Origin of the sequence: Bacillus cereus group sp. Bc061 (genome assembly GCF_027715825.1) — a bacterium.
Classification (GTDB): domain Bacteria; phylum Bacillota; class Bacilli; order Bacillales; family Bacillaceae_G; genus Bacillus_A; species Bacillus_A paranthracis.
Genome location: NZ_JAQFTZ010000003.1, coordinates 57,672 through 115,342, shown reverse-complemented (window position 1 = coordinate 115,342; position 57,671 = coordinate 57,672). Strand labels below are relative to the sequence as shown.

Here is a 57,671-nt window from a genome sequence, read left to right as displayed (position 1 = left end):
TTTCAGCGTCATTTGCTACGATAGCAACTAAACCAGCTGCCTTTGAAATCCCAGCATGTTGTAACACTTTGTCTTCTGTTGCATCTCCATGTACGTATAAAAGCTTTTCCTTCTCTAATATGCTTTCATCTTTATCCACGACGACAAATGGGATCTTCTTTTCTTGCAATTCATGTACAACTTGTAGCCCTACTCTACCGCAACCACATACGATAATATGATTTTGTAACTGTGCTATTTGTTTATCCATCTTCTTCCTCCGTACTGCATGAAATAAATTCCCTTCAATAATCATAGCTGCCACTACACCAATTGCATACGTAACAATACCGACTCCAACCGGTATGATAAGGAGCGCAAAAACTTTTCCTGCATGTGTTACAGGAATGGCGTCTCCGTATCCCACCGTTAATACGGTAATCATCGTCATCCAAAATGCTTGAAATAAGCTAATCTCTTCAATTGTCATAAATCCTAATGTTCCTAGAATTACAACAAAAGTCATACATATAACTGCTATCCATAATTGCTTACGTGCATTCATATCATGTTTCAACTCTTTTCTCTATCTACAATCTTTGCCAGTGGAAATGAAATACATATATACTAGATACGGAATCTATGAAAGAGGTTGATATAATGAAAACATTTCTTTCCGCCTTACAATGGGCACTATTTATTTTAGCTGGGAGTCTTATTGTACCAATTAGCGTCGCAACTAGTTATGGTCTTGATGGCGCTGAAGCTATCGCATTCGTACAAAGAACATTATTTGTTCTAGGCTTTGCTGGTCTCTTACAAGCTATATTTGGGCATAAACTTCCTATTCAAGAAGGTCCTGCTGGCCTTTGGTGGGGAATTTTCTCCCTATATGCAAGTTTAGGTGTCGTATTATTTGGATCAAACAATGAGACACTTAAAGTTCTTCAATATGCTTTCTTATTAAGCGGTATCATTTGTATTATTCTTAGCGTTTTTGGACTTATTGATAAACTCGTTCGCTATTTTACACCGACAGTCATTGGAACGTACTTATTTCTTCTTGTTGCACAACTTAGTGGTTCCTTCTTAAAAGGAATGTTCGGCCTGGATGGAAAACATACAGAAGTACAACCTAACGTATTTATTCTTTCACTCATTGTTATTTTACTATCCTTTTTCATCATGAAGCTACCTATTATCGGACAATATTCTGTTCTTTTCAGTATCGTTTGCGGCTGGATATTATTCGCATGCTTTGGATTATCCAATCCAATAACACCAGTGACAGACATAATCCGTTTTCCATCCTTATTTGTTTTCGGAATGCCTCGTGTTGAATGGAACATGGTAATTACGGTCATTTTCGTTACACTCTTACTTCTAACAAATATGTTAGCAAGTATTCGCGTTGTACAAAAGGTTGTCTCTAAATATGAAGAAAATGCTGCATCAGATCGTTTTAAACAGGCCGGTATTATAACAGGAATCAATCAATTACTAGGCGGCCTGTTTTCGGCTATCGGACCTGTCGCTATTTCTGGATCAGCAGGTTTTATTGCAACGACTAATATTTATAAACGCCTCCCATTTATATTAGGGTCAAGCTTTATTATTGTCGTTAGTATATTCCCAAAGATCACTTCATTCTTTGCGGCAATCCCAGTTGCAGTTGGTTATGCTGCCATTTATCCTGTATTTGCAAGCATGATCGGTCTCGCCTTTCGAGAATACGAAACAGTACAGGATAAAGAACGATTATTTAAAGTAGCAGGTCTGTCAATCTTCACAGGAATTGGGGTTATGTTCGTTCCAGCAGGAGCATATTCCACGCTTCCACCATTTCTAGCTTCATTCCTAAGTAATGGTCTCGTTCTTGGGGCTGTAATGGCAATCTTACTAGAAATACTATTTTCTCGTTCAACAATAAAACAAGTATCGTAAATTGGAAAACTTCCATTATTGCACTCTACCTTTAGAGTTGTTACGATAAAATAAACATTTAATCATTGGGGTTTTGTCCATCCCCAATGATTATTAATTAATATGATGAGAAAAACACTCATAAAAATAAATCTACTTCTTTTTAAAGAGGTTCGATGTCTTACTATTATTTCTTACATCTCCATGAACATATATTTGATTTAAATAAAGAAGGGAATTTTCAATATGACTTATAAAATGATTGTTTTAGATTTAGATGATACTTTATTACGTGACGACCATACTATTTCACCTCGTACGAAAGAAGCTCTAATGACTGCACAAGAACAAGGTGTAAAAGTTGTACTTGCTTCCGGACGTCCAACGTTTGGTATGCGCAATGTAGCGAAAGAACTTCGTTTAGAAGAATACGGCAGTTTCATTCTATCTTTTAATGGCGCAAAAATTATTAACTGTAAAACAAACGAAGAAATCTTTAGTAGTACGCTTTCTCCTGAAATCGTTCACAATTTATTTGAAATTAGTAAAACTGAAGATGTATGGATTCATACTTATATTGGCGATGATATCGTAACGGAAGAAAATAATCCTTATACTGAAATTGAGGGCGATATTACTGGTATGCCTATCGTTGTAGTAGATGACTTTAAAGCTGCTGTTAAAGAGCCTGTAGTAAAAGTATTAATGAATAAAGAAGCTGAACGCCTTGTTGAAGTAGAAAAGAAATTACAAAAACAACTAGAAGGACAATTAAGCGTTATGCGTTCTAAACCATTCTTCTTAGAATTTACTGAAGCCGGTGTTACAAAAGGAACGAGCTTAAACCAATTAATCCAAAAACTTGGCATTAAGCGCGAAGAAGTTATCGCAATGGGCGATAGCTATAACGATCAGGCGATGATTGAATTCGCCGGTCTTGGTGTCGCAATGGGCAATGCACCTGATGATATTAAGGAAATTGCAAACTATGTAACAGATACAAATATGAATGACGGTGTAGCAAAGGTTGTAGAGAAGTTCGTACTAAAAAAAGAAGCACTTGTTTAATATTTCCACTCATAAAACCTATTTGAAGTCAAACACTTCAAATAGGTTTTTATTTAAATTACCATGCTTTTGTGACTATATTTTGAACTTTGCACTATTCTCGTAGTGTAAACTTTCTTTTTGTATATAATGAAACAAAATAGACTATTTTATTTTAAAAAAGAATACAAATTTACTATAAACAAGCATACGTTAAGGGAGGCTATTTTACATGTTATCTACACCAATCGGACGATTAAGAGCAATTGGACTTATTGAGGGGATTTCTTTCCTACTACTATTATTTGTAGCAATGCCATTAAAATATTTCGCAGGATTTGCAACAGCTGTTAAAATTACAGGCATGGCTCACGGTGTTTTATTTATTTTATTTATCTTCGCAGTAATTCAAGTAACAATCGTACACCGTAAATCAATTTTATGGGCACTTGGGGCATTCGTTTCATCAGTTATCCCATTTGGCACGTTTGTACTAGATGCAAAATTAAAGAATGAGCAACAATAATGAAAAGGTAGTTAACGACTGTTAACTACCTTTTCTATTTATAAATTTGGAATTTCCCAATCAATTTCTCTCTCGCCCATATTAGCTAAAATCGTATTTACTTTAGAGTATGGCTTACTCCCAAAGAAACCTCGTCTTGCTGATAGTGGGCTTGGATGTACAGATTCGATAATATGATGATTTGAATTTGTAATTAACTTCTTCTTCGCCTGTGCATGGCGTCCCCACAATATGAAAATAACTGGCTTTTCACGTTCATTCAACAGCTCAATTACACGATCAGTGAAATGCTCCCATCCTTTTCCCTTATGAGAATTTGCTTCGCCTTGTCGAACTGTTAATACAGTATTTAGTAGTAATACTCCTTGCTCTGCCCATTTCACTAAATAACCGTTATTCGGAATGTCATACCCATATTCATCTCGAAGCTCTTTATACATATTTAACAATGACGGTGGCGTTTTAACACCAGGTTGTACAGAAAAGCTTAAACCATGCGCTTGATTCGGCCCATGATATGGGTCTTGTCCTAAAATAACGACCTTTGTATTTTCATAACTTGTATACTCTAGAGCGTTAAAAATATCTTCTTTCTTTGGGTAAACAACATGTGTACTGTACTCTTCTTTCAAAAAATCAGCTAGCTTACGATAATATTCTTTCTCGAATTCTGGTGCCAATAGTGGCTCCCAATCATTCTTTAAAACATTTTCCATACTGTCACTTCCCGTCCAATTAATTCACCATATCCTGCTTTGTAAATACTACAAATGAAATGATAAGAGACACAACTCCCCAAACAGTTAAGTTCATCAAAGAAAACCCCATCGATAAACCTTGTAATGCAGGTAGTTTCCCTGATAGATAATCTGTTAATGATAAATTCACACTAAAAATATATTTCGCACCTTCCCAAGATGTTGCGAACGAGCTTAAAATACCGCCTGCAATTAATGCAGCTAGCATAACGCCCATACCAGCTGGTGTATTACGAATTAAAACAGAGACCATAAATGATATAGTTCCGACAACGATAGCAACAAACCAAGCTAATCCATACGCCATCAAGATATATTGCCATTGCGGAATAAGATGTACAAAATTCGTATTTAACGTTTCCTTATCAATAACAAATCCAGTTAACACAGGTAAATTCCATCCCGAGTATCCAAATACAAGCCCTGATAATATGTATGCAAACACACCTACAAGGAGCAGTATGAGCGAAATGAAAAATAACATCGTTACGTATTTACTAAGGAGTATTTTCCAGCGCCTAATCGGCCGCGTAAGTAACATCTTCATCGTTCCATCACTTCGTTCTCCTGAAACAATATCAATGGCGACAATCATTACGAGAAGTGGAATAAATAATGTAATTCCTTGCTCAATAAACGCCCTTACAAAAGTTGGTGCGCCCGGTGCCATCGGGTTAATATCATGATCTAAATAATATTGTTGCTGCTCAACTCTTACCTTTAACCAATCACGCCATTCTTCTGGCAACCTAGAATTGTTCAACCGGTTCTGGGAATCAACAATTTGCTGTTGCAATGAAACCTTCCAATCAGTTGTACCGAGTCTTTTTTGTGTCGTTTCTATTTCACGATACTGCGCATACACAAAAAGCGGGATCAAGATTGCTAAAATAAGCATAACAACAAAAATACGCTTCTTACGATAAATCTTCTCCGATTCGTTTAAAACTAGATTCGCAAATTCACGCATGCTGCTCACCCCTTGTGAGTTCAATAAATAAATCTTCTAGCGTAAATACAAGTTCCTTAACACTATGTACATCTATCCCGTTTTCTACAAAATGTTTATTCCAATTACTTATAGATGCGATATTCATGCGGCATAGTAATCGATCACCTTCTATACTCACTTCTCTTACTTCCTCAGCATCTTCTAGCATATCTTTTGCCTTCCCAATCGGCGTAACAATCCATTCTACGCGGTCACTTGCTGTTTTAATTAATTCTTCAACTTTGGCAACTGTTATCATCTTTCCTTTATGAATAATAGCAACGCGATCGCATATCATTTGCACCTCACTTAGCAAGTGACTTGAAATAAACACGCTCATATTTTCTTCTTTTACAAGCTTATGTATAAATTCCCTAAGTTCTCTAATCCCTGCTGGATCTAAACCATTCGTTGGCTCATCTAATATGAGCAATTTTGGATTCCCAAGGAGCGCCTGCGCAATTCCAAGCCGTTGTTTCATACCAAGTGAGTACGTTTTTACCTTGTCATGAATTCTTTCATCTAAATGAACCATTTCAGCAATTTCAATAATACGTTCATCTGATATATCACCTAACATACGAGCAAATTGCTTTAAATTTTCCCATCCCGTTAAATATGTATACAACTCTGGGTTTTCAACGATACTCCCAATTTGACGCATCGCTTCTCTAAAATTTTCCTTAATCGAATAACCACCGATAGAAATCGTACCTTCTGTCGCCTTAATCAATCCAACTAACATTCGAATGGTAGTCGTCTTTCCAGCACCATTTGGTCCTAAGAACCCGAACACTTCTCCTTGCTTTACATCAAAGGAAATATTCTCTACAAGAGTCTTCTTTCCAATTACCTTCTTCAAGTCTCGTACGGAAAGTATCGTCGTCATTTTACCCCTCCTTGTTCTAGTTTTAATTTACTTACAACATTTTGAACTAAACGTTCTGCCATATACGTATAACCTACTTCGTTCGGATGAAAATGATCAGAGTATAATAAATCTTTCCCACGGTTTTGGAATAAATCAAATGTCGGTGTAATATACACATTTTTATCGTTTAGCGCTAACTTCTCTAAAGATGCATTCCAGTCCACAACAATGTTTGAAGACCCTTTTAAATCTTCTACATCTTCAAAAGGATTGTATAAGCCAAGCCAAAAAATCGGACTATCTGTATTTAATTTACGAATTTCTTCTATAATTTTCTTTGCTTCATTTTGAAATGTTTCTGTGTCAGGACGATACGTCTCTAAATCTATTTTCCCAAGCGATTCCCAGCCTGGGAACAAATCATTCCCACCAATGGTTAACACGATTACATCTGCTTGTTTAATTGAATATTGAGCGCCATTACTTTCAATTTGTTTTAATAAATCGGGCATTTTTGCACCACTAACTGCTAAATTTGTTAATGCAATTTTTTGCTTATAATCTTTTTGTAAATCCTCTTTCATTCGCCCAACATAGCCAATTCCTTCTTTATCACCAACGCCACGCGTTAATGAATCACCTAAACTGACGATTTGTAACGTTCCCGTTTTCTTTTTCTCCTTCGCCACTACATCGGTCTTTTTAATTAAATTTGAAGCTTTCGGATTTAATACATCATTTACACCTGAAACAAAGCCATATGCAAATAAACAGAAAGATGCAATTGTAATGAGTAGAATTACTTTTACCACTTTTGATCTCATATCAAAACCCCTTTTAGCCCTCATAGATTGTCCATAATTATACCAAACGCAATTTTGAAAAGCGATTTTCATACCTTATCTATTATGTTGTTTCCCTTTGTACGAATTCTGGCAATAACTCTACGTGCTTTACATCTATTTGCTCATCATTAATCTTTTCATATAATAATTCAAATGCCTTCACACCAACATTTTTACTAGAATATGAAATCGTCGTAATGCCTAAAATGTCTGCTACATCTTGATCATCACAACCAATAATCGTAATATCTTCTGGAATACGAATTCTTTGTTTTTTCGCCTCCGTTACCATTCCCGCTGCAATATGGTTACAAGATACAAGAAACGCAGTTGGCTTTACTGACATAGAGGCCCACTCCCTAATTACATTACGCCCATCTTCCACCGTAAAACAGCCTTCAAACTTCCAAGTTCCTATCGGTTTTTCAGCAATCTGTTGAAGTGAATCCGCATATGCTTGTTTTCTTCTCTGGCTATTAATGCTATTACTTCTTCCAATGCAATACCCAATACGTGTATGACCAGCATCTATTAAGTTTTTCATCCCTTGTGAAAACACTTTATAGTAATCAACATGTACACTTGAAATGCATTTTGAATCTATTTCTTCACACATAACAATCGGGCCGAATTTCGTATATTCTTCGAGCTTCTCCTTACTATTTGCCCGAGAACATATAATAACCCCATCAAGCTTTTTCATTTTTAACATATTCAAAATTTCTAATTCTCTTTCCTCGCTATAATTCGTCTGACAAAGCATCATATTATAATTATTCTTTGCTGTTTCCTTTGATATTCCCTCAATAATGGCACTATAATATTGATCATTAACGTGCGGTAATAAAACGCCAATTACATTCGTTTTTCCTTTCACTAAATGAATTGCATTCACATTTTGCGTATAGTTTAATTCTTCTATAATTGCTAAAATTTCTTTTCGCTTCTGTTCATTCACATATGGATGATTATTTAGTACACGTGAAACAGTTGAAACAGATACCCCAGCAAGTTCAGCAATCTTTCTTATATTCGTCATCTCATTTTCCCCTTCCCTGCAAAAATTCTCCCTTGACCTGGTAAGCTTTCCACAATATATCCTTTCCTAGCAAATACATTTTGAAAGGATATACAACTATGCTTCGATTCAAATTAGAATATATATTTTTCATTGGTGGTCTACTCATTCTCGCCATCGGTATTAATATGATGACGACCATTACTTCCTTTGGACTTAGCCCTTATGATTCCTTCTTTATTGCACTATATCAAAATTTCGGGATAAGTATCGGTTTTTGGATTTTCATGATTAATTTTGCCTTTACCCTTATCGTCCTCTTTTGGAATAAAAGACAAATTACAATCGGTACAATCGTAACAATGGTTCTTATCTCTCTTTTTGTTGATTGGATTGGTTCCATTACAACTATTATGGACGCTGTCCGTTCTCTTCCAAAATATATAACACTTATTTGCGGAAATCTATTCGTTGGAGCCGGAATTGGTCTTTATGTCTCTACAAACCTTTGTGCAGCACCGCAAGAAGCTTTCGTTTTAACAGTTGCTGAGAAAAAGAAATGGACATTTAGAAGAACAGAAATTTCGTTAGCGTTTTTATTTTTAACATTAAGCTTTTTATTAGATGGACCTATCTATTTTGGAACAATCATCTTATCTTTTACAACAGGCTGGATTATCCAAGCATTTATTCAAGTTGGTACGAAGATTTTAAATAGAAAAAAACCTATTAAGCAAGCCGCTTAATAGGTTTTTTCTTAGAGGAGATACTACTTTGCATCCCCTTCAATTCGATAGTTTGCTTTCAAACAATCTATTTCTTCATACCCTTGCAACGTATGTAGAATATAATCATAATCAGCAAGAGAAGCACGATGCGTTACAATTACAATTTCAGCTTTTCCTTTCTCTTCAAGTGGCATTTGAATAATTTTTTCAAAGCTAACGCCACGCTCAGAGAATAACGAAGTAATTTTTGCAAATACACCAATTTCATCTTTCACATGAAGTCTTAAAAATTTCTTCACAACAATTTCGTCTGGCTCTTTTAATACTTTTTGATATTGCGGGACTACAGCACTATTTCCTGTTACCCCTAATCTAATATTTTGCATTACAGCTACTAAATCGGAAACAACAGCTGTTGCTGTCGGTAAACTTCCTGCACCTGGTCCATAAAACATCGTTTCTCCAACTGCTTCACCATACACATATACAGCGTTATATTCATTTTGCACGGCCGCAAGAGGATGTGTATTTGGAAGTAAAGTCGGTTCAACTGTAACCTCTAATTTTTCACCATCTCGCTTCGCAAGACCGATTAGTTTAATCGTGTAACCTAAACTCTTACTGTATTCGATATCTTCCTCTGTAATAGAAGTAATCCCTTTTACCTTCACATCTCCAAGCTCTACATTTGTAGAGAAACCAAGGGTAGCCAAAATTGTCATTTTTCTTGCTGCATCTAAACCTTCTACATCTGATGTTGGATCCGCTTCTGCAAATCCAAGTTGCTGGGCTTCTTTTAACACGTCGTTATATGCTCTCCCTTCATCTGACATTTTCGTCAAAATAAAATTTGTCGTTCCATTTACAATTCCCATTACTTTCGTAATAAGATCTGAAGAAAGTCCCTCTACAATACTTCGTAAAATCGGAATCCCTCCGGCTACACTTGCTTCATAAAACAAATCTGCTTTATTATCTTTTGCTACCACTAATAGTTCCGCCCCATGTAACGCCATTAAATCTTTATTGGCAGTCACAACATGCTTCCCGCTTTGTAAAGCTTGCAAAATATATGCTTTTGCATCATCAATGCCACCCATTACTTCGATGACAACGTCGATGTTTGGATTGTCTAAAATTTCATGTGCATCTTGTGTTAATAGAGTAGAAGGTACCTCTACTTCTCTCTCTTTTTCAATATTTTGTACTAGTACTTTCGTTACTTTTACAGGACAACCTACTTGGTGTATAAGTCGCTCTTGGTGATCTGTAATGATACGAACTACTCCGCTACCAACTGTCCCAAGACCTAATAAGCCAACTTGAATTTCTTTCATAATACTGTCCACCCCTCAAAAATTGTGTTTAGATGAAATTATATGAATAAAAAATCTGAAAAACAATGTTTTTTGAACATTCGGAAAAATATAGATTAATCTTTACAAAGAAAACGTTGCCACGTGTGACACAATCTTTTTTTATAATACATAAGGGGTTTCTTGATACACGTAATAATTCAGCCAATTAGAGAATAATAGATTCCCATGGCTTCTCCACCTTACAAGCGGCTTCTCATTTGGATTATTATGCTTAAAATAGTTTTTCGGCACATCAATATTTAACCCTTTTTGGCGGTCCCGTTCGTATTCTTGCTTTAACGTATCACAACTATATTCACTATGCCCGAGCGCAAACACTTGTCTTCCTTCTTGCCCAATAACAAGGTGAACACCTGCTTCCTCAGAGTTTGCTAATAATGTTAATTCTTTCACCTCTCTAATATCACTCTCTCGTACTTCTGTATGACGCGAATGCGGGGCGAAAAACAATTCATCAAAACCTTGTAACAGTTTCACATGTTGCTCACGGACTTCATGTTCAAATACACCAAACATTTTTTCCTTAAGAGGATACTTTGGAACGCCATAATGATGATACAAACCAGCCTGTGCCCCCCAGCAAATATGAAGCGTAGATGTTACATTCGTTTTTGAATACTCCATAATACGTTTAAGCTCTTCCCAATAATCTACCTCTTCAAAAGAAAGGGTTTCAACTGGTGCTCCTGTAATAATGAGTCCATCAAATTTCTCATTCTCAATATCACGGAATGTTTTATAGAAACTCGTTAAATGTTCCTGTGCAACATTACGAGACAAATGCGATTCCATATGAAGTAAATGAACATCTAATTGCAACGGTGTATTTCCAATTAAACGAAGTAATTGCGCTTCTGTTTCTTGCTTTGTAGGCATTAAATTTAATATAGCAATTTTCAATGCCCGAATATCTTGTGTTTCTGCTCGCTCTTTTGTCATTACAAAAATATTTTCCTCCTGCAACACTTTGCGAGCTGGCAAATCTTTATCAATTATGATCGGCATGTTGTTTGCCTCCGACTAGCGCTGCTTCTAAATCTGCAATAATATCCGAAACATCTTCTATACCAACTGATAAACGAATTAAATCTGATGTGACGCCAGCTAAGCGCTGATCTTCGGCACTTAATTGTCTATGCGTTGTACTAGCAGGATGTATAACGCAAGTTCGTGCATCAGCTACATGCGTTACGAGAGTTGCTAGTTTTACATTTGCGATAAATTCTTTTGCTGCTTCTAATCCTCCCTTAATGCCGAATGTTAAAACACCACTCGCACCTTTTTTCAAATACTTTTGTGCTAACGAATAATTTTCATTACTATTTAATCCCGGATAATTCACCCATTCAATACGTTCATGATCAGCAAGCCATTTAGCAACTGCAAGAGCATTTTCACTATGACGCTCCATTCGTAAATGCAATGTTTCTAAGCCGATATTGCTAATATACGCATTAAATGGGCTCATACAGTTTCCGTAGTCTCTTAATAATTGAACACGTGCCTTCACAATATAAGCTGCTGCACCAAAATTTTGAACGTAACTTACGCCGTGATAACTTGGATCCGGTTCAACTAGTTCAGGATATTTCCCGTTTGTCCAATCGAAGTTCCCTCCGTCAATTACAATGCCACCTAACGAACTTGCATGACCATCAATATATTTCGTCGTAGAATGAACGATAATATTTGCTCCATGTTCAAATGCTTGGCATAAATAAGGAGTTGCCAATGTATTATCCACGATAAAAGGTACTTCCAACTCTTTCGCTGCATCTGAAAGTTCTTTGAAATTTAAAACGTTCATCGCCGGATTTCCTAGCGATTCTGCATAAACAAGTTTCGTCTTATCATTAGCAAGGGCCACAATTTCATCAGCAGTTAAATTCGGATTAAAGAATGTAACATCGATACCAAGTTTACGCAAACTCACTCCAAATAAATTAAACGTCCCGCCATAAACTGTGGAAGAACAAAGCAAGTGGTCTCCGCTACTACAAATATTTAAAACAGCAAGCATAATAGCAGCTTGCCCAGAAGCTGTTGCAACAGCACCTACACCACCCTCTAAATCCGCTAACTTTTGCTCAAATGCAGCTAAAGTAGGATTTCCAATACGCGTGTAGATATATCCTTCTGCCTCTAAATTAAATAGCGCTGCTAAATCATCTGAAGTATCGTATTTATACGTTGTACTTTGATAAAGCGGTAAAACACGCGGTTCACCATTCTTTGGCGTATAGCCACCTTGCACACAAATCGTTCCTTTCCCCCATGATTCTCCCATTTCTTATTCTCCTTTCTTTTATACAAAATAAAAAACTGCCCCTTTCCTGAAAACAAGAAAGGAGCAGTTTGAAAACACGCTCTAAAGGCTCTTTCTTATCTCTCAGGGTTATTACCTGCAGGATTTGGCACAATTCCGTTATACGGCTGTTGCCAAGGTTTCATCGGGCCTGTCCCTCCACCTTTTCTTGATAAGACTATGCAATTACCGTTGATTTTATAGCAATAATTTCCTCATGTCAATTAGTTTTTCTGAATGTTCTAAATTAAATACAAAGAACTTAATGTACATAACAAAAGAAATATATTCTATATCCATTTGAAAAAGACCTTTTAAAACCTCCGCTTAATTTACTATTACCAATGCTTGGGGCAGCTACTATCGGAAATGCATTTCCACTTCCAAAACATAACGAAACTACAAATAAAAAAAATAGGCAGTGTGGACAAAAGTTCCACTGCCTATTCTCATTACACATGTTGCTTCAATAATGCATATAACTCCTCAAAATTATGCACTTCATATTTCGGTATAATCCCACTATCATTTAATTTCCTTTCTGGATTAAACCAACAAGTATCAATTCCCGCTACATATCCACCTTTCATATCAGCGCTTAACGAATCCCCAATAATGAGCCCTTCTTCAGGAACAAAGTTAGGAATCCTTTCAAAAACATAATCAAAATACTCTTTCATTGGCTTTTGATAACCTGTATCTTCAGAAACGAAAATATCTTGAAACAAGGCATGTAACCCTGCATTACGTAATCGTTTATCTTGCGTCTTAGAAATACCGTTTGTCACTATATATAAATCGTACTCACTTTGAATTTGATTTATAAATTGTAAGGCACCTTCCATGAGCTGATTTCCTTCTTCTAAGTAACTGCGATAATTATTTTCGAATAATATCCCATCTACTTCTTCCCCGTATTCTTTAAACAAAATTGAAAATCGTGTATTTACAACTTCATCACGATTTATTTCACCTTCTTCAAAAGCAGTCCAAAGACTTTTATTAATTTTTTTATATTGCGCTTCAATCTCGCTAGTGAGAGACATCCCTTTCTCTTCAAAAAGCATACGTAATGCCGATTTTTCTGCCTTTTGAAAATCCAACAATGTATCATCTACATCGAATAATAATGTTTTATATTTTTTCATAAGCCCTTCACACTCTCTTTTCTACAAAAACAAATTTACGTAAATCGTATCATTCTTTCTTGTAAAAATAATAGGAGATATCTCATACTAAACATGAGGTGAAAACATGAAAGTCAGCAGAAATAGCGAAGAAATCTCTCATTACATACAAACTTACAATTTCCATACTCTTTTTTCTTTTGATATCTTACCGTATGCTGAACTACATTCCTTTCAGAAGAGAGAAAAGATATGTAATGAAGGGGTCGATGTTCCTTATCTTTATTACTTAATTTCTGGGAAAGCAAAAATATATATGAGTCACAAAAACGGAAAGGTCTCCTTGATTAACTTTATTCAGGCACCTTCGTTCATTGGGGAATTAGGATTAATTGGCGTAGAATCTGTTACGAAAACGGTGGAAGTAATGGAAGATTGTATATGCTTAGCGCTTCCTCTTAAAGATTGTCAGCATCTTTTGTTACAAGATGCTACCTTTCTACAGAAACTATGCAAATTTATCGGTGAGAAAACCATTACCCGAACAGAAAGTTATGCTAAAAATAATAGTTATCCGTTCGAAAATCGATTAGCGGCGTTTATTCTATTAACAGAACAAAATAACAGTTATATAGAAAAACATACTGAGGTTTCGGAATACTTAAATGTTAGCTACCGTCACCTTTTATATGTATTAAACCAATTTTGCCAACAAAATTACTTAAAGAAAGATGGAAGAACCTATTACATACAAGATCGAATTCAGTTAGAAAAACTAGCTGACGAACTTAAAATATAAAAAAGTAGCATTAACGTTTATCTGTTAATGCTACTTTTTTGAGTGACGATTCTATTTTCAATTAAAATTTACTTGCTACTTTAGCTGCTTCTTCAAGACCAGCTGTAATGATTTCTTCTGCTTTATCTGGGAATTGGTTATGTCCTTCAATAACTACTGTTTCCATGTTTGTTGCGCCGAAGAAGCCCATCATGCTTGCTACATATTTAACAGCCATTTCTACTTCTGCTGCGGGACCTTCAGAGTATACACCGCCGCGCGCGTTTAATAATGCAATCTTCTTATCTCCAATTAGACCAACTGGACCTTCTGGCGTATATTTAAACGTTTTACCAGCACGGTTTAAATAATCAATATATGTGTGTAACACTGCTGGAATCGTTAAGTTCCATAATGGGAAACCGAAAACGACTTTATCAGCTTCTAGGAATTGATTTAAATACTTATCAGCAACTGCTACTGCTTTTGCTTCCTCTTCAGTTAAATCAAACCCTTTACCAGCTTTGAATGTACCATTAATCATATCTACGCCTACATATGGTAATTCTTCTTTATATAAATCAAGTTCTACTACTGTATCGTTTGGATGCGCTTCTTTGTAACTTGCTAAAAACGCTTCATATAATTTTACACTAACTGCTTGTTCCGCTGGACGGTTGTTTGCTTTTACGAATAAAACTTTTGTCATTATGTTTTCCTCCTAGTACTAACTCTTCTGTTGTTATATGCTTTCAAAAAAGGTATCCCTTGTAATTGTTGTTTTGTTGCTTACAAACATATTTTATCTTTATATCAAGACAATTTCGTCCTCACATAGACGTATTTTTCCATAAAAAAAGTCCACCTTCTAAAGGCGAACTAGGTCTTACGACTTTCGTCTTATACAATTCCATTTTTTACTGCATATAATGCTGCTTGCGTACGATCAGATAAATTCAACTTACTCAAAATACTACTCACATGAGCTTTTACCGTTTTTTCCGTAATAACTAAAACAGAAGCGATTTCTTTATTACTCATCCCTTTCGCTAATAGCTGCAATACTTCATTTTCTCTCGCTGTTAACACATCCACTTGAATAGAAGGCTCTTCTTCCTTTTCTTCTACAGGTAATGTTTGAGAGAGAAGAGCATTTGCTATATCAGGATGTAATTGAATATTACCTTTATATGCACTTCGAATAGCCTCAACAAGCTGATCCGGTTCTACATCTTTTAAAATATACCCGCTTGCTCCAGCCCTTAATGCTGGTAACACATGCGCCTGATCAGAAAAGCTAGTTAATACAATTACTTTCACATCCGGATATTCTTTTTTAATACACGCTGTCGCCTCAACACCATCCATTTCGGGCATATATAAATCCATTAGTACAACATCAGGATTCGTCTCCCCTACTTTCATTAGTGCCTCTTTCCCATTACTTGCTTCTCCAACTAACTCTATATCTTCCTGTGTACTTAAGAAAAATGCTAATCCTTTTAAAACGACTGTATGATCATCAACTAACAATACTTTTATTTTCACAAACTTCCCTCATTTTCACATCATAATGGTACGTTTATTTTTACACTTGTCCTTTTCTTATCACTTACAATTTTAATTGTTCCACCGACTAATTCTACTCTTTCTCGCATCGTAGTCATGCCAAGTGATTTCTTCTCTTTTATATCCTTTTCTACGAAGCCGGTTCCTTGATCGACTATTTCTAATGATACATTCTTCTCCGTCACTTTGAAATAAATCGTCGCTTCTCTAACATTTGCATGCTTACTTACATTATTTAAAGCTTCTTGTCCAATTCTCCATAGCGCTTCCTCTACTACGCGTGGCAAATCACGGACACCTGTAACTTGTTCTCGAATTTTCAATCCCAAACTTTCACCATATTGCTTTAAAGCTGGTAATAATCCTTTCTCCAAACCCGCTGGACGTAATTGCCAAATTAACGTCCTCATTTCTTTTAAAGCTCCTTGCGCTAGTTCACGCATATCATGCAAAGATCGATCCACTTTTTCGTTTTGACCTTTTAAAACCGCCTCAGCGCCTTTTGTCATAAAGGTTAACGAAAATAGCTTTTGTGAAACAGAGTCATGTAAGTCCCTTGCTAATCGATTTCTTTCTTCCATTCGTACGAGTTCACGTCGTTGCTCATTTAACCTTAAATTTTCTATCACGAAAGAAATATGAGTTGTTATTGCTTGAAGTACATCTAACGTATTTACATCAAATTCACCATTATTTGAACTAACACATAAAACACCAAATATGTGAGTTTGAATCTGTATTGGGGTGGCGATAACCGTCCTATTAGAGGCAATCTTATGACTGATTTGATCGTTTAATAAAATAGGTTCACCTTTTTCTAACGCTTCTTTCGCTGCTTCTTTTATATCCTCCTGCCATTCTTCCTGGCAATAAGATGCCCGCAAGGATAATTCTTTCTCTTCCCTAATAAAGAATGCGACTTGATTCCACTGAAACACTTCACCTAATTGACCTACAACTTTTTCAGGCAATATATTAAATTGATGAATCGTTCTTAAAACTTGAATGAACCGTTCTAATTTCACATAATAATGTGCTCTTCGCTTTTCATTTTCATATAACTTTGCTCGTTTTAAAGCCGTTCCAATTTGGAAAGCAACTGATTGAAGCAATACTAATTCTTCTTCTGAAAAATGTGTTTTACCTGGGCTTGCCACATTTAACAAACCAAATTTTTCTCCTCCAGCCTTTAAAGGAACCGTAGCATGATGAAGAATTCCTTCTGTATCTCCCCAATTATATTCAATTGCATTATTAATTCTTTTACATTCAATAATATTAACAGCTCGTTCTAATTTTCCATCCACAAAGCCACGTAAACACCAACATTCTCCTTCACACATCGGACGTTTGTTTTCATATGTAAGTGCCTCTGGTAATTGATAATCAATTAATTTTGTATACCTACCATTTTCATCCGCAAGAAATATCCATCCTGTCGTTAAACCTGTTACACTCAGCAATTTTTCTAGTACTGCTTGCAATACATGATATGTATCATTTGATGTATTTAGTGTTTCTGCAATCTCTTTTAATATAACTAATTCATTTGTACGATTCTCTTGAAACATAATTCGTCTCCTACATACAAGATTTTACATAGTTCCTAACATAAATCATCTACTTTTCACTTTGTACTTATTCGTAACATTGATATAATGGTGAAAACATAGTTTTCATTATATCACCTGAGGGGGCTTTTCATAATGACATTAAATAAAGCACTTACTATCGCTGGTTCTGACACAAGTGGCGGTGCTGGTATACAAGCAGATTTAAAAACATTCCAAGAACTTGGTGTGTACGGAATGACATCTCTTACGACAATCGTAACGATGGATCCACATAACGGTTGGGCACATAACGTATTCCCAATCCCAGCTTCTACATTAAAACCACAATTAGAAACGACAATTGAGGGCGTTGGCGTAGATGCTTTAAAAACAGGTATGCTTGGATCGGTAGAAATTATTGAAATGGTTGCTGAAACAATCGAAAAACATAATTTCAAAAATGTAGTAGTTGACCCTGTTATGGTATGTAAAGGTGCTGATGAAGCATTACATCCTGAAACGAATGATTGCTTACGTGACGTTCTTGTTCCAAAGGCATTAGTTGTCACACCAAACTTATTTGAAGCTTACCAATTAAGTGGCATAAAGATTAATTCTCTTGAAGACATGAAAGAAGCAGCGAAAAAAATCCATGCTTTAGGTGCGAAATATGTCCTAATTAAAGGCGGTAGCAAGCTTGGTACCGAAACTGCAATCGACGTCCTATATGATGGAGAGACATTCGACATTCTAGAATCAGAAAAAATTGATACGACAAATACACACGGCGCAGGTTGCACATATTCTGCTGCAATTACAGCAGAACTTGCAAAAGGAAAACCTGTGAAAGAAGCAGTAAAAACTGCTAAAGAATTTATCACAGCTGCTATCCGTTATTCATTCAAGATCAACGAATACGTAGGCCCAACACATCACGGTGCATATCGTAAATTCGTTGTATCAAAAGAGCTTGTCTAACCTATAAATAAAAACACCCACAGAGTGTGTATTTTCCCTCTCTGTGGGTGTTTTTATTTATAAGCTCTTCTGGTCATCTTATCTTTAAGATGCAGAACTGACCTGATTTCTACCATTTCTTTTGGAGTAATATAATGCATCATCAGCAGCTTGAATAAATTGCTCTGGTGATTGTTCATATACTGAAATTCCTACTGAAACTGTAATTTTTATTTTTGTTCCATCTAACAATTGGAATGAATGTTTTTCAACAGCTGCGCGAACTTGTTCCCCCATACGCATTCCGTAAGCTAATCCCTTCTGTGGTATAAGAAGCGCGAACTCCTCTCCACCCTTTCGAAAAGCCAAATCTGGAAACGTTGAAACTTCTCGTAAAATACGCCCTATTTGTTTTAATACTTCATCTCCTGCAGGATGCCCGTACGTATCGTTTACAGACTTAAAATGATCAATATCTATAAGTAGTAAACAAAGTGAATCATTTTTCATGCACTTATTACCAATATGATGATTCATTTCTAAATCAAACTGCCTTACGTTTCCTAACCCTGTCAATGCATCTATCGTTGCATATTGCTTCATCTTTTGAAATAACTCATTGGATTGCAATACATAATTCGCGCTTATAAATGTGATATATGCTGCAACACTACTACAAGCTAAATATAATGCTACTATAGACATATCCTTAAACAGCATAGAAAGTGGCACCGCTAAAATAAATAAACTATATACATTAAACCAGATCCATCTTGTAAACATAGAAACTTTCATCCGCCAAATGAAAGTAACCCCAATGCCTATCAATACAATAGTATAACAAGCCAATTCAGAGGCTAAAGAGTACTCGGTTAAAAATAATCGGGTAATTAAAATAATCGTAACTGTTATACTACTAGCTATCGGACCTCCAATTATAATTGCCAAAATAACAGCTAAATAGCGTAGATCTAACATAATATCCTCAATATGTACGCCAAAGTACATCAACAGTACACTTAATATTCCAGTAAAAATACCTACTACACATTTCTGCCAAAAAGAGAACTCTTCTTTTAACGGTTTATCTCTTAAAAGCTGACCTCCAATAAAAATAAAGGAAAGAATAATGGTTGTGTTTACAAATAAGTCCCTTAACATAAAATAATCTCCCTACTTTTCTATCTATCCCTTTCCTTATTTTATTGTATACGAAATCCCTATAATTCCCAAAGATTTTTATTTATTTTTTGCTGTTCCACGTGAAACAGCAAAAAATAAAAAGGACGAAAATTCGTCCTTTTCACTAACAACAGCGCGAGATTTTTCCGCCCTTTGCATTAAATCTTGCTTCTTGCGCTTCTGCAAAAAATTGTTTTTGACATACAACTTCTTTTTCTGGATGATGCTTTTTCATATGCTCTACATATGTTTCATAGCTTGGTACCCCAACAAGTAAGCTAATAAAGTGTTTCCTTTGTCCCCATACTTGCCGTAGTCTTTTAAGCATAGTTCCTCGACTCACTTTCATCTTTAGGGATATATGGTGCCTCTTTTAGCGGCATCGGCTTATTTCTTAATACTTGAATCCAAATTCGAATTGCAGAAATTAATACAGCGATTACAACTATCATAAAAATTCCACAAAGTGCCGCATCAATATAATCATTGAAAATAATTTGCTTCATTTGAGCCACATTTTTAGCTGGCGCTAACACTTTCCCCTCATCTAATGCTCCTTGAAACACCTTTGCGTGGGATAGAAATCCTATTTTAGGGTTTTCATGAAATAGCTTTTGATAACCCGCCGTCATCGTTACAATAAGCAATCCGACAGTTGGAATAAGCGTCACCCAAACATATGCCTTTTTTCCCATTTTGAACAAAATTGTCGTTCCAAGTAATAACGCAATACCTGCTAACATTTGATTTGCAATACCGAAAAGTGGCCATAATGTATTAATTCCACCAAGTGGATCAACTACCCCTTGATATAAGAAATAGCCCCATCCTAACACACATAACGTTGTAGCTATTACATTCGCTAATGTAGAATCCGTTTTCCCAAATGGCTTATATACATGCCCTAAAATATCTTGAATCATAAATCGACCTACGCGCGTTCCAGCATCAATCGTTGTTAAAATGAATAACGCTTCAAAGAGAATCGCAAAATGATACCAAAATGCCATCATGGCCGTTCCACCTATTACTTTTGAGAAAATATATGCCATACCTATCGCTAACGTTGGTGCACCACCTGTACGTGATAAAATCGTTTGCTCTCCAACGTTTACAGCGAGATCTTTTAGTTCATTTGGTGTAATAGCAAATCCCCATGAGGAAATAACTTGAGCTGCCTGCGAGACATCTGTACCGATAAGTGCTGCAGGACTATTAATTGCAAAGTACGTTCCCGGTGTTAATACACAAGCTGCAATCATCGCCATGGCTGCTACAAACGACTCCATTAACATTGCTCCATAACCGATTGGCTGTGCGTGTCCCTCTTGCTCAATCATCTTCGGCGTCGTACCTGATGAAACAAGAGCATGGAATCCAGACACTGCACCACAGGCAATAGTAATAAATAAGAACGGGAATAAATTTCCAGAGAACACAGGACCAGTTCCATCAATAAATTTCGAAACTGCTGGCATTTGTAAATCTGGTGCTACAATTAAAATACCGATTGCTAATCCTACAATTGTTCCGACTTTTAAAAATGTACTTAAATAATCACGTGGTGCTAAAAGCATCCAAACTGGTAATGCCGATGCGATAAATCCATATACAATAAGCATTATAGCAATTGTTTCTCCGCTAAACGTGAACATGCTTGCAAGCGCTGGATTTTCCGCTACATACTGCCCTCCAATAAGAGAAAGTATAAGTAGGATAATTCCAATTACTGACCCTTCACCAACCCGTCCAGGCCTAATGTAGCGCATATATACTCCCATTAAAATAGCAATAGGAATCGTTGCTGCTATCGTAAACATTCCCCAAGGGCTTCCGACAAGCGCCTTTACTACTACTAATGCTAATACTGCTAATAAAATAATCATAATGCCTAAAATACCAATCATTGCAATAAGTCCTGTAACAGGACCAATCTCATCTTTAATCATTTCACCGAGAGATTTACCATTACGTCTCATCGAAGCAAATAAAATGACAAAATCTTGCACAGCTCCAGCGACAACTACCCCTACAATAATCCATATTGTCCCTGGCAAATATCCCATTTGTGCTGCCAAAATCGGTCCTACTAAAGGACCAGCCCCAGCGATTGCTGCAAAATGATGCCCAAATAATACCCATTTATTTGTCGGAACATAATCTTTTCCATCATTTAATGTATGAGCTGGCGTTTGTCGATTATTATCTAAACCGAATACCTTTCTCGCTATAAATCTACTATAAAAGCGATAAGCAACTGCATACACACATACCGCAGCTACTAAGAGCCATACAGCATTAATAGTTTCACCTTGTGATAAAGCTATTACACCAAAAGCCCCGGCTCCTACTGCTGCAATAACTCCCCAAAGTAAAATCGACTTCAATGTTCTCACATACAATCCCCCCAATACTATTTCTTAGTGGGATTGTACTAAATTTTCTGAATATTTAACTTGAATCCTCCCTATCATGAAGGATTTTTAGTTTATCATGTTAAAAAATTCGCATTATCTGCTATAATTCAATTTTATTTCGAAGTCGTTTCACATAATTACGACTTACTGGAATCGGTTGCTCATCATATTTATCTAAATACAGATTATATGTGCCATTATAGTAAGGCTTTAACTCTTGTACATATGACATATTAATTAAATAACTTTTATGCACACGTAAAAAATCATATGCATTTAGCTTATTTTCTAGCTCCTGGAGTGTATATGTTGAAATATACTGATTATTTGTTGTATAAATTGAAACTGTTTTGTTTTCCTTATTTTTGCTTACATATACAATATCTTCAGGGAAAATATACCGAATCCCCTCTTGACCTTCTATCGGTAGTTTACGCAAATAGCTCTTTGCTTTCTCACCTTGCTCTTTAGCCATTCTATATAAAAGGAATTGCAAATCTTCCTCGCGAAATGGGCGTAGTAAATAATAAACTGCTTGAAAACGAAATGCTGTAATGGACTCTTCTATATCTTCACCCATAAAAATAAATTTCGTATAACAATTTACTTCCCGTAATAAACTTGCATATTCAAAACCCGTTCCATCTAGTAATTTTGAATTTAAAAAAACAAAATCTGGTGTATGCTTCTTCATCATAAATAATGATTCTGTTCCTGTATTTGCTTCAAAACATTCTACATTCCTTATATTTTCAGTAAATTTTTCAACTAAACTTCTTCGCTCTTCTGCATCTTCCATGATCAGTAAAATTTTCATTTCTTCAACCACCTAATTCTTTTGTCCGTATGTCCTGTTGTATACATTCGCTTTTATAAGGAACATTCCCTTTTTCTTACTATACCATTATTTATCTAAAAAAACAGAAAAAAGGGAACCATCATGGTTCCCCCTGCCCTTTTTTCCGTTATTTGTAGGCAGTAAAACCCACTGAATGAGAAAACATGGGCTCTTAGTTTTACTACTCTAAAACATAATTGGTACGGACCAATAATTGAGATCACTTACCGATTAAAGTTTTACCTTATACTAATTCTCGTTGTTTCGTTTCTTGCCCAAGTATAATTACAGCAAATACGCCTATTAAAATTGATCCACAGAAAATCGTAAATATTAGTGATAGTGAAGCCTGTAAAGCAACTAAATATCCTACTAATAGCGGTCCAAGAATACCACCAATACGACCGAATGCTGCCGCCATCCCTGCACCTGTACCACGAATAACTGTTGGGTATTGTTCAGGTGTATAAGCATATAATGCACCCCAAGCACCTAAATTAAAGAATGATAGTAACATGCCTGCTACGATTAATACCGTTAATGACTCTGCCACTCCAAATAAGTAAGCACTGCAAGCTGTACCAATTAAATACGTAACTAAAACAAACTTACGACCAAGACGTTCAATAAACCAAGCAGCTGTGAAATAACCTGGTAATTGAGCTAACGTCATAATAAGTACGTATTGGAAACTTTTTATTAAACTAAATCCTTTTAATACCATTACACTAGGTAACCAAAGGAACATGCCATAATAGGAGAAGACAACAGAAAACCATAAAATCCATAACATAATTGTTGCCTTACGATATTCTCCAGACCAAACTGACTTTATATTTTCGATAACGGATGGCCTTTTTTCAACCTTTTGGAATCTTGGAGAATCCGGTAAATTCCACCTTAAATATAAAGCATATAGTGCCGGAACCGCACTCAATATCATCGCAACTTCCCAACCATATTTCGGTATAACAAAATACGAGATAAGAGCTGCGATTAGCCATCCACCTGCCCAAAAACTTTCTAATAGCACAACTATTTTGCCACGTTCATGTGCTTCAACACTCTCCGATACTAATGTAGAAGCAACTGGAAGTTCTCCACCAAGCCCCATACCAATTAAAAATCGTAAAACAAGGAACATAGCAAGTGTCGTCGTTAAAGCCGTTAAACCACTACCGATAGAAAATAATAATAATGTAATAATAAAGACTGATTTCCGCCCTATTTTATCTGATAGTATTCCAAAAACGAGCGCCCCGACCGCCATACCAATTGAATTAATACTACCTATCCAGCCCATTTCTTGGGTACTTAATCCCCAATCTTTTTGCAGCGCTACCATTACAAATGAAAGCATTCCAACATCCATTGCATCAAATAACCATCCAAGCCCCGCTATACCAAGTAGCTTTCGCTTCGAAATTTCTTTCACCTTGCCCACAAGAAGTCCTCCTTACACAGCTGTCTTTACACATCATTTTACATGTGTGAATTGTATAAGTAAAATACTTTCGGTAAAAAATTCTCCTTCATCATTCCCAAAAAGTAAAATACTTATCCGACTATTTGAGGGCAGTAAGACCCCTCACCTCAAAATTCAGCTGAAGCAAAGAGAGATAGATAAAAAAACCATGGCCATTAAACACCCGATTAGTGAGTGTCCGCAATCGGTAGTAGATGAATAAAAACGCACTTTATTAAAAATGGACAAATAAAAAAGTAGCGATAGAACGCTACTTTTTTGAACGCATGACTTCTTTTAAAAATTCCGCTAATACTAACTGACGACGCCAACGCGTTGGATTGCTACACAATCTATAAAACCACTCTAAATGGATCGCTTGAATCCATTTTGGTGCACGTTTTACCTCTCCAGCCCATACATCTAAACTTCCGCCTACTCCAACGGCCATTTTCGTTTCTAAACGATGTTTATTCGTTTGGATAAAGTTCTCTTGTCTCGGGAAGCCAAGTGCAACAAGCAATAAGTCTGGTTTTGCCTTTTGAATACGAGAAACAATATTCTCTTCTTCTTCTTGTTTAAAATACCCATCTTGTATACCCACAATAGATACAGCTGAATACGTCTTCGTTAAATGATCTGCTGCAGCTTGTACAACATGCGGTTTTGCACCTAATAAGAAAACTGATACTGGTTTATTGTCTTCTGATAACGCCGCAAGTAAATTACACATTAAATCAAAACCTGCTACACGTTCCTTTACAGGTGTACCTAACATACCACTTGCTTTTACGACTCCAATACCATCAGGTGTAATTAAATCTGCATTTAATAATGTTTGATGGAATGCTTCATCCTTTTTTGCACACATAACAATTTCAGGATTTGCTGTTACTACCTGAAAAGTATGTGTTCGCTCCACTTCTAGTTGTTCTTTTAAATATTGGATCGTTTCATCCATTGTCATTGTAGAAAAAGGAACGCCTAGAATATCAACTGTTTGTACTGCCATAGTTAACTATCCTCTCTATCATTACAAGTTTTTCGCTATTAATTGCTTATATGTTTCCTTTGTATCTTCATATAGTTTTTGAAGTGAGAAGTTCATAATAGCATGCTCATAAATATGTTTCCCCATTGCTGCTAATTCTCCAGTTTTCCACTTATCATACGCTTCTTCTAAAGCTAATGCTAATGCCCTTCCATCATCTGTTGGCACAATCCATCCATACGTTTCATCTACAATTAATGGTTCAATTTCTCCAGCCCTAGTCACAATTGATGGTACGCGTTGATTTGCCGCTTCTAATAAAACTAGTGGAAATCCTTCACTATGGGAGGTTAATAAATTCACATGTGACGACGCAAATAATTGTTTTACATCTTGACGATGCCCTAAAAACTCGACTTTATTATTAATCCCTTTTTCAGTAGCCAATGACTTTAGATTTTCTTCTAACGGGCCATCGCCAACTAACAATACTTTAATTTTCTCTAATTTTGTTCGTTGTAACGCATCGAATAGAACTTCATGTCCTTTCACAGGATGCAATCGTGCTACTTGGATTGCCGTAAATACATCTTCATCAATATTGAACATTTCTTTTTTATTATAACCTTCTGCTTTTTCCTTATCGTATTCAATTCCATTATAAATAACATGCATCTTTTCATTAGAAATACCTAAAGCAGCTAAACTTTTCTTTAATCTATTTGTTACAACAAAAAATAAATCTATATTTTTTAAGGCTTTCAAATTCAATTTCGTAAAAATCCAACCTTTTAAGCCTTGTTTAGTAAAGTCTTCAAATGGATCACTATGAATAGTCGTTACCCATTTTGCCGTTATTCTCTTTTTCATTAAAGAAACATAGAAATTAGCCCTAGGACCATGCGTATGAACTATATCAAATTTTTCATTATTAATGAATTCGCTTATATTCTTTAAAATAGATAAATCATAGCGGGATTTTTGTGAAAACACATGGACTTTTATCCCTAACTCTCTTGCTTCTTTCGCAACAATTCCATCTTCAAATACCGCTAATTCTACTTCACCAGTTGGAAACTGATCGAGAAGTGAAATAATATGTGTTTTCCCTCCCCCATCTTCTGCTCCTGCATTCATATGCAATATTCTCATATTTTTTCCTCCTTTAAATCCTCGCCACATTTCCATCTATCTTTATTTTACTGTACTAAAAAATAAAAGCTAACAAAAGTTAGCTTTTATTTTAATCATTCAATTTCTAAGTCTACAATTAGATAAGCTAACACCACTACAAAGTAGATCCCAACTCCTGGTGCTGTTAAAATATGTCCTGCAATATAAGCAATACCTAATGCTAACAATAAGCTTGCTGCAATCATTCCATATTTTATATTAAATATCTCTTTAAACCTTGTAATAAATACTAGTAGGATTCTTAAGCCGTAATAAATAAATGGAATCATTAGTAATGCAAAACCAATAATCCCAAAGTCATAAAACCAATCATGGAAGTCCATTTCAATTAGCTTTGGATCTGGCTGCTTTTGTTCATTATATTTAAAATTACCTGCATAACCCATTCCTAATAACTTTTGTGACGTTGGCGCTTCTTTAAAGAACTGCTTATGTCTTTCTTCATATACTTGACGTCCGCTGAAAATAAGATTTTCTTGATTTTCTTTCTTTTGCTCTTTCTCAAGCTCTTTCTTAACTTCCTCTTCTATCTTTGCCTTTTCTTCTGGCTTTTCAACTTTATGATGGTTTTCTTCTTTTGCTTTAAGTTCTTGCTCTTTTTTCAGCTTCTCTTTAATTTCTTTTTCTTTTTGACCTTGCTGTGCCACATTTTGCTCTGATAAATAGTTATTGTGAATGCCCATATTTTGTGCTAATGGCGTTTGTTTAAACGTTCCAACTACACCAGCTAATAGGACAATAGCAATTACTGCATTAAACGCAAGGGATTTTTTGTTCGGATTTTTTCTATCAAATAATAATTGTAGTACAATGATCCCGATTGCTGCCGCTAACGTAGCACCAATTGAGCCCATTCCTACTTTCGTACCGACCTGAATTAATGAGTAAATCATTAAAAGCGATGGAATCCAATATAAAACGTGTTTCCAGCTCTTTGTTTTTTGAATAGAATATAGTACCACAATAGGGAAAATAATAGCTAAGATTGAACCTAGTTCATTCCCTGCATAGAACCAACCTCGAGAACCTACCTTCATCCATTCATAACTACCAAAGTCAGTAGATGTTGAAATAGAAATAACCATAATTGCGTTAATGATTAATGTAGAATATACAATACTATTTCGAACCTTATCACTAATATTAACTTTCTTTTTCAATGATTTTAAAGCTAAAATGTATGACCCCAGCATGATATATATATATAATGCTTTCGCAACGAATTTAACTTCTTCACCAAGTACAATAGGATCCTTAACTAGTTTGTTATTAATAAATCCTACCCCTAAAACTCCGGCTAATAATATCAGATAAATTAAAAACTTTCTATTTCCCTTCTCTTTTGCCTGAATTAAAATATAAATGCTACCAACAGCCATAATAAGGAATCTTACTAAAATTCCAACGGTAGCACTTGACTTTAATAAAGTGATGCTAAGAGACGTTAATAAATCTAAAACAGGCTGTAAAATAATAAAAAAGAGCAAAAAACGCTCAAATCTAACCCTAGCTTGATTTGCTAACATTCCAAGACCTCCATACAAAATCTTAACATTATCTTTTAATCATAATTTTTTATCATTCAAACACACCTAGCAATTATAACATAACTCATATTCAAATCGAGAACTATTTTTCCAGCTAAAACTAGCCAGGACAAGTATTAATCAGTAATAGAAATTACTGTTCTTTCGCTATACTCCTTATTTTTACAAAAGCTATCTAACAACCATCCCCTTATTTTTGTCAGTATATACATATTTTTTTATCATTTTATACAGATGTAAACAACATACCTACCATTGTAACATTTTACCAAGTAGGTAACACCAAAAAATGTAAAATTAATCTTTTCATATCTTTTTCAAATTACTTTATAGCTATTTTCCAAACATTTTCAAACGCTTTCTTTATGTATTTTATCCGTTTTTCTACATGTAGCGAAAAGTAATTGTTATTTCCAATACTTTAGTGTATATTTTTTCTCTGGAACATCTTTAAGAGGAAGGGATTAAGGCCATGTTATTAATCGATATATTTACGTTTCTTGGCATTATCGCCGCTGCCATTTCTGGTACATTAGTTGGTTTAAAAAAAGATTTAGATTTATTCGGTGTCCTTTGTTTAGCTGTAGCTACTGCGCTCGGCGGCGGTATTATTCGTGATATTATGATCGGTAACCTGCCTCCCGTCGCATTTGTTAAACCCATTTACTTTTTCGTAAGCGTATTATCAGCATTATTTACTTGTATGTTTTTTGAGCGTATCAATAAACTTCAAGTTGTTATTATGCTTTCTGACGCTGTTGGCTTAGGCGTTTTTACAGCTATTGGTGCAAATGCGGCAATGTCACATCATGTTGACGCCTCATTTTTAGTTGTTTCAATGGGAGTTATTACAGGTATTGGAGGCGGTATTTTGCGTGACATTTGCGCTCAAGATATCCCCTACGTCTTCCGAAAAGAAATTTACGCCATCGCTTCTATTTTAGGGGCAATTAGTTTCCTAATCACATATGCAATGGGGGCACACGTATTGGCTTTCTATGTTTGTTTATTAGTAACATTCATTATTCGTGTTGTCACTGTCATATATAATGTACATTTCCCAGTTTTCTTTAAAACACATGCTAAAATTAATAAAGGTCATTAAGAGAATTCTATATGGAATTCTCTTAATTTATATACTATTCTACACACTAACATAGAGTAATTGTATATAAAAATATATAATTATATTAGAACCAAAAATGAAAACGCTTTACAAACAGGGGGAAGAACGATGCTTGGGGTTTTTAAAAAACATAACAATAAAACAAACGTAAGTATACTTGAATTAAGTAAGAATCAACAAATCACTTTTAACGTTCCTACTAATTCTGAACTGAAAATTCAAATGGATATGCTACATATTTCAAAAGAAGATTTACAAATCGTAAAGGTACTACAGCCTTTTATTTATGAAGAAATTGATTGGATTACTGAAAAATTCTATTCCAATATTACAAAACAGCCTAATTTAATTACGATTATCGAACGTTATAGCTCTATTCCAAAACTAAAGCAAACTTTAAAAACACATATAAAAGAATTATTTAGTGGAGATATGCATGAAGACTTTATTGAACAACGTGTTAGAATTGCAAAAAGACATGTACAAATTGGGTTACATAGAAAATGGTATACTGCCGCTTATCAAGAATTATTCCGCTCTATCATGAAGATTTTAAAAACGAAAATTACAACAATTGACGATTTTTCTTATTCTATAAACGTAATAAACAAATTACTTACTCTTGAACAAGAACTCGTTATTGCGTCTTATGAATCTGAATATGAAAGAATGCAAAAAGAACTTGAAAAAGAAAAAGAAATAACAGCTATGACCATTACGCACATTGCAACAGAACTAGCATCTGTATCTGAAAAAACAAGCGCTTCTATTCAGCAGTTAACCGCTAAATCTGAAACGATTGTAGAAATTGCTAAAACAGGTACGTCATTAGCTACAACATCAGAAGAAAAAGCAAATAAAGGTAAAGAACAATTAAATGAGCAAAATAAACGAATGGAATACATTCAAACGAACATGGAAACGATTATTACAGATACACATGAACTTCTCGATATTTCTAACAAAATTAACGAAATTATAGATATTGTAAAATCAATTGCCGAGCAAACAAATTTACTCGCACTAAACGCTGCAATTGAATCTGCGCGTGCTGGGGAATTTGGCAAAGGCTTTTCTGTTGTAGCTGGAGAAATTAGAAAGTTATCAGAGCAAACGAAAGAATCTATATTTAACGTTACAAAGCTCGTTGAAAAAACAAATGAACAGATTGTTCGTGTCTCTTCTTCCGTGAAACAAATTAGCTCTCTCGTATCTGAAGGAACTGATAGTATGTCTGCAACGGATCAATACTTCCAAGAAATCGTAAAAGACATGTCTAACTCGAAAGAACAGAATAAAAAAATTGAGAATGAGTTAGAAACCATTTCACAAGTAATGAAAGGAATTCAAGACGATTCCTCAAAAATGGCTCTAACAGCCGATAGTTTACAACTGGAATTAAATCGATAGAGTGAAGTTTATGTCAGTAGAGATATTTTATCCCTGCTGACTCTTAGCTTTCATCTTCTATCCATAAAAAAAGAATCCAAACTGGATTCTTTTTATTTTCTGAAAAATATTTTTTGACAATACACATAACTCATATAAACACCAAAGCTTTGCAAAATAAACAATGCTGGCACAATAAGATTATAATATGCCATATCGACTTGGAAGAGCTTTAACAATACGTATCCGCTAATTAACAATAAGAACAACATATATCCCTCATTTTGTTGTTTCTTAATAAGAAAGTGTAATAGAGCTATAGTCATAAACAATGTTACCGCTATATATATCAGTTTTTCACATTTGAAAAGAGTAGAATTTATCCCCTCATCTGAAAACTGATTTATCACCGGTTCTAAAAGTTTAAATCTTTCTCCCTCAATCTCTTTTAACTTCTGATCAATATGCTCTGTTACACTTTGATTTTTCGATACTTTTTCCTCACGTTGCGCTTTTCCAATTAAGACAGATTGAACATACGTCTCATTCGAAATCGTATATTGTGACAGTCCCATTGTCTTAATTCCATAATTCACACTAAAATGAGCACTATAAAACAGAATAAGTATCCCTATCGTCTTTAGTAACACTTTTTGTTTCGTTGCTGATTGAAGCACTTCAATTAATAATACATATATCGTGATAAAAATAGGAAGAAATAATCCCATTGGGAAAATCATATTACTACATGCAAATAAAATCGCTGAAAACACCCACATATAAGGATGATCTAATCCTTTATATAAAAGTATGTAACAAGCAAAATAAAATAAAAATATTGCAAGTGACTCAGGAGTTAATACGGAACTCATGAATATATTTGGAATATATAGGGCATAAAATGTGGAAGCAATACGACCGCATTCTTCTCCAAAAACCATTGCCGCAATACGATAAATAAAAAATGCAGTTCCTGCGCAAAATAACACATTAAATAGTTGTAAAGCAAATAATGTATCACCAAATATACGAATAATTACTGACTCATATATAATAAACGGCAAATGAGTTATAGTCCCTATATTATTACCAATTGCAATCTCCTTTGCAGACTCATACATCATTTTCATATCACCAATTATTGGAGCGTCTACAAATAACAGCATACTAAGCCTCACAACTATAGATATACTTATAAGAAAAATAAGAAATTGTTTGTCTGTAAAACGATATTGTAGAATTGTTGCCACTAACAAAATGAGTATGACGAAAATTGCCAATATGATTGTTACACTTGTTGTACTTCCTCCAAAAAATTGCTTACTTGTCTCAAATGCTGTCCAACAACTATAAACAAAAAATGCGAGCATCGCACCAATCGTAATTTTATTGAAGAAAGATGAAAAATTTGTTTGTATATGATTCATATGTCCATTGCACCTCTATTTCCATTCATAACAAAACGATTCTATCATGAATGGGTACACGGCTGATAGGGAATTTCTATGACAAATACATAGTCATTACTTTTTACTTGCAATGTAAGCGAATCCTCTTTTACACTACATTTTAGATAAAATAAATTTTCTTTCAGTTACATGAATACAAATACAGAAGTTTAAATAATCCTCTTTTGGAATACGCTTTACTTTATTAAATATCTAATATGAGTAATCCACTTACACATATTATTCTGATTGAAAACAGACTATAGGGGCTGAATATATGGAAAAGAAATTCATGCGAGAATCAAAAGCAATTAAAACAACACGTGTTTTTCCTAACGATTTAAATAATCACCAAACACTTTTTGGAGGGAAATTATTAGCAGAAATTGATAGTATTGCTTCAATTGCGGCTGCAAGACATAGTCGTAAACATTGCGTAACAGCATCTATTGATTCAGTTGATTTTTTAACTCCAATTCACCAAGCTGATTCTGTTTGTTATGAAGCATTTGTATGTTATACAGGGAAATCTTCAATGGAAGTTTTCGTAAAGGTAATCGCAGAAAATTTATTAGCAGGCGAGCGTAGAATTGCTGCCACTTGCTTCATTACATTTGTGGCAATAAAAGATGGAAAACCTTCGTCCGTACCACAAGTACTTCCTGAAACTGAAGAAGAACATTGGTTACACACAACCGGTTCAGAACGCGCGGAAAATAGAAAAAAAGGACGTTTAAAAAGTAAAGAAATGGCTGAGGTTTTAACTTTAAATAAACCTTGGAATATTTAATACGATACTCTTCCATATACATGCATAGGTTCTTTCTTCCTTGCATGTATTTTTTATGCAAAATATTCCCCCTTATCCTTTTATTCTCAATCTGTCCTCTTAAATCATGCACCAGCTTTTCCTTTATTTTGTTATACTGTTAATGGTATATTAAAGAAAGTTCGTTTAAAAATAACCATAATATGATTAAGTATATAAGGGATGGTGCGGTAATGACTATTGAAGTACCAATTTCAATACCAAAAACGTTAATTATTATTCCAGCGTATAACGAGGAAGAGGCAATTGCAGATACATTAACAAGATTATTAAAACTAAAACAGCATTTTACTGGATTAAGCATTTGCGTTATTAATGATGGATCACACGATAAAACAGCTCAAATCGTAAAAGAATTTCCTGTTCACCTTGTGAATTTACCATATAATCTAGGTATTGGCTCAGCTGTACAAACTGGATATAAATACGCATATGAGAATGGATATGATATTGCGATTCAGTTCGATGCTGATGGACAACATAACCCAGATGATTTATATAAAATTATAAAGCCTATCGCTGAAGATGAATGCGATATGGTACTAGGGTCACGTTTTACAGAAAAAACAGCATATAAAGGTAGTATTTCCAGAAGAATCGGTATTTTTTATTTTACTGCCCTATTGAAAGTACTAACAAAACAAACATTTATGGATCCAACTTCTGGATATCGTGCTATCAATCGAGAAGTAATTACAATTTTTGCACACAATTATCCAAAAGATTATCCAGAACCAGAAGTTCTTATTCATTTAAAAAAGAAAAAACTTCGCATTAATGAAATATCTGTAAATATGCAAGAGCGACAAGGTGGACAATCTTCTATCACACCTTTTAAATCTGCATATTACATGATTAAGGTCAGTCTTGCTATATTGATGCAAAAAATCGTGAAAGGTTGATAATAAATGCCTATAATTACCTTTTCATTCATCTTTATTTTATTATTATTATTATTAATTATTAATTCTATTCGTCGCGGAACTTTAGAAACGAAATATGCTGTTTTGTGGATTTTTGTTTGTATTGCAATGGCTATTTTAAGTTCTACCGATAAAATTATAAACTGGATTGGAAAACTACTAAAAGTAGAATATCCCCCTTCCATTTTATTTTTATTTGGATTATTATTCTGTTTCATCTTAATTTTTGATCTAACAAGAAAAATTTCTAAACAACATCATCAACTTGTAACATTAACGCAAGATTATGCGTTACTAAAGCAAAAACTACATGCAACTGAGCCAGACAAAGATTAACCTATCATTTCAATTCTTAATACAAAAGCCTCTTACTTTCATATTAAGAATTGAAGGGCACTCCACTTGTTAGACATATTCTAACAAGTGGAGTGCATTTTTTATGGCTCAATTTTCTTCAACAGAAAAAATCCAAGTAGTGAAACAATATTTGGATGATACAGAAAGCGAAAAAATAATTGTTAAATCTATAGGAGTTACTCCATATAGCGATATAAATAATCAATAATTATATTTCTGAATCAAAACCTCCCATAATAGACTACCTATTATTCCAAGTATACAGCTCCAAACAGAATAACTATCTTTTATACACATTATAAATAATATAAAAAGTTGATTTACAAAGTTTATATGCGGTAAACTTATACAGATGTTCTTGTTCTTACTTTTAAAATTTTAGAATAAATATTTTGGTGCATTACAAAATTAAAAATATATTTAGAAGGGTTCTATTATGCAAAAATCAATTGCTAAAAATATTATATACAAAATTTTATTAAACATTTTCAATGTCATACTTCCAATTCTTGTTGGCCCCTATGCTTATCGTACACTAGGTGCCTCTTCGATGGGGAAAGTGAACTTCTCTGAAACAATTTTTACTTACTTCTTCATTTTTGCTGTATTTGGCATCCATCAATATGGATTAAGAGAAATTAGTGCCATTAAGGATAATAAAAAGAAATCTGAACAATTATTTACTAGTTTATTTATATTAAGTATCTTCACGAATTTATTAACATTTGGAGCATATTTACTATTTAGTTACTTCGGATATGCGGAAAAAGGTTTATTTTATATCCTCCTCATATTTGGATTTAACTTTATTGCAAATATTTTTTATGTAGAGTGGCTAAATGAAGCCTACGAAAATTTCGACTTTATTACATTAAAGACCATCATTGTAAAATTAATTTATGTCGTAATGCTTTTTATCTTTGTACAAACTGCTCAAGATTTTTATCAATTTACAGGACTATTAGTACTTTCTAATTTCTTAAATAATATTATTAGTTATATATATATAAGACGCACTGTAAAATTCGATTTTTCAAATATTACTATCAAAAAACATTTAAAACCATTATTATTAATCGCCATCTTCTCAAATGCGCATATACTTTATACTCACTTGGATCGCTTCTTCCTTGGAGAATACGTAGGCGAAAAATATGTTTCTTTCTATGTAATGGCTTTTCAAATTATGTCTATTATTAACTTACTCATGTTAAGCGTTATACAAGTAACCTTACCAAGGCTTTCTTACTTATCCGAAGGTGATGATGAAACAGCATATGATAAATTATTAAATACAATATCTCAACTTTATTTCATCACCTTATTCCCAGCAGCTATAGGAATTATCATTGTCTCGAATTTAATTGTTGTAATCTATGGCGGCGCACAATATGCTGCTGCTGGACCTACATTGGCTATTTTTTCTGTTTACATGGTTATATTAGGTATCCAATCCATTCTTGGAAATCAAATTATGTACATTAAACGTAAAGAACATATATTGGTACGTGCGCTATTAGTATTTGGGGTTATAAATATTATACTTAAAGTAATACTGCTAAAGATCAATTTATTTACACCAACGACAGCAACTTTGACAACAACAATTGCAACGCTATTACTTGTTGTGTATATATATTTTTATATCAAAAAATCTTTAAAGGTAAACTATCACCTATTTACGATGGCCAACTTTAAATATTTATTCTATTCCCTTACATTCTTTCCAATTTCTTATGTAGTTCAACTATACGTGTCAGGAACAATTCCTTTATTTCTAGCATTAGTTGTCACAAATGGACTTGCATATACTCTATTGCTATTCCTGACAAAAGATGAAATCTTATTCATGGCTCTTTCTAAGTTAACATCTAAATTTAAAAAATCTTAAAGACGTAATAAAAAGAGACGTACCATTCACTTTTGAATAGCACGTCTCTTTTCTTATTTTTAAACTTATAAAAACTGTTCTCATTATAATATTTCAACATTGAGTTGATTCCAATTACTTCTTCAGTAAACTCTTCGCAATTATACGTGTCAGGAGACCTTTATCCATCAATAAAATAGAACAAAATTTAGGGGAAAATAACATTTTTATATTCCATAAACCATGCTTCGTTCCTTTAAGAATCATATCAAGCCATAGAAATTGGAATATTTGCTTAATATTTTCATCCTCTTTGTTAGCCTTATGATATTGTTCTTCTAATTGGCGTTTTACTTCTAATAATTCTTCTTTCGTTAATGTACCCCTTGCAAATGGTACGCGATTAAATTCAATTCCAATACGAGATAAAGCCTCTGTAGAAATCTTTGCGGCCATAACCTCTTGATCGGAGGCATTAAGACTACTTACACTTGTTTCTGACCAACGATAATTCAATAGTGGCTCCTCTAAGTTAATTACTTTATACTTCTCACTTAATCTCTGGAACAACTCATAATCTTCAGCATGTAAGTAATTCAAATCATAATAAATATTGTGTTCTTTTAAAAATTCCGTGCGCATCATCACAGATGGATGAATCATACAGCTTCGAACATATAAACAATTTCTAATTAATTCCGAAGAACCTGAAATTTGCCACGGTTTTCGATTCTGACCTATAACTTTAACACCCGTTCCACAAACTGCAACATCAGGATGCTTCTCCATATACTGCAATTGAATTTCTAAACGTTTTGGATCTGCTATATCATCACAATCCATCCTAGCAATATATTCCCCTGTTGCTAAATCAATTCCCTTATTTAATGTCTTAATCAACCTTAAATTCACTTCATTTGTCACTATTCTTATTCGTGAATCACTATAGGAATTCAAAATCTCCATACTACTATCTGTTGATCCATCGTTTATAATTAATAATTCAAAATCTGTAAAAGTTTGGTTCAAAATACTATCAACAGACTCTCTTAAATATTTTTCACCATTATATACAGGCATTAGTACCGTAATTTTTGGCATTGTTGACCTCCATAAAAAAGAATTTAAAATTGTTTCATATTATATAATATATACTTTAGACTCACCTTTCCATTTAAACCAGATATGTCTATTTTCCACATATATAACGATATCCGGTAAAGCACTAATATAATTTTTTATTTTTTCTAGTGTATATTTCATATTTCTCTTCACTTAGTATAGCAGGTTCCCCTATTAAATATAGTACCTCTACAAATTATACAGTAACCTAATTAACTTCAACATATTTATACCTTAATTATCATTTGTTCATTTAAATTAAAAAATACCCAATAATATACATATAAAAACATAATAATCCATCCGATTTTCTGTATTTCATCTATAAAAATCCGGAAAATGAATAATGTACCTTTTTGAAATAATAGCATTATATCACAGAATTTAGTATCATGATTCAAGGTACTATTTCAAGTTGGACGGAGGATACTATGAGCTTATTAACAGTTGAAAAATTAGGACATACATTTGGCGATCGTACATTATTTAAAGATGTATCTATGCGATTACTAGCAGGTGAGCACGTTGGATTAGTTGGTGCAAACGGTGTTGGTAAATCAACATTCATGAATATCATTACTGGTCAGCTTATTCATGACCAAGGTCGTGTAGAATGGACACCGGGCACACATTACGGTTACTTAGATCAGCATACTGTTTTAACGCCTGGACGTACAATTCGTGACGTACTAGCGGATGCATTTTTACCGTTATTCGAAAAGGAAAAAGCTTTAAATGAAGTTACAGAAAAAATGGGAACTGCTACACCAGAAGAGCTAGAAGAACTTCTTGAGCAAATGGCAGAAATACAAGATGCACTTGAAGCAGGTGGTTTCTATTTACTAGATATGAAAATTGAAGAGGCTGCACGTGGTCTTGGAATTGATGCAATTGGTTTAGATCGTGATGTTTCAGCACTAAGCGGTGGACAACGTACAAAAGTATTGCTTGCAAAGCTATTACTTGAACAACCAGAAGTGTTATTACTTGATGAACCTACTAACTATTTAGACGTTGAACATATTCATTGGTTAACAAATTATTTAAAAGAATACCCACATGCATTCTTATTAATTTCTCATGATACGGAATTTATGAACAAATGTGTTGATGTTATTTTCCATCTAGAATTCACAAAAATGACACGCTATACAGCGACATATGAAAAATTCCTAGAACTAGCAGAAATCAATAAAAATCAACATATAAACGCTTATGAAAAACAGCGCGAGTTTATCAAAAAGCAAGAAGATTTCATTGCAAAGAACAAAGCCCGTTATTCAACAACAGGTCGTGCAAAGAGTCGTCAAAAACAACTTGATCGCATGGAACTTATTGATCGCCCAGAAACAGCAATTAAACCTGAATTCTCATTTAAAGAAAGTCGTGCAAGTAGTCGCTTCGTCTTTGAAGGTGAAAATGTAGAAATTGGATATACACATCCACTACTACCAAAGCTATCAATGACAATTGAACGCGGTGAAAAAATTGCTATCGTTGGATGTAATGGTGTTGGTAAATCAACGTTACTAAAAACAATCTTAGGTAAAATTAAACCTCTAAGCGGTAAAACAAGCCTTGGGGACTTCTTAGAGCCTGCATACTTTGAGCAAGAGGTTAAAGCTGACAATATAACACCAATTGATGATGTATGGAATACATTCCCTGGCTTAGACCAGCATCAAATTCGTGCGATGTTAGCAAAATGCGGATTAAAAAATGAACATATTTCTCGCCCGTTAAGTCAATTAAGTGGTGGAGAACAAGCAAAAGTTCGTTTATGTAAACTAATGGGTGAAGAAAGTAACTGGCTACTATTTGATGAGCCGACAAACCATCTTGATGTGACAGCAAAAGCAGAACTTAAGAAGGCTATGAAAGCATATAAAGGAACAATCCTCCTTGTATGTCACGAACCAGACTTCTATGAAGATTGGATTACAAAAGTTTGGAATGTAGAAGAATGGTCTCAAAATAAAAATTAATAGATATAAGATTTTCATCCATATTTTATGCTATACTATACTTTGCGTGACAACATCTTGCTCTGTTGTCACGTTTTTTATAGAGTAAGATTTTATTAATGCTGGGGGCTATATTATGCTTTTTAATTCTTTTGAATTTATGCTTTTATTCTTGCCTATAGCAGTAATTGGATATTTCCTATTGCAAAAAGTTAACAAAAATTTCGCGAAACTTTTTTTAGTAGGTATGTCCCTTTACTTTTATGCATATTTTGAGGTGAAATACCTATTGCTAATAGGAGTTTCATTATTTACAAACGCATTTATAGGCCAACAAATTATACAAAAAATCAATCAAAAAACCCGAAAAGTATTTTTAATAGTTGGTTTAGTATTTAACATCTCATTACTGGGATACTTTAAATACTCTGATTTCTTCTTAGATAATATAAATACCCTATTTGGAACTGATGTACCTTTATTAAAGTTATTACTGCCTTTAGGCATTAGTTTTATTACCTTCCAAAAGATAGGTTTTTTAGTAGATTGTTATAAGAGGGAATTAACAAAGTTTAATTTTATTGATTTTTGCTTGTTCGTAACGTTTTTCCCGCAACTTATTGCAGGACCCATTGTCCATCATAGTAAGGTCCTCCCTCAATTTCAAGATGAATCTAAAAGAAGGCCGAATATTGAAAACATTACAAAAGGACTTTACATATTCGGAATTGGTCTTACTAAAAAAGTAGTAATTGCTGATTCACTAGCACAATGGGCTGATTTTGGCTTTAGCAATGTAAATCAACTATCTACGACCGATGCATGGGTTTCATCACTTGCGTATACATTACAACTGTATTTTGATTTTAGTGGATATTGTGATATGGCAATAGGTGCAGCGTTGTTATTCAACATTATACTACCAATTAACTTCTTCTCTCCTTATAAATCTTTAAGTATTCAAGATTTTTGGAGACGTTGGCATATGACATTAGGACGATTTTTCACCCAATATGTATATATTCCATTGGGTGGGAGTCGAAAAGGGCAAATTCGTACTTATTTAAATTTATTTACAATTTTTCTTATAAGTGGAATTTGGCATGGCGCTGGATGGACGTTTGTCATTTGGGGCGTTTTACACGGATTAGCTATTGTAATACATCGATTATTTAAAAACTTAGGTGGAAAAATGCCTAAATTTATTGCTTGGATTTTAACAATGGGATTTGTACATGTAACATGGGTGTTCTTCAGAGCTACTTCTGTAGAAGATGCATTAACTATGTTAAATCGCATGTTCAACGTAAATTACTTACACATCCAAACAGCACTTATTCAATTCCGTCCAGAAACATTAACTGGTGTGTCTATAATGGATAATTTAATTTATTCAATTTGTAATTTATTCCCGTTCCAAGTGACTGGTGATCATTTTAACTTCCAAACTATTTTATACCTAGCAATTGGAATCGCTATTGTATTATTTACAAAAAATTCTATAGAAAAATTAGAATCTTTCCGTCCAAAACCGATTTATGCTCTTGCATTAGCTAGCATGTTTATACTTTCTTTGATGTATTTAAATCGTGTAAGTTCATTCTTATACTTTAATTTCTAATAACCGTAGGTGAAAAATATGTATAAACGTTTTATATGTTGGTTTATTATATTCCTTTTCATTTTATCTGGAATAGTTTGCTCTATTGTTTATAAGCTTGACCCATTGTATGTATATAAATTTAAGAAGAACGATTATTTTTATGCTACTGAACGCTATCAAATGCCTGGACTTATTAAACATATGGATTATGATACCTTATTTGTAGGAACTTCTATGGGAAGAAACTTCCTTGAACCTGACGCTAATAAATTACTTCATACTACCAGCTTTAATGGCTCTCTTCCAGGTTCAACAGCTAGGGAACAAAATATGACAGCCCAGTTAGCTACGCATTCAAAAACTGTTAAAAATATTATTTGGGAGCTTAATTTATATTCATTCTCTGGAAAACCTGAATGGGTATCAGAAGGTGCTTCACCATTTCCAACTTACATGTATGATACAAATAAGTTGAATGATATCCAATATTTAATTAGCCCGTATTCTCGAAAAATAGCATTGCAGAATATGAAGTTAAAACTAGATCCAACAAAATCTCCACAGGATCCCCACTGGCTATACAAATTTGGAGATGACGAGCCAAATTTCTCAGTAGATATAGCTAAAAGGGTTGTTGACGGAACACCTCATCAATCAATCAGCGATGGTTGGTATCATGAACAAATGCTTAAATCTTTTGATTCTAATATTATTGAATTTGTAAAACAAAACCCGGAAGTACAGTTTACATTTTTCTATGCGCCATATCCAGTAACATATCACGTAGTTATGGATAAAAACGACTCAAAGCATACTAAGGAAAATATGTTATTTAAAAAAGAAGTATACACTAAATTAGCACAACTAAAAAATGTAAAACTCTATGATTTCCAAGATCAAAAAGAAGTTACGTATAATCTTTCTAATTATATGTCTGACCAAACGCATTATTACAGATATATAAATGATTGGATTGTAAAACAATTAGCTACAACTGAACCGATTACTAATAAACGAGATTACGAACAAAGATTAACTAACTTCTCTAATGAAATACGGAATTTCGATACTTCTAAGCTAGTGAATTCAGATGAAAGACCTAAATAATAAAAAGGTAACAATGAAAACTATCATTGTTACCTTTTTATATTGTAATAGCCCATAAGCCTCAAACGGAATTCTTTTAAAGTTGGATATGCCTCTAAATTGAACAACATCCCTTGGATAACCGGAATTCTTGGATTTTGCATCCTCATTTCTGCCTCCAAAACATCTAATGTAACAAGCAATTCCTCATCTTCTAATTGATCCGCTAAAGTACGTTTAAACACAATAATTTCTTTTAAAAAATTTTCCTTAACCTGCTCCTTAATAAGCTCTGATTTACAAAGAAATTCTCCAAACCTTTCTTCATGTAACACAGGTTCTTCTGAAGATTTTACCAATCCATCTACTAAATGATCCACTCTTTTCAAAATAAAAGCCGAGACGTAAGATAAGTCTATTTCTGGCGCTTGTAAAATAATTAGTTCTAAATATCCCCGGCATATGCCTTCTACCATAATGACTAAATCTAATAAATATGGCATAACCTTATCACCATAAATAGACAGTAAACTATTCCGATAAAATGCGTGAGACTCTAACTTCATCCGCATCATAAATTCTTCTACTTCTTTATTAAAAGGAATCGCATTTTCCCTTGCATGCATAATAATAAATTCTTTATGCTTTTGTATATCATTAAACTGGCAATGCAATTGTTTTGCAAATTTTTCACGTGGCAATAACGACTCTTTTTCAATATCCATCATTTTGTTTTGAATCTTGTCATAGTAATATCGAAGTGTCGCTAATAAAAGTTCCTCTTTTGATTTAAAGTATAAATAAAAGGCTCCCTTAGATATGCCACAAGCTGTCACAATTTCCTGCACTGATGTCGCATTTACACCCTTAGTCGCAAATAACTTCATAGCCATCTCTATAATTAAGCGCTCTTTTTCTTTCATATCATGTCTCTCCTAAATTTAATCTCGCATCTTATTATGAATGTATTATACCATCCCTTTTCATTGACGGCTGACCAATCAGTCAGTTATATTATGTATTAGACTGACCAGTTGGTCAATATAATACAAAGGGAGCGCAAACATGAACAAAATTATTAATTTTTCGTTAAAAAATAAGTTCGCAGTTTGGCTACTAACCATTATCGTTACCATTGCAGGTATTTATTCTGGGCTGAATATGAAGCTGGAAACAATTCCTGATATTACAACACCTGTTGTAACAGTAACCACGGTTTATCCTGGTGCTACACCAGAAGAAGTAGCTGATAAAGTTTCAAAACCGATGGAAGAGCAACTGCAAAATTTAAGTGGTGTAAACGTTGTTAGTTCATCATCTTTTCAAAATGCATCTTCCATTCAGGTAGAATATGATTTTGATAAAAATATGGAAAAGGCTGAAACAGAAATAAAAGAAGCTCTCGCAAATGTGAAACTGCCAGAAGGCGTAAAGGACCCGAAAGTTTCACGTGTGAACTTCAATGCCTTTCCTGTAATTTCATTAAGCGTAGCAAGTAAAAATGAATCTTTAGCTACCTTAACTGAAAATGTAGAAAAAAATGTTGTTCCAGGATTAAAAGGACTTGATGGGGTCGCATCTGTTCAAATTTCAGGTCAACAAGTAGATGAAGTACAACTTGTCTTCAAAAAAGATAAGATGAAAGAATTAGGTTTAAGTGAAGATACTGTAAAAAATGTAATTAAAGGATCGGACGTATCTTTACCACTTGGTTTATATACATTTAAAGACACAGAAAAGTCAGTTGTTGTAGATGGAAATATTACAACAATGAAAGCATTAAAAGAATTAAAAATCCCTGCTGTTCCTTCATCAGCAAGCGGTCAAGGTAGTCAAAATGCCGGAGCTGGTACACAAGTGCCGCAAATGAATCCAGCCGCTATGAACAACGGGATTCCGACAGTTACATTAGACGAAATTGCTGATATTAAAGAAGTCGGAAAAGCGGAATCTATTTCTCGAACAAATGGAAAAGAAGCAATTGGAATTCAAATTGTAAAAGCGGCTGACGCGAACACAGTTGATGTTGTAAATGCTGTTAAAGATAAAGTAAAAGAACTTGAGAAAAAATATAAAGACTTAGAGATTATTTCAACATTCGACCAAGGTGCACCTATTGAGAAATCAGTAGAAACAATGCTGAGCAAAGCCATTTTTGGTGCTATTTTTGCGATTGTTATTATTATGCTGTTCCTACGAAATATCCGAACAACATTAATCTCTGTCGTTTCCATACCACTTTCTTTATTAATTGCTGTATTAGTCATAAAGCAAATGGATATTACACTTAACATTATGACGCTTGGAGCAATGACAGTCGCTATCGGGCGCGTTGTGGATGACTCCATTGTTGTTATCGAAAATATTTACCGACGTATGTCGTTATCAGGAGAGAAACTACGCGGGAAAGATTTAATTCGTGAAGCTACGAAAGAAATGTTTATTCCGATTATGTCTTCTACCATTGTAACAATTGCTGTATTTTTACCGCTTGGACTAGTAAAAGGTATGATTGGTGAAATGTTCTTACCATTCGCCTTAACTATCGTCTTCGCTTTATTAGCATCGTTACTAGTAGCAGTTACAATCGTACCGATGCTAGCTCATTCTTTATTTAAAAAAGAGAGCATGAGAGAAAAAGAAGTACATCATGAAGAAAAACCAAGTAAATTAGCAAACGGTTATAAACGTATACTTGCATGGGCTTTAAATCATAAAATCATCACATCAAGTATTGCTGTCCTTCTATTAGTTGGTAGTCTTGCACTTGTTCCAATTATCGGTGTAAGTTTCTTACCATCTGAAGAAGAAAAAATGATTATTGCAACGTACAACCCTGAACCAGGTCAAACGTTAGAAGACGTTGAAAAAATTGCAACGAAAGCTGAGAAGCACTTCCAAGATAATAAAGACGTCAAAACAATTCAATTCTCATTAGGTGGCGAAAACCCAATGAGTCCTGGTCAATCAAATCAGGCAATGTTCTTCGTACAATATGATAACGACACGAAAAACTTCGAAAAAGAGAAAGAACAAGTCGTTAAAGATTTACAGAAAATGTCTGGAAAAGGCGAATGGAAAAACCAAGACTTCGGAGCAAGTGGCGGTAGTAACGAAATCAAGTTATACGTTTACGGAGATAGCTCAGAAGACATTAAGCCTGTCGTAAAAGATATTCAAAACATAATGAAGAAAAACAAAGACTTAAAAGATATAGACTCTAGTATTGCAAAAACATACGCAGAATACACTTTAGTCGCAGATCAAGAAAAGCTAAGTAAAATGGGTCTAACGGCTGCACAAATTGGAATGGGACTTTCTAATCAACATGATCGCCCTGTTCTGACAACAATTAAAAAAGACGGTAAAGATATCAATGTATATGTAGAAGCTGAAAAACAAAATTATGAAACAATCGATGACTTAACAAATCGTAAAATTACAACGCCGCTTGGTAGTGAAGTGGCTGTAAAAGATGTGATGACTGTAAAAGAAGGAGAAACTTCGAATACAGTGAAACACCGCGATGGCCGTGTTTATGCGGAAGTAAGTGCAAAACTAACATCTGATGACGTTTCAAAAGCATCCGCCGCGGTTCAAAAAGAAGTAGATAAAATGGATCTTCCTTCTGGCGTAGATGTTTCTATGGGAGGCGTTACAAAAGATATTGAAGAATCATTCAAGCAACTTGGCTTAGCGATGTTAGCTGCGATTGCTATTGTATACTTCGTTCTTGTCGTGACATTTGGCGGTGCTCTTGCACCATTCGCAATTTTATTCTCGCTACCATTTACAATCATTGGAGCCCTTGTTGCCTTATTAATCTCTGGTGAAACGTTAAGTGTCTCTGCAATGATCGGTGCCCTTATGTTAATCGGTATCGTTGTAACAAACGCAATCGTGCTTATCGACCGCGTTATTCATAAAGAAAATGAAGGTCTATCAACACGTGAAGCTTTATTAGAAGCTGGTGCAACACGCCTTCGCCCGATTTTAATGACTGCAATTGCAACAATCGGTGCTCTTATCCCGCTCGCATTAGGATTTGAAGGTAGCGGCTTAATTTCTAAAGGACTTGGTGTAACAGTAATTGGTGGATTAACAAGTTCAACATTATTAACACTTCTTATTGTTCCAATCGTTTATGAAGTATTAAGCAAGTTTAAAAAGAAAAAAGTAAAGTAACAAAAAAATAACCTCGCTAACTGCGAGGTTATTTTTTATTTCCAAACAAGATTAGGAAATCACCATAGCCTTCCTTTTCTAATTCCTCTGTTGGAATAAATCGAAGAGCTGCTGAATTTATACAATAGCGAAGTCCATTTGGCCCTGGACCATCTGGAAATACGTGGCCGAGATGTGAATCTCCTTCCTTACTTCTCACTTCTGTACGCGTCATATTATGACTCACATCCATTTTTTCCTTCACACTAGCTGACATAACTGGCTTCGTAAAACTAGGCCATCCACATCCACTATCAAATTTATCTAGAGAAGTAAACAAAGGTTCACCTGAAACGATATCTACATAAAGACCTTCTTCTTTATGATTCCAATACTCATTTCGAAATGGTGGTTCTGTACCATTTTCCTGTGTTACATAAAATTGCATCTCACTGAGTTTTTCCTTTAAATGAGCATTATCCTTTGGCCAATGTTGCTTAATAAACGCATCTCGCCCTGAGCCCTTACGGTATAACTCGTAGCGGAATTCATTTTTCTTATGATATCCTTGGTGATATTCCTCTGCGGGATAAAACGTAGCAGCTGGCAATATTTTTGTCGCAATCGGCTTTGAAAAGCGCCCACTCCTTGCAAGCTCTTCTTTTGAAGCCTCTGCTTTTTTATGTTGTTCTTCATTATGATAAAAAATCACTGTTTCGTAAGACTGTCCGCGATCGTGGAATTGCCCGCCTACATCAGTCGGATCAATTTGTCTCCAATATATATTTAATAACTCCTCATACGGCATTTTATTTGCATCAAATGTAATTTGTACTGCCTCATAATGTCCCGTCGTTTCTGAACATACTTCTTTATATGTTGGATTCTCTTTATGACCACCTGTATAGCCAGAAACAACCTTTATAATTCCTTCCACCTCTTCAAATGGCGAAACCATACACCAGAAGCACCCTCCAGCAAATGTAGCTAATTCTACCTTTTCATTTACAACCATTCTTTCACCCCTATTCTATCTTCTCCTTACAGTATGGCATAAGAAACATCATGTTATAAAAGAAAAAGCATCGAACATCGATGCTTTTTTAATCTGTCTCCTTTGTAACGGACAGTAAAACCTCCAATGATTAAAGTTTGACTTTATTTACGAGGTTTTAAGGAATCTTGAAAATGAAAAGTATTATTTATTAGTAGCAAAATAAATATTTATATATTTGCCTTAAAATCTAATTCTAATAATATGGAATTGCAAATACATTTGTTGAAAATAAAATCATAAAGTGTATTAATTTACTTTAAAAGGAGAATTTGTGAAATGAAAAAGTTACTAGTATTACCAGCAATCGCTTTATCTTTAATTGGAACAGGGACAGCTGCAGCATCAGTACCAGAAACGCACATGAATAAAACTCCTGAAGTAACAGAAATTCAGCTAGGAAATGGCGATGATTCAATCATCATGTATTCATCATCAATATTACTAGGGAGTCAAACAGTCTCCTTTGATCATGGCTCTGGGTCCGGTTATTTTTGGAATAAATCTGACGATGACCTTACATTTTGGATTCAAAACACAGGGCCAAGTACTTTACGCTATAAACTTATAAATTCAGCAGGCCATACGCTTTATCAAGAAAGTATAAGTCCAGGGGCGCAAAAAACTCTTTACTTTAGTACTAGTTGGTCAGATTGGGTATCAAGTGGAAAATATACCATCTCTGCATATACTGATCATGGCGGTGTTGATTCATTTAAATTTGCGGCAAGGGCATTTCCAGAAGGGTTTTAAGATTACAAGATATATTTATTTAATTATATATAAATATATATAATTATTAATTAAATTGTCTTTACGTTAATAATAAATAAACCCCCAAATCATGGACACTAAAAAAGTCTATGATTTGGGGGTTTGGTGCATTTTCACGCTCATTCCTCATTAATAATGGAAACGATGATAAAAGTGAGATACAGGAAATGAGCAAAATTATTTTTAATGAAATACAAAGGAGAATTCTTTTGTTAAATTATCCACTTTATAGGGTACAGTTCATTTCTTACTTCACTTTATTTTTTCCCAGCGTCCTTCTCCATTTCATCACTTGTCACATCTAAGACATCTAATAAGAAAATGAAGATTGGAATACCGATAATTAATCCCCATACACCTAAGAAGTGTTCCGAGAAGATTAATACCATAAACGTATAGAAAATTGGTAAGTTTGTTTTTTGTGACATAAACTTCGGATTTAACACGTAACTTTCAAGCGCATGAATGACTGTTACGATAACTAAAATATAAACAACGTACATAATACCGCCGATATTGTAAGCAATCATACAAAGCGGGAATAACGAAATGATAACCCCAGCTACTGGAATTAAACCAAGTAAGAAGATCATTAACGCTAAACCTAATAATTGTGGGAATCCTAATATCCATAATGCAATAACGGATAAAACGCAGTTAACAACTGCAATTAAAAATTGTGCCTCAATTACTTTTCCGAATGAACGTGCAAATTTCTTACCGAAGTACTCGATTTCAGTATAGAAAATTGCAAGTCTGCTCTCTTTAAATTTTGCAGTAAAAGCAACGATACGAGCTTTCTCCAATAAGAAAAATAAACTTAAAATTAAAGAAAGTAACACTTGAAGGCCAAATTTCCCAACATTCGTAATCGATTTATACAAAATGTCAACGCCTTGTCCTACATACTTCGAAAGTTCCATATGATTAACAGCATTAACTGCATACTTAATTAATTCACTGTCCGGTGGGTTTCTTAAAAATACGTTAAATTGATAAATCAATTGTGAAATTTGTATCGTTAATACTGGTAAATATTTAAATAGCGTAATAGCAATTCCACCAATTAACATGACATATAGAAATGCTATAATGAGTTTTCGATTAATGGGCATGAAATGATCTAATTTGCGGGAAATAAACTTTTGGAATCGATCCATTAAATACGTAAGAATAAACGTAATTAAAATTAAATTCAACATACTTTGCAGCCCGTATAACACGAGGGCAAGTATTACTAATACGAGTAACCTCTGAAATCCTTTGCTTTGAAACAGGTTTTTTATTTGCATAATCGACGAGTACTCTCTCCTGTCCTATAAAGTAAAACGTTAATAAGTAGATTTTTCTCTCTTTTCTACTTTTAATTATTCATTCATATTAAGATTTTTATAAGCTCATTATACGCCTACCTTAGCAGATCTATAGTAGCTTACTTCTTATTTTACAATACAATGACCTAATTCAAAACGTATTCTACACAGTATTAATGAAGATTTAAGGAAACTTACATTTTGTCACAATAGGTCTTACCACTACTGTAACATAAAAAGCAAGCTATCAGTAGAAATCTGTCCTACAAATAGCTTGCTTTTCTCATTTTTTAAGTAAGTTTTACTATCCAATGAATGGCATGAACATCGGTATGACAACTACCGTTACAACTCCAACTACTGTTACAGCAATACTTGCCATAGCTGCCTCTACTTCACCCATTTCAATTCCTACTGCCACTCCTAATGCATGACCTGCTGTTCCAAGTGCTAAACCTTTTGCAATTGGATGTTTCACTCTAAATGTTTTTAAGAATAACGCTCCTAATGCGTATACGATGACTGCGTTAAAGATTACTGCAAATGATGTAATTGCTGGTATACCACCAATACTTTCAGAGATTGGTAATGCAATTGCTGTTGTTGCCGCTTGTGGTAACATTGAATTCATTACTGCTGTATCTAGGCCAATTGCTTTTGCAACAATGAACACGACAATTACTGAACAAATAGATCCAACCACGATAGCTGATAAAATTTGCCACCAATATTTTTTCAACTTATCCACTTGTTTATATAATGGAATTGCAAACGCGATTGTTGCTGGCTCTAAGAAAAAGCTAATCATTTTTCCACCAGTATTATATTCTTCGAAAGTAAAGTTACCTACTTTTAAAAAGACAATCCCTAATACCATCGCTACGAATAATGGTGTGAATAAGAAGAACCCTTTTGAATGCTTGAATAATAATGTTCCGATTCCGTATGCGATTAATGAAACGACGATTCCGAAATATGGAGTCATTGTACTTGCCATGTTCATTCCCTCCTAACAATATATACTAAAATGGTTACGCAACTTTTCCGTGTTTGCGTCCTTTATTTACTACTTTCAATTCTTTTGTATCTTCTGTTTCTTTTTTATCTTTTCCTAAAATTAATTGTGCAAATAATCCTGTTACAGCGAGTAAAATAACTGTTGCAACAACAATTACAGTTAAAATTTGTACAAAATATTGTCCCATTACACCAAGAGAATTAATAACCGAAATACCTGATGGGACGAAAAGGAATCCGATAATACCTGTTAAAGCTGTTCCAAGTGATTCAACTTGTTCCAATTTAATAACCTTTAAACATAATAGACTAAATAAAATGACTAACCCGATTACCGATGAAGGCATCGGAATTGGTAAATGTGTTGCAATAATATTAGAAATTAACATAATAGCTGAGAATATGAATGCTTGTGATAAGAAACTATATACTTTTTTCGTACTCATTTTGGCCACCTCTTTCGATTTGGTACCTTTATTGTATAGGATATAATCGCCTCAGTAAGCGTTTACATAACAGAACGTCAAATATACAGAATCAGTTACAAATATAAAAGGATGAAATACAAAAGCTGCTTCTTAAATACGAAGCAGCTTCTTGAGTTCTTTTGCATATGTACGACTAACAGGTACTTTTGATCCTTCTTTCATAATTAAATTATAAGTAGAATTGAACCACGGCTGGATTTCAGTAATATGATTAATATTTGCAATGAAGCTACGATGTACACGCATAAAACTTGCTTGCGGCAACTTCTTTTCCAAAATCACAAGTGTATCGTGTGTTATATATGTGTCCCTCATTGTTTTTACTGTTACTTTTCCATCCACAAGTCCTACATATATAATATCTTCAATATTCACAAGTACGATTGATTCTTCAATTGGTAATGCTAATTTATGCATATCTGCCGTTACATCTGCCCCTTTTATTTCTTGCTTCGTTTCTATTTGCGACTGCTTTTGTTTTTTATACTTCTTTAATGTTTGTACAATACGTTCTTCATCAAATGGCTTTAAAATATAGTCTAACGCATCTACTTCAAATGCTTGCAACGCGTATTGATCATAGGCAGTCGCAAATACAATGGCAGGTGGATTTTTCATCTTCTTTAATATATTCGCGATTTCAAATCCGTTATCATCAGATAACTGAATATCTAGGAAAACAATATCTGGTTTGTTTTTCATTAGCTCTTCTAATGCGTCCTCTACACAATCAGCCTCACCAATTATCTCAACTTCCTTCGTTCTTTCTAATAAATACTTTAGTTCATCGCGTGCTAACATTTCATCATCAACTACTAGTACTTTTAACAATCTTCTCTTCCTCCCCTACTTTTTTTGGAATAACAAAAGTAATCTCTGTCCCCTCGTTTAATTTACTTTCGATATGAAGCATCGTTTCTTTTCCAAATAGCCCAATAAGACGTTCATTAATATTATATAAAGCTGTTCCAGTCCCTTTCTTGGACGAAACTACCATCTTTCCTAATTGTTCTAAACGTTCTTCCTCAATTCCTTGCCCATTATCTTTTACTTCAAAATGAACCATACCCTCTTTTTCAAAAACATGCACTTCCACTTCGCATACTGGTTGCTTCTTCGGGAAAGCGTGTCGCAATGCATTTTCAACCAATAGTTGAAGAACAAATGGTGGTACTAAAGTTGTCTTTAGCTCTTCCTCAATATACACCTTTACTTCATACTTATTTGGAAACCTTGCTTGTTCTAGCGATAAGTATGCTTGTACATGGTTTAATTCTTGTTCTAGTGGAATCAATAACTGACGTGCCCCTTGTAAATTACAACGGAAATACACACTAAGCTGTAATAATAACTTCCTTGCTTTTTCTACATCTGTTCGGCATAAAGCTGATACTGTATTAATCGCATTAAATAAAAAGTGTGGGTTAATTTGTGCTTGTAATGCCTTTATTTCCGCATCTTGCAATAATTTACTTTGCAACTCAGCTTCCCCTAATTCAAGTTGTGTAGAGAATATTTTTGCTAACCCTTCTGCTAATTCCTCTTCCACACGACTTAACTGGTTAGGGTTTTTGAAATACAGTTTTAATGTCCCTATCGTATTTCCATGTGAAGTTAGTGGAATAACAATCGCCGCTTGCAAAGGGCATCCTTCATGTTGACAATTAATGACCTCACGTGATTTTGCTTTCATTATTTTTCCTGTGTGTAACACTTCTTTCGACAAACCAGTTATTAAACTATGTGAAGGAATATGGTGATCTGATGCTAATCCAACATGAGCTAATATTTTCTCTGTATCTGTTAAGGATACCGCATCAGTTCCTGTAAAGCGGTGAATAATTTGTGCCACATGCTTACACGATTCTTCTGTTAAGCCTTGGCGAAAATACGGTAACGTTTTATCTGCAATACGTAATACCTTATGAGTCTGAAGTGCCTTTGCATTCTCTTCCTGGCGCAAAATAGCTTGTATCATAGAAAGTAAAATAAAACTTCCAAAGCTATTTACAAGGATCATTGGTATCGCAATTGTTTTCACAATACTCATTCCATCCTCTACAATTAATAAGATCATAATCATTTCTAAAGAAACGATAAACACACTTAAAACTGCTGAAAATTTAGGCGTAATTGTACGATTATACTTTTTGAAAATGTATCCAATATAACCTGTTATAACCCCCGCTAAAATTGAAGAGATTGCACAACTTAGTGCAGTCGTCCCGCCAAGCATATAACGGTGAATACCAGCAATTGATCCTACTCCAATTCCAACGATAGGTCCGCCAAGCAATCCACTAATTCCAACACCCATAATACGTGTATTCGCGATTGTGCTCGATGAAGAAACACCCTGTAGCCAATTTTCATTCATAATCGTATTACCCGCTATTTCAATCCCAGTGTAATTGCTTACAATTGTAAACACCGAAAAAATACAAATAAGCTTAAGCTTATCTACATAACCATCTTGCTTATGAAGAAGGCGCCTGAATGTTTTAATATGCGAAAGTAAAAATCCTAAAATAACAATAAGTCCGACGCGTTCAATCATCATAAGTACTAAATTTAGCATCTGTGATTCATTCCTTTTTATAGTAGTTAGTTTTATTATCGGAAAATAGTGAAGTGGGCGTCAAGAAGAATGAAATACCTTTTGCAATATTTTACACATAACAATTCCCTCTTTATTTGACAATCTAATAGAAGAGTGCTAAAAATAAAGTAATATAATACAGTCCTTTAACCCAACCCCGTGAGGTTGAGAAGGAAGTCGGAATACAATATACGTATGTTCTTTTCTAGGAATACGTATGCTTTTTTGGCCTTCTCATCATATCAGGTGAGAAGGCCTTTTGTTATTCTTCCATAGCGACTGTAGAAGAAAATAAGGAGGAATAATGATGAACGTCACTACTGATGTACAATCAACAACAGAGGAGACGAAAGAGAAAAGATATAAAACACTATTTGGATCTGCGCTAGGATATGCAGCAGAAGGCTTAGATATGTTGCTCTTATCTTTCGTACTCGTCTACATTTTAAAAGAATTTCATTTAAGCCCTGTTGAAGGTGGGAACTTAACTTTAGCTACTACAATAGGAATGCTAATTGGGTCTTATTTATTTGGATTTATTGCTGATTTATTTGGGCGTATCCGTACGATGGCCTTCACAATCTTACTATTTTCACTCGCGACAGCACTTATTTATTTCGCAACAGATTATTGGCAATTATTAATTCTTCGCTTTTTAGTAGGAATGGGAGTTGGTGGTGAATTCGGAATTGGGATGGCCATCGTAACTGAAACATGGTCGAAAGAAATGCGCGCAAAGGCAACATCCGTTGTGGCACTTGGATGGCAATTCGGCGTACTAGTCGCTTCACTCCTACCAGCATTTATCGTTCCACACTTTGGATGGAGAGCCGTTTTCTTATTTGGACTCATTCCCGCACTACTAGCTGTCTATGTCCGAAAAAGTTTAAGTGAACCGAAAATATGGGAACAAAAACAACGATACAAAAAAGAATTGTTACAAAAAGAAGCGGAAGGTAATTTAACAACTACTGAGGCAGAGCAATTAAAACAAATGAAAAAGTTCCCACTTCGAAAGCTATTTGCAAATAAAAAAGTAACGCTAACAACAATTGGTCTTATTATTATGTCATTCATCCAGAACTTCGGATACTATGGAATCTTTACATGGATGCCAACTATTTTGGCGAATAAATATAACTACACATTAGCAAAAGCGAGCGGTTGGATGTTCATCTCTACGATTGGCATGCTCATTGGAATTGCAACTTTTGGTATTCTAGCCGATAAAATTGGTCGCCGTAAAACTTTTACAATCTATTATGTTGGTGGTACTATATACTGTCTCATTTACTTCTTCTTATTCACAGATTCAACATTATTGCTATGGGGAAGTGCATTGCTTGGGTTCTTTGCAAATGGCATGATGGGAGGATTCGGAGCAATTTTAGCTGAAAACTATCCCGCTGAAGCTCGTTCTACAGCAGAAAACTTTATTTTCGGTACTGGACGTGGTTTAGCTGGCTTTGGACCTGTTATTATCGGATTACTTGCTGCAGGTGGTAATGTAATGGGAGCATTATCTCTTATCTTCATTATCTATCCAATCGGTTTAGTTACAATGCTATTATTTGTCCCAGAGACGAAGGATAAAGTATTAGAATAGATTGAAACTACACAGTGTACGATCTTCCTTCAAGAAAGATAGTTATATAAATAGCAAAGAGGAAGCATCTCTAATGAAATGCTTCCTCTTTTGATATAAAATATACAATTATTTATTTTGATCTACTAGCTTTTTGGAACAAGAAAGAAGTTTGCTCTTCTTCTTTTACAATACCTTGTTTTAATGCTAGTTCCCCTGCCACTTTAGGGGCTAGCCATAGCATTGGGAACAACAGAACAGATACTGGGACAGCTGTTACTACGATGAATGATTGCAATGCATTAATACTTCCCTCACCCATGTATAAAAGAATTGCCGCAACTGCTCCCATAATAAGCGACCAAAAAATTCGTAAGCTAATTCTAGGATCCCCGTCTCCAGTCACTGCCATCGAAATCGAATAAGCCATTGAATCTCCTGTTGTCACTACAAATAAAATTGTTAATAAAAGAAATGCCGGTCCAATAATATGAGAGAGCGGCAGTTGCTCTGTAATTGCAATCATAGCAGCTGGCATACCAGATGCACTTAATGCGGTCGATATAGAACCAGGATTCATTAACTCATAAAACACACCTGATCCCCCTAGTATAGTAAACCAAAACGTTGTAATAATAGGTGCAATAATTCCAATTGCAACGATGATTTCTCGAATTGTTCTTCCTCTTGAAATGCGGCTCACTAAAATTGCCATCATCGGTCCATATCCAATAAACCATCCCCAGAAAAAGATTGTCCACGATCCTAACCAACCTGTATCACCGCGGTATGTGCTCATTGGAATAAATTCATTTATATAAAATCCAAACGAAGATACAAACGAATCAATAATAAATCCACCTGGTCCACATAATAATACAAATACCATTAATAAAATCGCTAATTTAACATTTAAATCGCTTATAATTTGAATCCCTTTATTAATTCCTGTTACTGCAGATATAGTAGAAACCGCAACTACACAAATAATAATTGCTAATTGAGTAGTAAAAACATCAGGAATATTAAACAATGCTTGTAGGCCATAACTTGCTTGTAAGCCTAAAAATCCGATTGGTCCAATCGTCCCTGCAGCTACCGCAATAATGGCAAATGCATCAATCATTGTTCCAAGCAAACTCTTTCGCAATTTCTCACCAAAAATAGGATATAAAAGCGTTCGAGGTTTTAACGGCATACCTTTATGATAATGCCCATACATCATAACTACCGCACTGATTGTACCTAAAATCGTCCACGCCAGGAAACCCCAGTGCATATAACTTTGTGCTAAAGCAGGCATTACTGCTTCTTTCGTTCCAGCAGATATACCTTCATGTATCGGCGGCACCGTCATCAAGTGGTACATTGGCTCTGCAGCTGCCCAAAAAACGCCACCTCCGGCAAGTAATGTCGACATAATAATAGCAAGCCACTTTGCCGTACTAATCTCAGGTTTTTCTAATCCCCCAAGTTTAACTCTTCCATATTTCGAGAACGCCATACACATTGCAACAATAAATGTACCAATTAATAAAACTTGCCAGAAGGCACCAAAATATTTAATTGAAGCTGCAAAACTGCTATTAATGACTCCCTCTACATAATTTTTATTTAAGAAAACCGCAATTACAAATAATAAAAGCGAACCACCACTAATAAGAAATACAGGCCAATCCGTTTTTCGACTCTTCATCCTCATTTACACTTCCTCCTTCCTCAGCAATCTAAAAAAACAACTTTATTATGTTTTATTGTTTACACCCAAAACACAATGATTATATAAGCATAATAATTTATCTATTTACTACACACTTATGTTGTCCCTAAAAATATGCTAAATCCCTTATTTAAAAGAAAATTTCTATTCCTCTTACATAAAAAAGCAAAATAAAAGACCTTATATTTCTATAAGGTCTTCGAAACAGAAATTTGATTATAACATAAGGAACTCCTTGGTTCAAAAAGCTCCTTCCAAAAATAACCGAGGGTAAAGGCTTCCATTTGCTACGTAACAGTAGTTAAAAAAAATTATATTTTTACAGAAAATGCCCTATACTACAAACTATTTATGAAAAAAATTCGGCTTCAAAATTTCATTCGGATACGGTTTATGATAAATATGAGTGGTAGCTGGAGATAATGGCGGAATGAGCCACACCCAATTGCCCGTTACAACACGACCGGAAGCAGCTTCTTGCTTCTCAAATTGCTGAAATTGTTGCGCCGCAGTATGATGGTCAACAATACTGACTCCTTGTTTTTTAAAGGAATGTAAAACAGCCACGTTTAATTCAACTAATGCCTTATCTTTCCATAACGTACCGTTTCTTGATGTATCCAAATCCATCATTTCCGCAACTGCTGGAAGTAAATTATAGCGATCATGATCCGCTAAGTTACGTGCCCCAATCTCTGTTCCCATATACCATCCATTAAACGGAGCTGCTGTATAGGAAATACCGCCAATTTCTAAGCGCATATCTGAAATCATTGGAACCCCGTACCATTTTACTCCAAGTGACGAAATTGGGTATTCTGGGTGTTCAATTGGCACCTCTTTTACTTCTTCTTTCGGAATTTCTTTATATATCGGCGCTTTTCCATCTATAGAAAACACAAGTGGCAATACATCGAAATTCGTACCTTCTCCTTGCCAGCCAAGTTCTTGACAAAAATCTGTAAACACAGCGGAATGAGAGTCACCAATCACTCCCATTTCTGTTTTATATCCTGCATACCGAATCAATTGGTGATTATAAATTCGTATATTATTTTCTTCACCTTGATATTGCTTAAAAATTGTAATGGTCGGTTTCACTTTTCCGTCGTTCGTTGCATATTGAATATGATGAATTAATGCATTATATACACCTTCCTCATCATTTACTTCACGTGCATCTAATATGTGCATCTTACTCCAAAATAGTCTTCCGATACATCGATTACTATTGCGCCATGCCATTCGCGAT

Annotated in this window: 51 protein-coding genes, 1 pseudogene and 1 riboswitch (2 of these 53 cut by a window edge); of the genes and pseudogenes, 20 read left to right on the top strand and 32 right to left on the bottom strand. The window is 34.5% G+C overall.

What is annotated here, in order from left to right:
* Positions 1-544, bottom strand: the 5' portion of a protein-coding gene (locus PDQ40_RS14870; protein WP_000993997.1) for a potassium channel family protein. Its footprint begins 449 nt before the window's first position; only the first 544 of its 993 coding nucleotides appear in the window; its start codon is at positions 542-544; its stop codon lies off the left edge, out of view.
* Between the two features lie 95 nt (positions 545-639).
* Between PDQ40_RS14870 and PDQ40_RS14865 the strand changes: the two genes are divergently transcribed.
* The 3 genes from PDQ40_RS14865 (at position 640) to PDQ40_RS14855 (ending at position 3,475) form a co-directional block, all read left to right on the top strand.
* Positions 640-1,923, top strand: a complete 1,284-nt coding sequence (locus PDQ40_RS14865; RefSeq protein ID WP_000847023.1) for a purine/pyrimidine permease — start codon at positions 640-642, stop codon at positions 1,921-1,923.
* A 225-nt stretch (positions 1,924-2,148) separates the two neighbouring features.
* Entirely contained in the window at positions 2,149-2,970 is an 822-nt protein-coding gene (locus PDQ40_RS14860) for a Cof-type HAD-IIB family hydrolase (protein ID WP_000221376.1), read from the top strand.
* 211 nt (positions 2,971-3,181) lie between these two features.
* Positions 3,182-3,475 carry a DUF3817 domain-containing protein gene (locus PDQ40_RS14855; RefSeq protein ID WP_000953390.1) on the top strand — a complete coding sequence of 98 codons (294 nt, stop codon included), beginning with the start codon at positions 3,182-3,184 and terminating at the stop codon, positions 3,473-3,475.
* 38 nt (positions 3,476-3,513) lie between these two features.
* On the opposite strand, the gene PDQ40_RS14850 is transcribed toward PDQ40_RS14855, so the two are convergent.
* From PDQ40_RS14850 to PDQ40_RS14830, 5 genes are read right to left on the bottom strand one after another with little or no spacing between them, the layout of a single operon-like run.
* Positions 3,514-4,191, bottom strand: a complete 678-nt coding sequence (locus PDQ40_RS14850; RefSeq protein ID WP_000432522.1) for a uracil-DNA glycosylase — start codon at positions 4,189-4,191, stop codon at positions 3,514-3,516.
* Between the two features lie 19 nt (positions 4,192-4,210).
* A complete protein-coding gene (locus tag PDQ40_RS14845) occupies positions 4,211-5,203 on the bottom strand; it encodes an ABC transporter permease subunit (protein WP_001206493.1) in 993 nt (330 codons plus the stop codon).
* Positions 5,196-6,113 carry an ABC transporter ATP-binding protein gene (locus tag PDQ40_RS14840; protein WP_000207715.1) on the bottom strand — a complete coding sequence of 306 codons (918 nt, stop codon included), beginning with the start codon at positions 6,111-6,113 and terminating at the stop codon, positions 5,196-5,198. Before PDQ40_RS14840 ends, PDQ40_RS14845 begins: the two co-directional genes overlap by 8 nt.
* The gene (locus PDQ40_RS14835) at positions 6,110-6,991 is read right to left on the bottom strand and encodes an SGNH/GDSL hydrolase family protein (protein ID WP_113623472.1); all 882 of its coding nucleotides are present in this window, start codon (positions 6,989-6,991) and stop codon (positions 6,110-6,112) included. Before PDQ40_RS14835 ends, PDQ40_RS14840 begins: the two co-directional genes overlap by 4 nt.
* 10 nt (positions 6,992-7,001) lie before the next feature.
* Positions 7,002-7,979 carry a LacI family DNA-binding transcriptional regulator gene (locus PDQ40_RS14830; protein WP_000181965.1) on the bottom strand — a complete coding sequence of 326 codons (978 nt, stop codon included), beginning with the start codon at positions 7,977-7,979 and terminating at the stop codon, positions 7,002-7,004.
* A gap of 98 nt (positions 7,980-8,077) precedes the next feature.
* On the opposite strand from PDQ40_RS14830, the gene PDQ40_RS14825 reads away from it, so the two are divergent.
* Positions 8,078-8,704, top strand: a complete 627-nt coding sequence (locus PDQ40_RS14825) for a YczE/YyaS/YitT family protein (RefSeq protein WP_000943413.1) — start codon at positions 8,078-8,080, stop codon at positions 8,702-8,704.
* 23 nt (positions 8,705-8,727) lie between these two features.
* Here PDQ40_RS14825 and PDQ40_RS14820 read toward each other — a convergent pair whose 3' ends face one another.
* From PDQ40_RS14820 to PDQ40_RS14805, 4 genes are all read right to left on the bottom strand, one after another.
* A complete protein-coding gene (locus PDQ40_RS14820; protein WP_270691475.1) occupies positions 8,728-10,023 on the bottom strand; it encodes a homoserine dehydrogenase in 1,296 nt (431 codons plus the stop codon).
* A 141-nt stretch (positions 10,024-10,164) separates the two neighbouring features.
* Positions 10,165-11,070 carry a homoserine O-acetyltransferase MetA gene (metA, locus tag PDQ40_RS14815; RefSeq protein WP_001121520.1) on the bottom strand — a complete coding sequence of 302 codons (906 nt, stop codon included), beginning with the start codon at positions 11,068-11,070 and terminating at the stop codon, positions 10,165-10,167.
* Complete coding sequence (locus tag PDQ40_RS14810; protein WP_000504756.1) at positions 11,054-12,352, bottom strand: bifunctional O-acetylhomoserine aminocarboxypropyltransferase/cysteine synthase; 1,299 nt, start codon at positions 12,350-12,352, stop codon at positions 11,054-11,056. Before PDQ40_RS14810 ends, metA begins: the two co-directional genes overlap by 17 nt.
* A gap of 92 nt (positions 12,353-12,444) precedes the next feature.
* Positions 12,445-12,549, bottom strand: a riboswitch (SAM riboswitch).
* 273 nt (positions 12,550-12,822) lie between these two features.
* Positions 12,823-13,518, bottom strand: coding sequence for a YjjG family noncanonical pyrimidine nucleotidase (locus PDQ40_RS14805; RefSeq protein ID WP_214328473.1), 696 nt, complete (start codon positions 13,516-13,518; stop codon positions 12,823-12,825).
* A gap of 106 nt (positions 13,519-13,624) precedes the next feature.
* Here PDQ40_RS14805 and PDQ40_RS14800 point away from each other — a divergent pair, with 106 nt between their 5' ends.
* Entirely contained in the window at positions 13,625-14,296 is a 672-nt protein-coding gene (locus PDQ40_RS14800) for a transcriptional regulator YeiL (RefSeq protein ID WP_000868836.1), read from the top strand.
* A gap of 61 nt (positions 14,297-14,357) precedes the next feature.
* Here PDQ40_RS14800 and PDQ40_RS14795 read toward each other — a convergent pair whose 3' ends face one another.
* The 3 genes from PDQ40_RS14795 to PDQ40_RS14785 all read right to left on the bottom strand — a co-directional run bounded on the left by PDQ40_RS14795 (position 14,358) and on the right by PDQ40_RS14785 (position 17,415).
* The gene (locus PDQ40_RS14795) at positions 14,358-14,984 is read right to left on the bottom strand and encodes an FMN-dependent NADH-azoreductase (RefSeq protein WP_000170050.1); all 627 of its coding nucleotides are present in this window, start codon (positions 14,982-14,984) and stop codon (positions 14,358-14,360) included.
* Positions 14,985-15,175: 191 nt separating this feature from the next.
* Positions 15,176-15,823: a response regulator gene (locus tag PDQ40_RS14790; RefSeq protein ID WP_000695784.1), complete on the bottom strand. Its 648-nt coding sequence runs from the start codon at positions 15,821-15,823 to the stop codon at positions 15,176-15,178.
* 20 nt (positions 15,824-15,843) lie between these two features.
* Positions 15,844-17,415, bottom strand: coding sequence for a GAF domain-containing sensor histidine kinase (locus tag PDQ40_RS14785; protein ID WP_000485091.1), 1,572 nt, complete (start codon positions 17,413-17,415; stop codon positions 15,844-15,846).
* 135 nt (positions 17,416-17,550) lie between these two features.
* On the opposite strand from PDQ40_RS14785, the gene pdxK reads away from it, so the two are divergent.
* Entirely contained in the window at positions 17,551-18,375 is an 825-nt protein-coding gene (gene pdxK / locus PDQ40_RS14780; protein WP_270691474.1) for a pyridoxine/pyridoxal/pyridoxamine kinase, read from the top strand.
* 84 nt (positions 18,376-18,459) lie between these two features.
* Here pdxK and PDQ40_RS14775 read toward each other — a convergent pair whose 3' ends face one another.
* From PDQ40_RS14775 to PDQ40_RS14740, 8 genes are all read right to left on the bottom strand, one after another.
* A complete protein-coding gene (locus PDQ40_RS14775; RefSeq protein ID WP_270691473.1) occupies positions 18,460-19,515 on the bottom strand; it encodes a GGDEF domain-containing protein in 1,056 nt (351 codons plus the stop codon).
* A 145-nt stretch (positions 19,516-19,660) separates the two neighbouring features.
* On the bottom strand, positions 19,661-19,864 hold the full coding sequence (locus tag PDQ40_RS14770; RefSeq protein ID WP_000919826.1) for a YbdD/YjiX family protein: 204 nt from the start codon (positions 19,862-19,864) through the stop codon (positions 19,661-19,663).
* Complete coding sequence (cstA, locus tag PDQ40_RS14765; protein ID WP_001259567.1) at positions 19,857-21,932, bottom strand: carbon starvation protein CstA; 2,076 nt, start codon at positions 21,930-21,932, stop codon at positions 19,857-19,859. The genes PDQ40_RS14770 and cstA overlap by 8 nt, the downstream gene beginning before the upstream one ends.
* A 121-nt stretch (positions 21,933-22,053) precedes the next feature.
* Positions 22,054-22,770, bottom strand: coding sequence for a LytR/AlgR family response regulator transcription factor (locus PDQ40_RS14760; RefSeq protein ID WP_000698252.1), 717 nt, complete (start codon positions 22,768-22,770; stop codon positions 22,054-22,056).
* 265 nt (positions 22,771-23,035) lie between these two features.
* On the bottom strand, positions 23,036-24,235 hold the full coding sequence (locus PDQ40_RS14755) for an MFS transporter (RefSeq protein ID WP_000521096.1): 1,200 nt from the start codon (positions 24,233-24,235) through the stop codon (positions 23,036-23,038).
* Between the two features lie 292 nt (positions 24,236-24,527).
* Positions 24,528-25,268: a WecB/TagA/CpsF family glycosyltransferase gene (locus PDQ40_RS14750; protein WP_000290741.1), complete on the bottom strand. Its 741-nt coding sequence runs from the start codon at positions 25,266-25,268 to the stop codon at positions 24,528-24,530.
* A gap of 21 nt (positions 25,269-25,289) precedes the next feature.
* Complete coding sequence (locus PDQ40_RS14745; RefSeq protein ID WP_001221233.1) at positions 25,290-26,399, bottom strand: glycosyltransferase family 4 protein; 1,110 nt, start codon at positions 26,397-26,399, stop codon at positions 25,290-25,292.
* Between the two features lie 95 nt (positions 26,400-26,494).
* Positions 26,495-27,967 carry an O-antigen ligase family protein gene (locus PDQ40_RS14740; RefSeq protein ID WP_000880772.1) on the bottom strand — a complete coding sequence of 491 codons (1,473 nt, stop codon included), beginning with the start codon at positions 27,965-27,967 and terminating at the stop codon, positions 26,495-26,497.
* A gap of 493 nt (positions 27,968-28,460) precedes the next feature.
* Here PDQ40_RS14740 and PDQ40_RS14735 point away from each other — a divergent pair, with 493 nt between their 5' ends.
* The 3 genes and pseudogenes from PDQ40_RS14735 to PDQ40_RS28220 all read left to right on the top strand — a co-directional run bounded on the left by PDQ40_RS14735 (position 28,461) and on the right by PDQ40_RS28220 (position 30,524).
* Positions 28,461-29,093: a trimeric intracellular cation channel family protein gene (locus PDQ40_RS14735; protein ID WP_000924376.1), complete on the top strand. Its 633-nt coding sequence runs from the start codon at positions 28,461-28,463 to the stop codon at positions 29,091-29,093.
* Between the two features lie 129 nt (positions 29,094-29,222).
* Positions 29,223-29,720, top strand: a pseudogene (locus PDQ40_RS28225) (protoglobin family protein); the annotation flags it as partial.
* A gap of 63 nt (positions 29,721-29,783) precedes the next feature.
* Complete coding sequence (locus PDQ40_RS28220) at positions 29,784-30,524, top strand: methyl-accepting chemotaxis protein (RefSeq protein ID WP_370530095.1); 741 nt, start codon at positions 29,784-29,786, stop codon at positions 30,522-30,524.
* A 92-nt stretch (positions 30,525-30,616) separates the two neighbouring features.
* Here PDQ40_RS28220 and PDQ40_RS14725 read toward each other — a convergent pair whose 3' ends face one another.
* Entirely contained in the window at positions 30,617-31,930 is a 1,314-nt protein-coding gene (locus PDQ40_RS14725) for an ArnT family glycosyltransferase (protein WP_001015646.1), read from the bottom strand.
* Positions 31,931-32,228: 298 nt separating this feature from the next.
* Between PDQ40_RS14725 and PDQ40_RS14720 the strand changes: the two genes are divergently transcribed.
* The 5 genes from PDQ40_RS14720 to PDQ40_RS14700 all read left to right on the top strand — a co-directional run bounded on the left by PDQ40_RS14720 (position 32,229) and on the right by PDQ40_RS14700 (position 35,951).
* Positions 32,229-32,741, top strand: a complete 513-nt coding sequence (locus PDQ40_RS14720) for an acyl-CoA thioesterase (protein WP_000412121.1) — start codon at positions 32,229-32,231, stop codon at positions 32,739-32,741.
* Between the two features lie 212 nt (positions 32,742-32,953).
* Positions 32,954-33,682: a glycosyltransferase family 2 protein gene (locus PDQ40_RS14715; protein WP_000151538.1), complete on the top strand. Its 729-nt coding sequence runs from the start codon at positions 32,954-32,956 to the stop codon at positions 33,680-33,682.
* Between the two features lie 6 nt (positions 33,683-33,688).
* A complete protein-coding gene (locus PDQ40_RS14710; RefSeq protein ID WP_001121772.1) occupies positions 33,689-34,039 on the top strand; it encodes a DUF2304 domain-containing protein in 351 nt (116 codons plus the stop codon).
* A 103-nt stretch (positions 34,040-34,142) separates the two neighbouring features.
* Complete coding sequence (locus PDQ40_RS14705) at positions 34,143-34,268, top strand: hypothetical protein (RefSeq protein WP_000046732.1); 126 nt, start codon at positions 34,143-34,145, stop codon at positions 34,266-34,268.
* 228 nt (positions 34,269-34,496) lie between these two features.
* The gene (locus PDQ40_RS14700) at positions 34,497-35,951 is read left to right on the top strand and encodes an oligosaccharide flippase family protein (RefSeq protein ID WP_001172390.1); all 1,455 of its coding nucleotides are present in this window, start codon (positions 34,497-34,499) and stop codon (positions 35,949-35,951) included.
* A gap of 114 nt (positions 35,952-36,065) precedes the next feature.
* Here the strand turns inward: PDQ40_RS14700 and PDQ40_RS14695 are convergent, their stop codons facing one another.
* A complete protein-coding gene (locus PDQ40_RS14695) occupies positions 36,066-37,031 on the bottom strand; it encodes a glycosyltransferase family 2 protein (protein ID WP_001124449.1) in 966 nt (321 codons plus the stop codon).
* A 452-nt stretch (positions 37,032-37,483) separates the two neighbouring features.
* On the opposite strand from PDQ40_RS14695, the gene PDQ40_RS14690 reads away from it, so the two are divergent.
* The 3 genes from PDQ40_RS14690 (at position 37,484) to PDQ40_RS14680 (ending at position 41,726) form a co-directional block, all read left to right on the top strand.
* Positions 37,484-39,037 carry an ABC-F family ATP-binding cassette domain-containing protein gene (locus PDQ40_RS14690; protein WP_000055411.1) on the top strand — a complete coding sequence of 518 codons (1,554 nt, stop codon included), beginning with the start codon at positions 37,484-37,486 and terminating at the stop codon, positions 39,035-39,037.
* A 115-nt stretch (positions 39,038-39,152) separates the two neighbouring features.
* Positions 39,153-40,637, top strand: a complete 1,485-nt coding sequence (locus tag PDQ40_RS14685) for an MBOAT family O-acyltransferase (RefSeq protein ID WP_000898525.1) — start codon at positions 39,153-39,155, stop codon at positions 40,635-40,637.
* Between the two features lie 18 nt (positions 40,638-40,655).
* On the top strand, positions 40,656-41,726 hold the full coding sequence (locus PDQ40_RS14680) for a hypothetical protein (RefSeq protein WP_000278073.1): 1,071 nt from the start codon (positions 40,656-40,658) through the stop codon (positions 41,724-41,726).
* 29 nt (positions 41,727-41,755) lie between these two features.
* Here PDQ40_RS14680 and PDQ40_RS14675 read toward each other — a convergent pair whose 3' ends face one another.
* A complete protein-coding gene (locus tag PDQ40_RS14675) occupies positions 41,756-42,628 on the bottom strand; it encodes a TetR/AcrR family transcriptional regulator (RefSeq protein ID WP_270691471.1) in 873 nt (290 codons plus the stop codon).
* 142 nt (positions 42,629-42,770) lie between these two features.
* On the opposite strand from PDQ40_RS14675, the gene PDQ40_RS14670 reads away from it, so the two are divergent.
* Positions 42,771-45,890: an efflux RND transporter permease subunit gene (locus PDQ40_RS14670; protein ID WP_270691470.1), complete on the top strand. Its 3,120-nt coding sequence runs from the start codon at positions 42,771-42,773 to the stop codon at positions 45,888-45,890.
* Positions 45,891-45,918: 28 nt separating this feature from the next.
* Here the strand turns inward: PDQ40_RS14670 and msrB are convergent, their stop codons facing one another.
* On the bottom strand, positions 45,919-46,884 hold the full coding sequence (gene msrB / locus PDQ40_RS14665) for a peptide-methionine (R)-S-oxide reductase MsrB (protein ID WP_000261265.1): 966 nt from the start codon (positions 46,882-46,884) through the stop codon (positions 45,919-45,921).
* A 318-nt stretch (positions 46,885-47,202) separates the two neighbouring features.
* Here msrB and PDQ40_RS14660 point away from each other — a divergent pair, with 318 nt between their 5' ends.
* Positions 47,203-47,676: a hypothetical protein gene (locus PDQ40_RS14660; protein ID WP_000735636.1), complete on the top strand. Its 474-nt coding sequence runs from the start codon at positions 47,203-47,205 to the stop codon at positions 47,674-47,676.
* 278 nt (positions 47,677-47,954) lie between these two features.
* On the opposite strand, the gene PDQ40_RS14655 is transcribed toward PDQ40_RS14660, so the two are convergent.
* The 5 genes from PDQ40_RS14655 to lytS form a co-directional block, all read right to left on the bottom strand.
* Positions 47,955-48,989 carry an AI-2E family transporter gene (locus PDQ40_RS14655; RefSeq protein ID WP_001166015.1) on the bottom strand — a complete coding sequence of 345 codons (1,035 nt, stop codon included), beginning with the start codon at positions 48,987-48,989 and terminating at the stop codon, positions 47,955-47,957.
* A gap of 325 nt (positions 48,990-49,314) precedes the next feature.
* Positions 49,315-50,007 carry an antiholin-like protein LrgB gene (gene lrgB, locus PDQ40_RS14650; RefSeq protein WP_000168869.1) on the bottom strand — a complete coding sequence of 231 codons (693 nt, stop codon included), beginning with the start codon at positions 50,005-50,007 and terminating at the stop codon, positions 49,315-49,317.
* Positions 50,008-50,041: 34 nt separating this feature from the next.
* Positions 50,042-50,473: an antiholin-like murein hydrolase modulator LrgA gene (lrgA, locus tag PDQ40_RS14645; RefSeq protein WP_061185287.1), complete on the bottom strand. Its 432-nt coding sequence runs from the start codon at positions 50,471-50,473 to the stop codon at positions 50,042-50,044.
* 132 nt (positions 50,474-50,605) lie between these two features.
* Entirely contained in the window at positions 50,606-51,346 is a 741-nt protein-coding gene (locus PDQ40_RS14640) for a LytR/AlgR family response regulator transcription factor (RefSeq protein ID WP_000921833.1), read from the bottom strand.
* Positions 51,324-53,093 carry a two-component system sensor histidine kinase LytS gene (gene lytS / locus PDQ40_RS14635; protein WP_270691469.1) on the bottom strand — a complete coding sequence of 590 codons (1,770 nt, stop codon included), beginning with the start codon at positions 53,091-53,093 and terminating at the stop codon, positions 51,324-51,326. The genes PDQ40_RS14640 and lytS overlap by 23 nt, the downstream gene beginning before the upstream one ends.
* A gap of 328 nt (positions 53,094-53,421) precedes the next feature.
* On the opposite strand from lytS, the gene PDQ40_RS14630 reads away from it, so the two are divergent.
* Positions 53,422-54,720 (top strand): MFS transporter, encoded by a 1,299-nt coding sequence (locus tag PDQ40_RS14630; RefSeq protein ID WP_001103431.1) that lies wholly within the window; start codon positions 53,422-53,424, stop codon positions 54,718-54,720.
* A 112-nt stretch (positions 54,721-54,832) separates the two neighbouring features.
* On the opposite strand, the gene PDQ40_RS14625 is transcribed toward PDQ40_RS14630, so the two are convergent.
* Entirely contained in the window at positions 54,833-56,401 is a 1,569-nt protein-coding gene (locus tag PDQ40_RS14625; RefSeq protein WP_001242460.1) for a BCCT family transporter, read from the bottom strand.
* Between the two features lie 363 nt (positions 56,402-56,764).
* A protein-coding gene (locus PDQ40_RS14620; RefSeq protein WP_000047608.1) for a nitric oxide synthase oxygenase crosses the window boundary here: on the bottom strand, positions 56,765-57,671 show its 3' portion. It continues 164 nt past the right edge of the window; only the last 907 of its 1,071 coding nucleotides appear in the window; the start codon falls outside the window, past its right edge; the stop codon is at positions 56,765-56,767.

Bases quoted from the DNA above. Each gene is read 5' to 3' on its own strand.
- lrgB (WP_000168869.1), bottom strand. From the start codon at position 50,007: ATGGCAAGTACAATGACTCCATATTTCGGAATCGTCGTTTCATTAATC.
- PDQ40_RS14835 (WP_113623472.1), bottom strand. From the start codon at position 6,991: ATGAAAATCGCTTTTCAAAATTGCGTTTGGTATAATTATGGACAATCT.
- PDQ40_RS14735 (WP_000924376.1), top strand. From the start codon at position 28,461: ATGTTATTAATCGATATATTTACGTTTCTTGGCATTATCGCCGCTGCC.
- PDQ40_RS14705 (WP_000046732.1), top strand. From the start codon at position 34,143: ATGGCTCAATTTTCTTCAACAGAAAAAATCCAAGTAGTGAAACAATAT.
- PDQ40_RS14625 (WP_001242460.1), bottom strand. From the start codon at position 56,401: ATGAGGATGAAGAGTCGAAAAACGGATTGGCCTGTATTTCTTATTAGT.
- PDQ40_RS14845 (WP_001206493.1), bottom strand. From the start codon at position 5,203: ATGCGTGAATTTGCGAATCTAGTTTTAAACGAATCGGAGAAGATTTAT.
- PDQ40_RS14740 (WP_000880772.1), bottom strand. From the start codon at position 27,967: ATGTTAGCAAATCAAGCTAGGGTTAGATTTGAGCGTTTTTTGCTCTTT.
- PDQ40_RS14655 (WP_001166015.1), bottom strand. From the start codon at position 48,989: ATGCAAATAAAAAACCTGTTTCAAAGCAAAGGATTTCAGAGGTTACTC.
- pdxK (WP_270691474.1), top strand. From the start codon at position 17,551: ATGACATTAAATAAAGCACTTACTATCGCTGGTTCTGACACAAGTGGC.
- PDQ40_RS14860 (WP_000221376.1), top strand. From the start codon at position 2,149: ATGACTTATAAAATGATTGTTTTAGATTTAGATGATACTTTATTACGT.
- PDQ40_RS14720 (WP_000412121.1), top strand. From the start codon at position 32,229: ATGGAAAAGAAATTCATGCGAGAATCAAAAGCAATTAAAACAACACGT.
- PDQ40_RS14770 (WP_000919826.1), bottom strand. From the start codon at position 19,864: ATGCTTAAAAGACTACGGCAAGTATGGGGACAAAGGAAACACTTTATT.
- PDQ40_RS14685 (WP_000898525.1), top strand. From the start codon at position 39,153: ATGCTTTTTAATTCTTTTGAATTTATGCTTTTATTCTTGCCTATAGCA.
- PDQ40_RS14715 (WP_000151538.1), top strand. From the start codon at position 32,954: ATGACTATTGAAGTACCAATTTCAATACCAAAAACGTTAATTATTATT.
- PDQ40_RS14805 (WP_214328473.1), bottom strand. From the start codon at position 13,518: ATGAAAAAATATAAAACATTATTATTCGATGTAGATGATACATTGTTG.
- PDQ40_RS14785 (WP_000485091.1), bottom strand. From the start codon at position 17,415: ATGTTTCAAGAGAATCGTACAAATGAATTAGTTATATTAAAAGAGATT.
- PDQ40_RS14855 (WP_000953390.1), top strand. From the start codon at position 3,182: ATGTTATCTACACCAATCGGACGATTAAGAGCAATTGGACTTATTGAG.
- PDQ40_RS14695 (WP_001124449.1), bottom strand. From the start codon at position 37,031: ATGCCAAAAATTACGGTACTAATGCCTGTATATAATGGTGAAAAATAT.
- PDQ40_RS14830 (WP_000181965.1), bottom strand. From the start codon at position 7,979: ATGACGAATATAAGAAAGATTGCTGAACTTGCTGGGGTATCTGTTTCA.
- PDQ40_RS14760 (WP_000698252.1), bottom strand. From the start codon at position 22,770: ATGAAAATTTTACTGATCATGGAAGATGCAGAAGAGCGAAGAAGTTTA.
- PDQ40_RS14750 (WP_000290741.1), bottom strand. From the start codon at position 25,268: ATGGCAGTACAAACAGTTGATATTCTAGGCGTTCCTTTTTCTACAATG.
- lrgA (WP_061185287.1), bottom strand. From the start codon at position 50,473: ATGAGTACGAAAAAAGTATATAGTTTCTTATCACAAGCATTCATATTC.
- PDQ40_RS14630 (WP_001103431.1), top strand. From the start codon at position 53,422: ATGAACGTCACTACTGATGTACAATCAACAACAGAGGAGACGAAAGAG.
- PDQ40_RS14820 (WP_270691475.1), bottom strand. From the start codon at position 10,023: ATGAAAGAAATTCAAGTTGGCTTATTAGGTCTTGGGACAGTTGGTAGC.
- PDQ40_RS14660 (WP_000735636.1), top strand. From the start codon at position 47,203: ATGAAAAAGTTACTAGTATTACCAGCAATCGCTTTATCTTTAATTGGA.
- PDQ40_RS14825 (WP_000943413.1), top strand. From the start codon at position 8,078: ATGCTTCGATTCAAATTAGAATATATATTTTTCATTGGTGGTCTACTC.
- PDQ40_RS14775 (WP_270691473.1), bottom strand. From the start codon at position 19,515: ATGTTAAGGGACTTATTTGTAAACACAACCATTATTCTTTCCTTTATT.
- metA (WP_001121520.1), bottom strand. From the start codon at position 11,070: ATGCCGATCATAATTGATAAAGATTTGCCAGCTCGCAAAGTGTTGCAG.
- PDQ40_RS14840 (WP_000207715.1), bottom strand. From the start codon at position 6,113: ATGACGACGATACTTTCCGTACGAGACTTGAAGAAGGTAATTGGAAAG.
- PDQ40_RS14675 (WP_270691471.1), bottom strand. From the start codon at position 42,628: ATGAAAGAAAAAGAGCGCTTAATTATAGAGATGGCTATGAAGTTATTT.
- PDQ40_RS14725 (WP_001015646.1), bottom strand. From the start codon at position 31,930: ATGAATCATATACAAACAAATTTTTCATCTTTCTTCAATAAAATTACG.
- msrB (WP_000261265.1), bottom strand. From the start codon at position 46,884: ATGGTTGTAAATGAAAAGGTAGAATTAGCTACATTTGCTGGAGGGTGC.
- PDQ40_RS14690 (WP_000055411.1), top strand. From the start codon at position 37,484: ATGAGCTTATTAACAGTTGAAAAATTAGGACATACATTTGGCGATCGT.
- PDQ40_RS28220 (WP_370530095.1), top strand. From the start codon at position 29,784: ATGCAAAAAGAACTTGAAAAAGAAAAAGAAATAACAGCTATGACCATT.
- PDQ40_RS14710 (WP_001121772.1), top strand. From the start codon at position 33,689: ATGCCTATAATTACCTTTTCATTCATCTTTATTTTATTATTATTATTA.
- PDQ40_RS14795 (WP_000170050.1), bottom strand. From the start codon at position 14,984: ATGACAAAAGTTTTATTCGTAAAAGCAAACAACCGTCCAGCGGAACAA.
- PDQ40_RS14850 (WP_000432522.1), bottom strand. From the start codon at position 4,191: ATGGAAAATGTTTTAAAGAATGATTGGGAGCCACTATTGGCACCAGAA.
- PDQ40_RS14810 (WP_000504756.1), bottom strand. From the start codon at position 12,352: ATGGGAGAATCATGGGGGAAAGGAACGATTTGTGTGCAAGGTGGCTAT.
- PDQ40_RS14680 (WP_000278073.1), top strand. From the start codon at position 40,656: ATGTATAAACGTTTTATATGTTGGTTTATTATATTCCTTTTCATTTTA.
- lytS (WP_270691469.1), bottom strand. From the start codon at position 53,093: ATGCTAAATTTAGTACTTATGATGATTGAACGCGTCGGACTTATTGTT.
- PDQ40_RS14745 (WP_001221233.1), bottom strand. From the start codon at position 26,399: ATGAGAATATTGCATATGAATGCAGGAGCAGAAGATGGGGGAGGGAAA.
- PDQ40_RS14670 (WP_270691470.1), top strand. From the start codon at position 42,771: ATGAACAAAATTATTAATTTTTCGTTAAAAAATAAGTTCGCAGTTTGG.
- PDQ40_RS14800 (WP_000868836.1), top strand. From the start codon at position 13,625: ATGAAAGTCAGCAGAAATAGCGAAGAAATCTCTCATTACATACAAACT.
- PDQ40_RS14865 (WP_000847023.1), top strand. From the start codon at position 640: ATGAAAACATTTCTTTCCGCCTTACAATGGGCACTATTTATTTTAGCT.
- PDQ40_RS14700 (WP_001172390.1), top strand. From the start codon at position 34,497: ATGCAAAAATCAATTGCTAAAAATATTATATACAAAATTTTATTAAAC.